The sequence below is a fragment of the Niabella aquatica genome, from assembly GCF_054779315.1.
On the sequence record NZ_BAAGYM010000008.1, the window covers coordinates 465,777 to 523,447 of the forward strand.

Annotated in this window: 48 protein-coding genes and 1 tRNA gene (2 of these 49 cut by a window edge); 27 read left to right on the forward strand and 22 right to left on the reverse strand. The window is 42.9% G+C overall.

Annotated features, from left to right (window positions below):
* Window positions 1-1,483, forward strand: partial view of a phosphoenolpyruvate carboxykinase (GTP) gene (locus tag ACYVBM_RS08950; protein ID WP_460685303.1) — the 3' portion only. Its footprint begins 392 nt before the window's first position; only the last 1,483 of its 1,875 coding nucleotides appear in the window; its start codon lies beyond the left edge, outside the window; it ends in the stop codon at window positions 1,481-1,483.
* A 242-nt stretch (window positions 1,484-1,725) separates the two neighbouring features.
* A complete protein-coding gene (locus ACYVBM_RS08955) occupies window positions 1,726-3,702 on the forward strand; it encodes a sensor histidine kinase (protein ID WP_460685304.1) in 1,977 nt (658 codons plus the stop codon).
* Window positions 3,703-3,799: 97 nt separating this feature from the next.
* On the opposite strand, the gene ACYVBM_RS08960 is transcribed toward ACYVBM_RS08955, so the two are convergent.
* A complete protein-coding gene (locus ACYVBM_RS08960) occupies window positions 3,800-4,822 on the reverse strand; it encodes an alpha/beta fold hydrolase (RefSeq protein WP_460685305.1) in 1,023 nt (340 codons plus the stop codon).
* Window positions 4,823-5,433: 611 nt separating this feature from the next.
* Here ACYVBM_RS08960 and ACYVBM_RS08965 point away from each other — a divergent pair.
* From ACYVBM_RS08965 to ACYVBM_RS08975, 3 genes are read left to right on the forward strand one after another with little or no spacing between them, the layout of a single operon-like run.
* Window positions 5,434-5,760: a hypothetical protein gene (locus ACYVBM_RS08965; protein ID WP_460685306.1), complete on the forward strand. Its 327-nt coding sequence runs from the start codon at window positions 5,434-5,436 to the stop codon at window positions 5,758-5,760.
* Window position 5,761: 1 nt separating this feature from the next.
* Window positions 5,762-6,052 carry a hypothetical protein gene (locus ACYVBM_RS08970; protein WP_460685307.1) on the forward strand — a complete coding sequence of 97 codons (291 nt, stop codon included), beginning with the start codon at window positions 5,762-5,764 and terminating at the stop codon, window positions 6,050-6,052.
* Complete coding sequence (locus ACYVBM_RS08975; protein ID WP_460685308.1) at window positions 6,049-7,617, forward strand: PepSY-associated TM helix domain-containing protein; 1,569 nt, start codon at window positions 6,049-6,051, stop codon at window positions 7,615-7,617. Before ACYVBM_RS08970 ends, ACYVBM_RS08975 begins: the two co-directional genes overlap by 4 nt.
* 494 nt (window positions 7,618-8,111) lie before the next feature.
* Here the strand turns inward: ACYVBM_RS08975 and ACYVBM_RS08980 are convergent, their stop codons facing one another.
* Entirely contained in the window at window positions 8,112-8,711 is a 600-nt protein-coding gene (locus tag ACYVBM_RS08980) for a hypothetical protein (RefSeq protein ID WP_460685309.1), read from the reverse strand.
* Between the two features lie 1,178 nt (window positions 8,712-9,889).
* Between ACYVBM_RS08980 and ACYVBM_RS08985 the strand changes: the two genes are divergently transcribed.
* A complete protein-coding gene (locus ACYVBM_RS08985) occupies window positions 9,890-10,135 on the forward strand; it encodes a helix-turn-helix domain-containing protein (RefSeq protein ID WP_460685310.1) in 246 nt (81 codons plus the stop codon).
* 64 nt (window positions 10,136-10,199) lie between these two features.
* Here the strand turns inward: ACYVBM_RS08985 and ACYVBM_RS08990 are convergent, their stop codons facing one another.
* From ACYVBM_RS08990 to ACYVBM_RS09010, 5 genes are all read right to left on the reverse strand, one after another.
* A complete protein-coding gene (locus ACYVBM_RS08990; protein ID WP_460685311.1) occupies window positions 10,200-10,784 on the reverse strand; it encodes a hypothetical protein in 585 nt (194 codons plus the stop codon).
* 72 nt (window positions 10,785-10,856) lie between these two features.
* Window positions 10,857-11,762: an Abi family protein gene (locus ACYVBM_RS08995; protein ID WP_460685312.1), complete on the reverse strand. Its 906-nt coding sequence runs from the start codon at window positions 11,760-11,762 to the stop codon at window positions 10,857-10,859.
* A 58-nt stretch (window positions 11,763-11,820) separates the two neighbouring features.
* Window positions 11,821-12,378, reverse strand: a complete 558-nt coding sequence (locus ACYVBM_RS09000) for a virulence RhuM family protein (RefSeq protein WP_460685313.1) — start codon at window positions 12,376-12,378, stop codon at window positions 11,821-11,823.
* A 16-nt stretch (window positions 12,379-12,394) separates the two neighbouring features.
* Window positions 12,395-12,784 carry a hypothetical protein gene (locus ACYVBM_RS09005; RefSeq protein ID WP_460685314.1) on the reverse strand — a complete coding sequence of 130 codons (390 nt, stop codon included), beginning with the start codon at window positions 12,782-12,784 and terminating at the stop codon, window positions 12,395-12,397.
* 433 nt (window positions 12,785-13,217) lie between these two features.
* Window positions 13,218-14,072 (reverse strand): helix-turn-helix transcriptional regulator, encoded by an 855-nt coding sequence (locus ACYVBM_RS09010; protein ID WP_460685315.1) that lies wholly within the window; start codon window positions 14,070-14,072, stop codon window positions 13,218-13,220.
* 348 nt (window positions 14,073-14,420) lie between these two features.
* On the opposite strand from ACYVBM_RS09010, the gene ACYVBM_RS09015 reads away from it, so the two are divergent.
* Both ACYVBM_RS09015 and ACYVBM_RS09020 read left to right on the forward strand, forming a co-directional pair.
* Window positions 14,421-16,799 carry a TonB-dependent receptor gene (locus ACYVBM_RS09015; RefSeq protein ID WP_460685316.1) on the forward strand — a complete coding sequence of 793 codons (2,379 nt, stop codon included), beginning with the start codon at window positions 14,421-14,423 and terminating at the stop codon, window positions 16,797-16,799.
* A gap of 32 nt (window positions 16,800-16,831) precedes the next feature.
* Entirely contained in the window at window positions 16,832-18,109 is a 1,278-nt protein-coding gene (locus tag ACYVBM_RS09020) for a DUF4374 domain-containing protein (RefSeq protein WP_460685317.1), read from the forward strand.
* Between the two features lie 713 nt (window positions 18,110-18,822).
* Here ACYVBM_RS09020 and ACYVBM_RS09025 read toward each other — a convergent pair.
* Window positions 18,823-19,440, reverse strand: a complete 618-nt coding sequence (locus ACYVBM_RS09025; RefSeq protein ID WP_460685318.1) for a hypothetical protein — start codon at window positions 19,438-19,440, stop codon at window positions 18,823-18,825.
* 309 nt (window positions 19,441-19,749) lie between these two features.
* Between ACYVBM_RS09025 and ACYVBM_RS09030 the strand changes: the two genes are divergently transcribed.
* On the forward strand, window positions 19,750-19,992 hold the full coding sequence (locus tag ACYVBM_RS09030; RefSeq protein WP_460685319.1) for a helix-turn-helix domain-containing protein: 243 nt from the start codon (window positions 19,750-19,752) through the stop codon (window positions 19,990-19,992).
* A gap of 2 nt (window positions 19,993-19,994) precedes the next feature.
* Here ACYVBM_RS09030 and ACYVBM_RS09035 read toward each other — a convergent pair whose 3' ends face one another.
* The 3 genes from ACYVBM_RS09035 to ACYVBM_RS09045 all read right to left on the reverse strand — a co-directional run bounded on the left by ACYVBM_RS09035 (window position 19,995) and on the right by ACYVBM_RS09045 (window position 23,598).
* Window positions 19,995-20,384 carry a type II toxin-antitoxin system VapC family toxin gene (locus ACYVBM_RS09035; protein ID WP_460685320.1) on the reverse strand — a complete coding sequence of 130 codons (390 nt, stop codon included), beginning with the start codon at window positions 20,382-20,384 and terminating at the stop codon, window positions 19,995-19,997.
* Window positions 20,369-20,596: a hypothetical protein gene (locus ACYVBM_RS09040; RefSeq protein ID WP_460685321.1), complete on the reverse strand. Its 228-nt coding sequence runs from the start codon at window positions 20,594-20,596 to the stop codon at window positions 20,369-20,371. Before ACYVBM_RS09040 ends, ACYVBM_RS09035 begins: the two co-directional genes overlap by 16 nt.
* A gap of 236 nt (window positions 20,597-20,832) precedes the next feature.
* Window positions 20,833-23,598, reverse strand: a complete 2,766-nt coding sequence (locus tag ACYVBM_RS09045; protein WP_460685322.1) for a substrate-binding domain-containing protein — start codon at window positions 23,596-23,598, stop codon at window positions 20,833-20,835.
* Window positions 23,599-23,698: 100 nt separating this feature from the next.
* Between ACYVBM_RS09045 and ACYVBM_RS09050 the strand changes: the two genes are divergently transcribed.
* The 12 genes from ACYVBM_RS09050 to ACYVBM_RS09105 all read left to right on the forward strand — a co-directional run bounded on the left by ACYVBM_RS09050 (window position 23,699) and on the right by ACYVBM_RS09105 (window position 41,436).
* Window positions 23,699-23,938 carry a hypothetical protein gene (locus ACYVBM_RS09050; RefSeq protein WP_460685323.1) on the forward strand — a complete coding sequence of 80 codons (240 nt, stop codon included), beginning with the start codon at window positions 23,699-23,701 and terminating at the stop codon, window positions 23,936-23,938.
* 8 nt (window positions 23,939-23,946) lie between these two features.
* Window positions 23,947-24,228, forward strand: a complete 282-nt coding sequence (locus ACYVBM_RS09055) for a type II toxin-antitoxin system RelE/ParE family toxin (protein ID WP_460685324.1) — start codon at window positions 23,947-23,949, stop codon at window positions 24,226-24,228.
* A 309-nt stretch (window positions 24,229-24,537) separates the two neighbouring features.
* On the forward strand, window positions 24,538-25,875 hold the full coding sequence (locus ACYVBM_RS09060) for a sugar porter family MFS transporter (RefSeq protein WP_460685325.1): 1,338 nt from the start codon (window positions 24,538-24,540) through the stop codon (window positions 25,873-25,875).
* Between the two features lie 124 nt (window positions 25,876-25,999).
* Window positions 26,000-26,887: a carbohydrate kinase family protein gene (locus ACYVBM_RS09065; protein ID WP_460685326.1), complete on the forward strand. Its 888-nt coding sequence runs from the start codon at window positions 26,000-26,002 to the stop codon at window positions 26,885-26,887.
* Window positions 26,888-26,938: 51 nt separating this feature from the next.
* Window positions 26,939-29,947 carry a SusC/RagA family TonB-linked outer membrane protein gene (locus tag ACYVBM_RS09070; RefSeq protein WP_460685327.1) on the forward strand — a complete coding sequence of 1,003 codons (3,009 nt, stop codon included), beginning with the start codon at window positions 26,939-26,941 and terminating at the stop codon, window positions 29,945-29,947.
* Between the two features lie 20 nt (window positions 29,948-29,967).
* Window positions 29,968-31,710 carry a RagB/SusD family nutrient uptake outer membrane protein gene (locus tag ACYVBM_RS09075; RefSeq protein WP_460685328.1) on the forward strand — a complete coding sequence of 581 codons (1,743 nt, stop codon included), beginning with the start codon at window positions 29,968-29,970 and terminating at the stop codon, window positions 31,708-31,710.
* 66 nt (window positions 31,711-31,776) lie between these two features.
* The gene (locus ACYVBM_RS09080) at window positions 31,777-33,915 is read left to right on the forward strand and encodes a GH32 C-terminal domain-containing protein (protein ID WP_460685329.1); all 2,139 of its coding nucleotides are present in this window, start codon (window positions 31,777-31,779) and stop codon (window positions 33,913-33,915) included.
* 29 nt (window positions 33,916-33,944) lie between these two features.
* Complete coding sequence (locus tag ACYVBM_RS09085; protein WP_460685330.1) at window positions 33,945-35,189, forward strand: glycosyl hydrolase family 28-related protein; 1,245 nt, start codon at window positions 33,945-33,947, stop codon at window positions 35,187-35,189.
* 108 nt (window positions 35,190-35,297) lie between these two features.
* Complete coding sequence (locus ACYVBM_RS09090) at window positions 35,298-36,890, forward strand: glycoside hydrolase family 172 protein (RefSeq protein WP_460685331.1); 1,593 nt, start codon at window positions 35,298-35,300, stop codon at window positions 36,888-36,890.
* A 45-nt stretch (window positions 36,891-36,935) separates the two neighbouring features.
* Window positions 36,936-38,627, forward strand: a complete 1,692-nt coding sequence (locus ACYVBM_RS09095; RefSeq protein WP_460685332.1) for a GH32 C-terminal domain-containing protein — start codon at window positions 36,936-36,938, stop codon at window positions 38,625-38,627.
* Between the two features lie 32 nt (window positions 38,628-38,659).
* The gene (locus tag ACYVBM_RS09100; RefSeq protein WP_460685333.1) at window positions 38,660-40,162 is read left to right on the forward strand and encodes a glycoside hydrolase family 32 protein; all 1,503 of its coding nucleotides are present in this window, start codon (window positions 38,660-38,662) and stop codon (window positions 40,160-40,162) included.
* A 437-nt stretch (window positions 40,163-40,599) separates the two neighbouring features.
* The gene (locus tag ACYVBM_RS09105; protein WP_460685334.1) at window positions 40,600-41,436 is read left to right on the forward strand and encodes an alpha/beta hydrolase; all 837 of its coding nucleotides are present in this window, start codon (window positions 40,600-40,602) and stop codon (window positions 41,434-41,436) included.
* An 11-nt stretch (window positions 41,437-41,447) separates the two neighbouring features.
* On the opposite strand, the gene ACYVBM_RS09110 is transcribed toward ACYVBM_RS09105, so the two are convergent.
* From ACYVBM_RS09110 to dusB, 6 genes are all read right to left on the reverse strand, one after another.
* Window positions 41,448-42,500 (reverse strand): glycoside hydrolase family 43 protein, encoded by a 1,053-nt coding sequence (locus tag ACYVBM_RS09110; protein ID WP_460685335.1) that lies wholly within the window; start codon window positions 42,498-42,500, stop codon window positions 41,448-41,450.
* 457 nt (window positions 42,501-42,957) lie between these two features.
* Complete coding sequence (locus ACYVBM_RS09115; protein ID WP_460685336.1) at window positions 42,958-43,281, reverse strand: GIY-YIG nuclease family protein; 324 nt, start codon at window positions 43,279-43,281, stop codon at window positions 42,958-42,960.
* Between the two features lie 25 nt (window positions 43,282-43,306).
* Window positions 43,307-43,380: transfer RNA gene (locus ACYVBM_RS09120), tRNA-Ile, on the reverse strand.
* 148 nt (window positions 43,381-43,528) lie between these two features.
* Window positions 43,529-44,203 (reverse strand): endonuclease/exonuclease/phosphatase family protein, encoded by a 675-nt coding sequence (locus ACYVBM_RS09125; protein ID WP_460685337.1) that lies wholly within the window; start codon window positions 44,201-44,203, stop codon window positions 43,529-43,531.
* 303 nt (window positions 44,204-44,506) lie between these two features.
* On the reverse strand, window positions 44,507-45,184 hold the full coding sequence (locus tag ACYVBM_RS09130; protein WP_460685338.1) for a hypothetical protein: 678 nt from the start codon (window positions 45,182-45,184) through the stop codon (window positions 44,507-44,509).
* 129 nt (window positions 45,185-45,313) lie between these two features.
* Complete coding sequence (dusB, locus tag ACYVBM_RS09135; protein WP_460685339.1) at window positions 45,314-46,378, reverse strand: tRNA dihydrouridine synthase DusB; 1,065 nt, start codon at window positions 46,376-46,378, stop codon at window positions 45,314-45,316.
* Window positions 46,379-46,513: 135 nt separating this feature from the next.
* Between dusB and ACYVBM_RS09140 the strand changes: the two genes are divergently transcribed.
* Genes ACYVBM_RS09140 through dprA form a run of 3 tightly spaced genes read left to right on the forward strand, consistent with a single transcriptional unit; the run spans window position 46,514 to window position 49,468 of the window.
* On the forward strand, window positions 46,514-47,482 hold the full coding sequence (locus tag ACYVBM_RS09140) for a CPBP family glutamic-type intramembrane protease (RefSeq protein WP_460685340.1): 969 nt from the start codon (window positions 46,514-46,516) through the stop codon (window positions 47,480-47,482).
* The gene (locus ACYVBM_RS09145) at window positions 47,472-48,341 is read left to right on the forward strand and encodes a phosphatidate cytidylyltransferase (RefSeq protein ID WP_460685341.1); all 870 of its coding nucleotides are present in this window, start codon (window positions 47,472-47,474) and stop codon (window positions 48,339-48,341) included. Before ACYVBM_RS09140 ends, ACYVBM_RS09145 begins: the two co-directional genes overlap by 11 nt.
* On the forward strand, window positions 48,314-49,468 hold the full coding sequence (gene dprA / locus ACYVBM_RS09150) for a DNA-processing protein DprA (protein ID WP_460685342.1): 1,155 nt from the start codon (window positions 48,314-48,316) through the stop codon (window positions 49,466-49,468). The genes ACYVBM_RS09145 and dprA overlap by 28 nt, the downstream gene beginning before the upstream one ends.
* 60 nt (window positions 49,469-49,528) lie before the next feature.
* Here the strand turns inward: dprA and ACYVBM_RS09155 are convergent, their stop codons facing one another.
* The 5 genes from ACYVBM_RS09155 to ACYVBM_RS09175 all read right to left on the reverse strand — a co-directional run bounded on the left by ACYVBM_RS09155 (window position 49,529) and on the right by ACYVBM_RS09175 (window position 53,320).
* Window positions 49,529-49,756 (reverse strand): YtxH domain-containing protein, encoded by a 228-nt coding sequence (locus ACYVBM_RS09155; protein WP_460685343.1) that lies wholly within the window; start codon window positions 49,754-49,756, stop codon window positions 49,529-49,531.
* 143 nt (window positions 49,757-49,899) lie between these two features.
* The gene (locus ACYVBM_RS09160) at window positions 49,900-50,637 is read right to left on the reverse strand and encodes an ABC transporter ATP-binding protein (RefSeq protein WP_460685344.1); all 738 of its coding nucleotides are present in this window, start codon (window positions 50,635-50,637) and stop codon (window positions 49,900-49,902) included.
* 23 nt (window positions 50,638-50,660) lie between these two features.
* Entirely contained in the window at window positions 50,661-51,731 is a 1,071-nt protein-coding gene (locus ACYVBM_RS09165) for a DUF2891 domain-containing protein (protein WP_460685345.1), read from the reverse strand.
* A gap of 51 nt (window positions 51,732-51,782) precedes the next feature.
* On the reverse strand, window positions 51,783-52,853 hold the full coding sequence (locus ACYVBM_RS09170) for a BtrH N-terminal domain-containing protein (RefSeq protein WP_460685346.1): 1,071 nt from the start codon (window positions 52,851-52,853) through the stop codon (window positions 51,783-51,785).
* Between the two features lie 68 nt (window positions 52,854-52,921).
* Entirely contained in the window at window positions 52,922-53,320 is a 399-nt protein-coding gene (locus ACYVBM_RS09175) for a hypothetical protein (RefSeq protein WP_460685347.1), read from the reverse strand.
* Window positions 53,321-53,522: 202 nt separating this feature from the next.
* Here ACYVBM_RS09175 and ACYVBM_RS09180 point away from each other — a divergent pair, with 202 nt between their 5' ends.
* The 3 genes from ACYVBM_RS09180 to ACYVBM_RS09190 all read left to right on the forward strand — a co-directional run.
* Window positions 53,523-54,188, forward strand: a complete 666-nt coding sequence (locus ACYVBM_RS09180; RefSeq protein WP_460685348.1) for a porin family protein — start codon at window positions 53,523-53,525, stop codon at window positions 54,186-54,188.
* 333 nt (window positions 54,189-54,521) lie between these two features.
* Window positions 54,522-54,764 carry a two-component regulator propeller domain-containing protein gene (locus tag ACYVBM_RS09185; RefSeq protein WP_460685349.1) on the forward strand — a complete coding sequence of 81 codons (243 nt, stop codon included), beginning with the start codon at window positions 54,522-54,524 and terminating at the stop codon, window positions 54,762-54,764.
* Window positions 54,718-57,671, forward strand: partial view of a two-component regulator propeller domain-containing protein gene (locus ACYVBM_RS09190; RefSeq protein ID WP_460685350.1) — the 5' portion only. Its footprint extends 1,024 nt past the window's final position; 2,954 of the gene's 3,978 nt are visible here — the first part of the coding sequence; the start codon lies at window positions 54,718-54,720; its stop codon lies off the right edge, out of view. The genes ACYVBM_RS09185 and ACYVBM_RS09190 overlap by 47 nt, the downstream gene beginning before the upstream one ends.

The following is a 57,671-nucleotide window of genomic DNA, read 5'->3' on the forward strand; positions in this document are numbered from 1 at the left end:
CGGTTCACCTCTGTCACAATTTGGAGTACAGCTTACCGATTCGCCTTATGTAGTAGTGAATATGAAGCTGATGACGAGGATGGGAACCTGTGCCCTCGAAGCAATGGGCAACAGGGATTTTGTACATTGCCTGCACACCGTAGCCGTGCCTTTAAGTGAAGGACATGAAGATATAGCCTGGCCCTGTTGTCCCGATCCACAGGACAAATATATTGTTCATTTTCCTGAAGAGCGGCTGATATGGAGCTATGGCTCCGGTTATGGTGGCAATGCCTTATTAGGAAAGAAATGTTTCGCGCTGCGTATTGCATCCACGCTGGCACGCGAACAGAACTGGCTGGCAGAGCACATGCTGATAGCAGGGGTTCAGTCTCCGGATGGGAAGAAGGATTATGTATGTGCCGCTTTTCCTTCGGCCTGTGGCAAGACCAATTTTGCAATGATGGTACCGCCCAAAGCCTTTACTGATGAAGGGTGGAAGGTAACTACTGTGGGTGACGATATTGCCTGGATCAAACCAGATGAAAAGGGCGAGCTGCGCGCTATTAATCCCGAAGCCGGGTTTTTTGGAGTGGCGCCGGGCACGAACTATAAAACCAATCCCAATGCCATGGTCACTATCAGCACCCATACTATTTTTACGAATGTGGCTTTAACCGACGACGGGGATGTTTGGTGGGAAGGTATGGATGGCGAGCCGCCTGCACATGCTATAGACTGGCAGGGCAACGACTGGACACCCGCCAGTGAAACAAAAGCAGCACATCCGAATTCCAGGTTTACAGCACCGGCCGAACAATGCCCGGTAATAGATGATCGCTTTAATGATCCTGAAGGGGTGCCTGTTTCTGTCTTTATCTTTGGCGGAAGGCGCAATGATGTAATGCCGTTAGTGATGCAATCCTTCAACTGGTCGTTTGGAGTATATATGGCAGCCACGATGGGTTCCGAAAGAACTGCTGCAGCTTTTGGCAGTTTAGGTGAAGTACGCCGCGATCCTTTTGCTATGCTTCCCTTTACAGGCTACCACATGGGCGATTATTTTGCCCACTGGCTTAACTTTGGCCGGCAGATACCCGAGCCTCCCCGGATATTTTCTGTAAACTGGTTCAGAAAGAATGAGGAAGGAAAGTTCCTTTGGCCGGGATATGGAGAAAATATGCGTGTGCTGAAATGGATCGTGGAGAGGGTAAGAGGTCAGTCTAAAGGAGTAGAAATGCCTCTGGGTTGGGTACCTCGATATGAACATATAGACTGGAACGGTATGGAAAGCTTTACGGAAGAAGCCTTTGAAGATGTAATGAGCATTAACCGCGACCTCTGGATAAAAGAAATAGCCTCGCACGATGAGCTGTTCTTCACCCTCTATGACAGGCTACCCAGGGAGATGACTTTTATAAGAGAATTATTATTGTCTGATCTTTGGAGATCAAACCAAAAGATAAAGCAGGCAGCCCAACCTGCAGATCCGGCAGCAGTATAAAAAGCACAGGCCTGTAAACCGCAGTATACTGAATGCCAAATCCCGGGCCTGATATTGAGTGTTCTGATTTTTGAGCACACCAATGAGGGGATATGAATCTGTTATAAGCAAAGGGGCGCATTTCGATATTCAATATTCGACTGTCCGATGTACTTTTGCATGCACAAAAATGATCTTGACTGCTTTTAAATAGCCGGATAATTAAAATAAGCAGCCAGGTTAAATTCAAACTAAAGTGTTGTATGAAGTTGATCGTGTTTTTGTTTACTTTTTTAGTGTTAAGCGGCCATGCGCAGGTTATTGATCTGAACCAGAATGAACCGGAAAAGAACCTTGGTAAAAGTATAATGTACTTCGAGGATAAGTCTGCCGGGCTTTCTTTACAGGAAGTACAGGAGCAATATGCAGCCGGACAATTTAAAAAAGGAACATCTCCGATCCTCAATTTTGGTATCAGTGCTTCTGCTTTCTGGATTCAGTTAGCGTTTAAACCGTCTGGCAGGTCTTCAGATTATCTGGTAATAGACGCTGCAACAATAGAAGAGATCGATTGCTATATACCGGTTGATAAGCAATGGAAATGTGTTAAGAGCGGTGCTTTGGCAGAAGATAATGATGGCGTCCGCAGCACTAATCAATATATATTTGAAATTCCAGCTTCATTGAATGGGCCCGAAGTTAAAACAGTGTGGGTGCGCTTAAAGGCCCGGAATGTTATGATCGTTCCGGTAAAGCTGGTCAATAATGAAAATTTATTCAGGATTGAAAATCCGCGTCTCCGGGTCATTGAATTTGGTCTTATAGGCGTTTTATTTACTTTTTTTGCGTTCAACCTGTTCTTATATTTTGGGTTTAAAGACCGCATATACCTGTACTATTGCATCTATACCTTAAGTTTTGGAATGTATGTGATCGGTTATTTTGCCGGTTATGGCTATTTATTAGGAACCTCGTTCCGTATTTTCCTTAACCAGTACCCGCATGTATACTTTTGTTTTGGCTCTATAGCGGCACTGCTCATTACCAACCGGTTTTGCAGGCTCCGCGAATTATCGCGCCCGTTATATAATGTGTACAGGTTCTTAATAGTCCTGAGTGTGGTTCAACTGGCAATAAGTTTGGTCGGGTTAAAGTCCTGGGCAGCGTCAGCTGCGCAGATCATCGGGTTGTTGCTGCCATTAACCCTCGTCCTGTGTGCAATAGCTTTGTACAGAAGCCGCAGGCAAACTGTAACCTATTTTATACTGGCCTGGACACTTATAATGATTGCTATTATATATTATGTTTTAAGCCTTGCAGGCTTTTTCGCATATAATGCTTACAGCCGGCTGATCCTGGAGGTTAGTGCAATTTTAGAGTTCCTGTTCCTTGCTCTTGCGTTAGCCCAACGGTACTATACACTGCAGCAGCAGCAACAGCAGGCAGAACAGGAGAAATATCAGATTATTAAATATCAAAATATAGAGCTCGAAAAGCTGGTAGCCAAACGCACTGATAGACTAAAGGAAACTATTACCAAGCTGGAGGCATCGGATAATATAAAAAACAAGCTGTTTTCGATTATTGCGCACGATCTTAGAACTCCGTTTAACAGTATGCTGGGTATTTTGGCATCAGACAATTTAGAGATGTTATCATTTGAAGAGCTGAAAACGGTGCTTAGAAAAAACGAGAACAGCTTTTTACAGCTAAAGACACTGCTCGATAACCTGCTGCATTGGGCTCATATGCAAATGAGGAGAGTGGAGATAAGGCCGGAAGCATTTGATCTCAATAAGGTAATCGGGGATTTAGTTTCAGTGTATCGCCCTGTAGCATTAAAAAAGCAGCTATCTCTTGAAACAGCTTTGCCTCTCCAGATGGATTTTGTGTATGCCGATAAAAATCAGGTACAGCTGATATTGCGGAATTTGATAGATAATGCAATAAAATTTACACGGGCGCCCCATATCATTCAGGTAATGGTAGATCCCCGGGAAGATCATGCCCTTATCAGTGTTAAAAATGGAGTAGAGCATTTGAGTAAAGACGGCCTGGAAACATGGATGAATAAACCTTCTTTCAAGAGTAATTATGGAACTGCGAATGAGAAAGGAGTTGGGCTGGGACTGAACTTATGCAGAGAGTACCTGGAAAAAAATAATAGCAAGCTACAACTGGAAATTGAGAACAACACGATTTGTTTTGCTTTCAAATTACCCTTTGCTTCCTGTCGGTAATTATTCTTATTTCCAAAAGGCTGGCTGACGACCTTTTCATTAGTTGTTTTACAGCGTTATTGTAAGTTGCTCTTTTACACGTTAGGTCTAAGCGTTATCAATGGTTTTCTATTGACAGCATATTCCTGATCTCCCGGATAAGCAGTGCGCCGTCATTGATCTGAACCAGGTGCCCGCTGTTGGGCGCTTTTATCAACCAGCTGTTGGCAGAAAGCTTTAAGAGGTCGTGCTGCATTTCGTCTACCCATTGGCGGTATTCATTTCTTACAACGGTATCTTTAATAGCCGCATAACGAATTTCAGAAGTGCCTGTAATAACGGTGAGGGGGATATTCCCGAAAGAAGTATACTTTTCAGCATTTTTAAAATTCAGTGCATCATTTTCCACCTCTTCCAGTATTTTATCGCAGGACCGGTAGAAGAAATCCTTCTCCAGCCGGTGCAGCGGGTGGTTCATGGGTATTTCGGGAGATAGTGGAACAAAAGAGAACATCGTTCTATAAATCCCGGTATTGACAGCGAATTTGATCAGCCAGCGGGGCGGGATGCTTAACGCTTTTAAAAGTTCGGGCGAGGCCTTTTTGATCTGCTGCGGATGGGAAGCTTCTACAAAAACGATCCCGGCAATATCCTGCTCGTTTTTTTTGATAAAAGGTCTAAGGTAAATACCTGCCATAGAATGTCCTACAAGTATATACGGCTTGGGACAGTTTGTTTTTTCCAGCAGTAATTGCAGCTCTTCGGCAACCTGGTCGTTTGTTACCGGTGCGTCGGTGGCTTCGCTCAGCATTAGCCCGTTTCTGTCGTAAGCGATTGTAACCGCATTTTGGGAAATGCTGTCCTGTATTTCCTGCCAGATAGCATAGCTGCTTCCCATGCCGGATTGAAACACTACGGTACAGTTTCCCTGTCCTTTCTTTACATAATGAAGTGGCTTGCCGTTAATTTCAACGAAGGGTTTACCGGTAAAAGCTGTTTTTTCCAGTTTCCATCTTGAGTACTGTTCAAACAGTATCCCGGCCAATAGTAAAAAAGCGAGAATAAACAAAAACCATTTTAGAAAGGGGAGCATAGATTCTATCATAAAAAAATGCTGCTGCACGAGGCGTTTTCGCCTCATACGCCTATTCTGTCGCCTGCGGCGATTAATATAATAGTAAGGTCTGCTTGCCAGCCGGATCCGCTCTACACAATAGTTTTGCGGGTCGTCCTGGAAGAAAGCCGGGGCAAAATTACTGCAATCAGCACCCTGAATTTCCAGGCCAATCGGGAAAATTCTGTTATCATAACAAATATTTCCAAATTCGTAAATAAGCTGAAACTTGCAAGGGATACATTTGCCTCGTGACCGAAGAAGTGTGGAGTGTCATCCCGGCAACTGTACGCGACGAAGTGCTCGCCCGTACCGGACGGCACGTTCGGGCGGGGAAGGGTCTCTTTATGTTGGAGATGTTTCCCTGCCAGCAGGCAGGGACTCCGCTCTGCTTCGCTGCCAATGACATGTTGTGTTATGTTTGAAAGCAATTACATTGTAGGTCGTCATTCCGATCCCGATGATTTATCGGGACGAAGCTGGCGAGGAATCTCCTCAATTCAGGAGACTTTCGGCTCCGCTAAGCTTCGCTCAAAGTGACGCCCTTAATTGTTAACTCGGCATGACATATTAAGGACACCGTCACTCTGACCGGAACGAAGTGGAGCGGAAGGGTCTCCGCTGTGAAATGACGTTAGATGCAAATTAATATGACCACTATTGCTGTATACCTGTTTTTTGTCGGGGCGCTTTCCGGCTACCGGGCTTCCAAATACTGGCCTAAGGAGCTGACAGCCCTTTCCTGGTTGAGAAAAGGCTGGTTGACATGGGCATGCGTGCTGTTGGGTACTGTGTTGTTAGGAATAGACAGGGGATGGACAACCGGACTTTTGCTGGCGTTATGTATTTATATGGCCCTGCTGTCCTGCGTGGTGTTTTTCACCAACTGTAACCGCGGGATCCGGTCAGGTGCACTGATCTTATTTCATATGTTATGTATGTTGGGTGTAATTTTCAAATTCTGATATGCCGGCAAATCCAAAATATTTAAGCCCCCCGGGTCAGCGCGTGTTAAAGATCAGCGCGGGCCTGCTGGGTGGGTATATGCTGTCCATTACGTTGCATCTTGTTATGGCATTAGTTCCTGGTATCGGGCTTAGCCTGCTGGTCTCCGGTACCTTTTCCGTCTTTTTATTATGGGCGGTATTTATGGTGCTGGCATTCCTGGTACGTAATGGCTGGGTGATATGGGGTATTTACCTGCTGCTGTCGCTGGTCTTTGGTTTTATCGCTTATAAAGGAGGGGGAATTGTATGAAGGGATTAGGTACCAGGGCGTATAATATCCTGTTCCATACGCATACCGTAAGCGGTATTGTGATCAGCGCTGTTTTATTTATCATCTTTTTTGCAGGCGCCCTATCGCTGTATAAACAGGAAATTTACCAGTGGGAAGACCCTGCCGCACGTATACCCGTGGTAAACAATATTGATTTTGAACGGCTGATCCTGCGGCTGGATTCGGCAAAAGCCGGTGTAAAAAACGCTGATGAAGTACGGGTGCGTATGCCTTCAGAAGCCCACCCTGTGTATACGGTTTACGCGCCTGTTGAAGATTCATCCGGCACGCAGTATGCCAGTTTTGTTTATAACCCGGTTACGGATGGTATTACCGAACTTTTTCAGGGAGATGGAACTACCACCGGGGAAACGCTTTACCGGCTGCATTTCCTGGACCAGGTGCCTTTTTATATTGGGCGCTATATAGCCGGGTTTGTTTCCCTGTTCTTTGCTTTTGCTGTTATTACAGGACTGCTCATACACTGGAAAAATATTGTTACAAAATTTTATGCTTTTTCATTTAAAAAGATAACAAAACAATTCTGGACCAACGCACATACTGTATTTGGAGTTATCGGGCTGCCTTTTCAGTTGATGTATGCGATAACGGGCGCGTTTTACCTGTTAAGTATTTTTATTCTTGCCCCGGCAGTGATCGTATTGTTTAAAGGCGATCAGCAGCAGTTGATCACAAAGCTCTATCCCCCCGAAGCTTTTCACGGGCACGATGAAAACCAAAAACTCCAGACAGCGGCTCACATGCCTGTAGCGGCAGGTATTCAAAAGATACGCAGCGATTACCCGGGGTATAATATTTCCTTCCTGGAGATCATCAACCCTGGCAAAGAAAATGCTTCCCTGGGCGCCGACCTGGTGAACAGTAAGGCATTCAACCAGGATGGAATGGCGGTGCTGGACCTGCATACGGGCCAGTATAAGCTTGAAATAAAACCCGGCGAAAAGAATTATCTGCAATCCATTTTAGGCGGCATCAGTAAAGTTCACTTCGCCACTTTTGGTGGCTGGTTATTGAAAGCGTTATATTTTGTACTGTCGCTGTTTACCTGTTTGGTTATTATCAGCGGTGTACTGATGTGGAAAGCGGCGCGTAATAAACCGGCCTATACCGATCAGCAGCGCCGTTTTCACCATCGCGTGACCATGATCTACCTTGCTGTTTGTTTCAGCTTATTCCCGGCAACAGCTTTGCTTTTTATTGGTGAGCAATTAATTCCTGCAATACCCGGACATGCGCGGTATGTGAATACCCTGTTCTTTTCAGGCTGGTTGTTATTTGCCATCATTGGCTATTTTTTGAAAACCGAAAAACGCGTTACCATATGCTGTTTGATACTGGGTGGTGCGCTTGCCTGCACCATTCCTTTCGCCAATGGTATAGCAACCGGCGATTGGTTTTGGAGATCGGCTACCATTCATCCTTATGTGTTTATAACAGACATTGTGTGGCTGATAACTGGAGTGTTGTCGCTGGTGCTGGCGTGGGCTATGCGAGGACCCTTCCGCTCTGCTGTGCTTCGGTAAGAGTAATAGTGTCCTTTCCTTGCGCGGGTCTATGCTTTGGCAATGTGTGCGGGCTGACCTGTGCATTGTTGTTATTTATCTTAGGTACGGTTAGTCATTCTTTTTTCCACGCTTTTTCTCCGAAAGCATTCGGAGCAAAAAGGTGGAGCCAAAAAGGGCCGCCGGAAATTGTTGCGGGCTATTTCCGGCGAGAATTACTATCTGCGGTGTGCTTGGCAAATCGTCAATGAATACCCGTCTGACCGGACGGGCAGGTTTGCTTACGCCTGATTTTGTTTTCCGCGTTTTGAGATGGCCTTGAAAAAATGGCGTTAAGAAAATAATCTTGTAAGCCGTTAAGAAGCCGCCATTGTTTGAGCCCTTTCCTTGCGCGGGTCTGTAGCGCGGTAATGTGTGCGGCTGACCCGTGCATTGTTTTTATTTCGCTGTTCGAGGCGTCCCCGTCTGAATGGCGTTAGCCGGGCAGGCTCGCCTCGAACTTATATGTTGTCGCCTCATGGCGATACGTGAACCTCCTCAAACTCTTCCTCCCTTACATCAATCAAATGCGCGGCTTCCACCAGCTTTGCTAAATGGCTGTGCACCTTGAACGGAGCCACGGGTGCAAAACTGCCATCTCCGCAAAATGCGCCATCCACAACCTGTTCCCAGCAGTGCAGCCAGTTGGTTAGCGACTGGTAGCGGAAAAACTTTTGAAACACCAAATACGGGTTACCATATTCCTTTTCAGACAGTTGGCGCGGGAACTCCTTCCATGCATTGGCGCTAACGTAATGGCTGCAGTAGTACTTTTTATTGAACAGGTCATCCCCGTTAATAATTACAGGGCTATGCTTTTTATGCCTTAAAGCATGGGCTGCTTTTATAAACGAACGGATCATTTTCATATACAGCAGTACATCCCCCGGCGATTCGCCTTTGTATACACCCGCCCCGCTGGCGCTGCTGACCAGCTTTTTGATGAGCTTGCGAAAATCGTGTACATGCGCTTCGGCAAAGAAACCGGCGATTACCTGGTAGGGATCGGTAACGGGCTGGTACAGCCAGCACCGGGTTTCAAACGGGTCTTTGGGGTGTTTGCGGGTGTTTGACATGGGTGTTGTTTTTAGTTAGGAGCAAGGGGTCTAATTTCTTTTTTTCACGTTTTTTGCTTGCCCAAAAAAGTGGAGCAAAAAAGGGCAGCCGGAAATTGTCGCGGGCTATTTCCGGCGGGAATTACTATCAGCAGTGTGCCTGGCAAATGAACAATGAATATTTGCTTACGCCTACCGGGGTTATGAGGAGCAGCCGAAACATCTCTGTAATACGGGATGGTCCTACATCGGGGAGACCCTTCCGCTCCGCTGCGCGACGGTCAGGGTGACGTTCACGAAGGAGTGACGGTTCATGAAGAGGGGACACCATCATTCCTGCAATGTCATGTTGAGCGGAGTGTAACGGAGTCGAAACATCTCTGTAATACGGGATGGTCCTACATCGGGGGGACCCTTCCACTCCGCTGCGCTTCGGTCAGGGTGACGTGGTGCGTGAAAGGAGCGCTTTGGTCCCTGAAGGGGGCCTTTGGACAGGGTGACGCGGTGCGTGTGGGGAGAGACCCTTCCGCTCCATTTCATCCCGGTCAGGGTGACAATGCTCCGTATTGATGCCTGCCGGGGCCCCGCCCGGTGTGGTGCGGGCAGGGGTGTTTGGGGGCAGGCTTCTCTTATGCAGGCTACCATTTGTGGGGTGGGTACGGTGAACTTGCCGGCGAGTGAGCGGCGCGGCACTTTGTAGTAATGGCCCTCTTGTATATGGGGCCGGGCTTTGGCGCAGCAGCTTTTTAATGTGCTTTACGGGGAGTTGCCAAATATGCCCTTCCTGCATTTGTTGCAGCCGGTTTTGGCTATTTGCTAATAGAAACAGGGCTTGCAGCCATTGGATTGGGTTAAAATGGGTGTAGGTGTTTTGCACAGGTGTGGCAACGGCGGTGTTCATAACAAAAAAGTTTTAGGCTGGCACCCGCACAAAAAAGGCGTGGCGCTCAACTTACCGACTTGAGGTACTGGCATACCCGCAACGAATAAGAGAGCTCACGCCTAGGTCGTGAGCTATTCTGCTTATCATCTCGTTGCGAAAGAAAAGTGCCAGTTTTCAAGTCGAGATTCAAAGCGAATGCTTCAATACTATTATGAAGTAATTCGCAAATTTATTTTCATAACAAATATAAGAAAAGATTTTATTTGTCAGCCAATTGGCTGACATTATTTTTTTACAGATTATTCACCTTGCACACATGCCTAAGTTAGACAATATTGATTTAGCCTTAAAAGAGAAGATAGCCAGGAGAATTAAAAATCTCCGGGAACACTCTGGAAAAAACCAATCAACCTTTGCAAGTGATGCTGAAAAAGACCGGCAAACGCTAAGCAGGTGGGAAACTGGTCGAGGAGCGACAATCTATACTATTAATAAATTTTGTAAAGAGATAGGTATTTCTTTAGGTCAATTTTTTGATGATCCTATTTTTAAGGGAAAATAGAAAGTGCTGCCTAAAAAACTGTGTCTCGCGCAGGCCTTATGGCCTGTGGGTTTATTACTTAAGGTTAAGTAGTAAATAAAATTTCCATATCACGGATGATGACATGGGTCTCTTTTAGTTTATCAATAACAAGAAGATTCTTTTGTATATCATTGATAGTATTCTTGACTGCTAAAGCAAAATCATCATATAACTGTTCTAAAACTATAATGTAAGCAGCGTCATTTTTTTGCAAATGCCATTTTCTAACTTCTTCCTCATCGTAATGCGATTTTATTGAAGTTAATCTAAACCGATCTTGATCCGTTCTAAATTGATGCACCATAGGGCAACGAAAATTCTCATAAAGGCAAGGATGTTTTTGTTTTTGTGAGCCATCAAACTTTTTATAAATAGTGCCCATCAAATCAATGCCCTTTTTGAAGCGTTTTCTACTGACTCCTACTTTTTCGGAATTAAAAGGCATCTCATCATAACAAGCCCCGAGGAACTCAATACCACATATAACAGGTAAAAATTTTAAAAATGGCTGCCCTGGTTGAATAATTAGTGCACGAAGATCTGTAATTAAAAAATGCTGCAAAAAATCGGCGACATTCTTTGGTTCAGCGAAATTTTCAGATAGCTTTTTATGCTCGTTTTTAGTCAATTTGTAAAATAATTTATTTCAAATAATCTATGCAGGTTTCTTGTTCTATATGTGCCAACTTTTTATAAACTACTATTTATATGCCCATAATGGTTCGCTTTCCCAATTTGGTTTAAATCCCAAAGCATTAGGATCTACCGATGGATATTTTTTTAATAATTCCTGTAATTTTTTAGAAAACGAATTTTCAGGGGCTATTATATTCAGCAAATAGCGCATAATGCAAAAATGAAGATATAGCTTTTGCGTATCTTTTGGCACATCATTTACCCATAAATACGGTGGTTTTGGCAGCAGCTTTGGGGTGCCGGGTAAGTTTTTATTCCATAACCTGCTATGATGTGCACAGTAGTTACGTATTTGCGCAATGGATTGCAGCCAACTGGGTAAATAGGTATGATTAACAGCTCCTAATTCTACTGCAATAGTGTCTTTGGATTTTACTGTGTTGTTTAAATTGCCGTACAATTTGGATAAAGAGCCGAAACTGGTTAGCTCTAATGTTTTCCAAGCCGGGGGAAAACGTAAATCATCTTTATATTTTCTTTTGTGCTCTCTTATGAATATGTCTTTAGAACGGCTTACTTCTTCCTGAATGGAAGACAAGGTTTCGATTAACGCAGAAGTGTCATTAAAAATTGCCGTATTTTGAAACCACCAGGGATCAAATTCATGCGATAAATGATAGATCAGTTTTGTACGTAAACTGATTTCAATTTTTTCTATAACATCAAATAATAAAACTCTTAGCTCTCTGTCAAAATTATAGAGGTGTATAACGTCTTCAAACCGGCTGTTGGGTTTGAATAAGTGCGCTTCCTTATCTGCCTGCATAGACCACCAATAACCTGCAAGCCGGTAGTAACTAACCTGTGAAAGATAATGTTTGGCAAGTGCATCATCGTCAATTTGTAAACCACGCTGTTGCAGTTGTTTTATTTGATCGCTTATAGTATATGGTTGTTTGTTATATAACATTGAGTAGTATTCATAAAAAAATCCGCATAAGTATTTATAAAGTAATACCTATACGGAATTAAAATGTTTTAAAAGCAAAAGACTCGCCCTGGTACGCTGTTCTGTGGGTAGCGTGGCGAGTACTGTTAATACAAAGATACCAATTTTTTACACATTGATGGATATTTTTCGCAAAATACTTAGAGCGTATGTCCCTTATCCGATCCAGCAGCTCCTGGAAATAGTTGGGCTGGTTACCGGGTTTTAAGCGCTCATCATCCAGCGTAAAGCCTTTTATGAGGTATTCTTTCAAACGCTGGGTGGCCCACTTACGGAATTGAATACCCCGGTGGCTATCTGCCTGATATCCAACAGATATTATAACATCCAAATTGTAAAATTTGGTATTGTACATTTTACCATCACCAGCAGTTGTTCGGAAATACCGAACAACTGAATCTTCATCTAATTCTCCCTTCTTAAAGATATCTGTCAAATACTCACTAATGGACGATTTAGATTTTTGGTACAATGTGCACATTTGTGCTTGTGAAAGCCAAACATCTTCACTCTCAAGCCTTACCTCAATCCTTGTGTTTCCACCCTCTGTTTGGTAAATTAAAATTTCGCTTTCCATATGATTAGCTATTTATTCAATTTTCGATATGCTCTTTTTTGGTGATTTTTCTACGTGAAAATTTAAAAACAGTATCATCTCCAAAGATTTCTTCGGAAATATCATAAACTACAGATTCAGCTTTATAATTGATTTTCAACGCATCAAATAGTGCTTTAAGGTTAATATAGTAATATTGGCCTGCCTTGGCAATGCGGAAAGCATTGTTTCTAACTTCATTATATACAATTACGTATAACGATTCATCGGAAGGGTCATCTTCATTCGTTCCTATTGCAGCACTCTTATTGGTCTCTAATTTCAGTTTTTTTGCGGCATCTACTGTAAACCCTAGCTTTCCGCTTTTGTGCACGGTAGCTTTTAAATTTCTATCAAGACTATCCGGATTAAAGAATTTTATTTTCATGTTACAAATATAAACATGTGTTAGTGCAATTTAAAAAATATTTTTATTCCATCTTTTTATTGTTTGATATCTTGTTTGTTATCCATCTAACATCTCGCTGATCTCTTTTACTATGGTACGCAGCATTTTCATACTCACTGGCATGATGAAGATTGGAGGAGTTACATATTTTTACGGGAAGCCGTAAGGGGATAATTTAGGAGACACTTCCGCTCCATTTCATTCCGGTCAGTGCGACGGTGCGTGATGGGAATGCGTCGTTATTCCTGAAAGTCGTGCCGAGCGGAGCGAAGCGGAGTCGAAGCATCTCTGTAATGCGGGGTGGTCCTACATTGGGGAGACCCTTCCGCTCCACTTCATTCCGGTCAGTGTGACGGTGCGTGTGGGGAGACCCGGATGAAAAGATTTGGAGCTTAAAAACCTGCTGCTTTTATTACTGCACTGTGGCGTCGTTTTTCCGCAGCTTCATGGGTGAAAACCCGTGGATCTTTTTAAACGCGCTGCTGAAATTGGAAGTGTTCTGGTAACCGAGGAGCAGGCTGATCTCCTGTACCGAAAGCTGGGTATCCAATAAATGCTTTTTGGCCTGGTGCATCCGCACTTCCTGTAAATAGCCAAACACCGTATTGTCGAAAATGCTTTTGAAGCCGGATTTTAGTTTTGTCTGGTTAATGCCTACCATGCGTGCCAGGTCAATAATAGAGCATGGGCGCTCCAGGTTGTTGCGGATGATGGCGGCGGCTTCCCGTATACGCTCCTGGTCGGCCCTGTTGAGATTATGATCGGTTTTGCGGCTTTCCGCCTGTTCGTTGATGAGGGCTATTAGCTCATACGCTTTGGACTCCAGGTATATTTTGCGGGTAAGGCCCTGGTAGCTGCAGTTTTTAACGTCCTGTATGGCATTGTAAATGGCAGGGGTTATCTCAACCGTATTTGGGGAAAAGGTGGCAAGGGCGCTGCTTTGTATGTTTTCTAAAAATGCATCCATCAACTTCGATTCCCCGGCATAGTTATGGAGCCCGTTTACGGGCAGGTGAATATCGAACGTGTTATAAACCACATCCTTTTTAAAGAAGATCCGGGCTTTATTTTCTGCTGCTGGCAAAAAGGCAATATTGCCCGACCCGGCGGGAGCCACCTGCTCCACGTTCCGCTTGTTGCGGTACACAATATCCAACTGCGAGAGGTTGAACTGGATCTCGAGCAGGTCATTGTCTCCTTCGCCGGAGATGGCCACATCGTCCTGTAGCTGGTAGCGCCCTTCGAGGATGAACAGATCATCGCGCAAAACCTGCTCCCTGAAATGGATGCCGCCTTTTGGTGTGGTCAGTTGTATGCTGTTTATATTTTCTTCGGCAACGGGAACACCGGTGTGCGGGTTGTGATACGATAAACGAATCGAAATCCGTGCTTAGGATTTCGGCACTCATAATATTTCCATTTTCATAAATAATATTTCCGTTTTCATAAACACCCACGCCTGCTATGAAGATAGCTTTGCGGCACAAAAATAAACTGTAAACCTCCAAGTACCCGTATAATTCGGTCATAGTACTGTAAAACAGGGAATTTGAGGAAAACAGCGCCCGTATTCACTTCTGCATAGAAGGCAAATACACCGAAGCATTTTTATGATATGTTCTTAAAAAAGACCTTTTTTCTACTACTCGTACTGGTTTGCAATTGGGCGGCTGCACAGGAACCTGGGGGCATAGCTGCCCTGCTGGTACAGAACGAAAACGGGATGCCGGTAGCGGCGGCCTCCGTGCGGCTTACAGGCCTGGATAAAACTGCGGTTACCAACGATAGCGGTCGTGCCGTAGTACACGGAGTTCCTGCCGGCAAACAGGACCTGGTTATTTCCGCAGTGGGGTATATAACGCTTAGCACCACCCTGCAAATGAAAGCGGATACCCCCATCTTTACATTTACATTGAAAAAAGATACGGTTGTGCTGGATGATGTGGCGGTATTTGGCTATGCGCCTGCTTTAAAAACCAATCGCCAAACCTTTAATGTAACGGCTATTGATGCAAAGAAACTGCACAATTCCACCCTGGATATTGCGCATGTGCTGAACCGGGTGCCGGGCGCCCGCTTGCGCGAAACCGGCGGCGTGGGCTCCGATTTTGATCTGTCGCTTAACGGTTTTTCCGGTAAAAGGATCAAATATTTCATAGATGGCGTACCGATAGATTACCTGGGCGCTGCTTTCCAGGTAAACAACATCCCTGTAAATTTTGCGGAAAGGATAGAAGTATATAAAGGCGTTATTCCTGTGTGGCTGGGCAGCGATGCGCTGGGCGGCGCGGTGAATATCGTCACTAACCAGGGCATGCGTAATTACTTAGATGTTTCTTACTCTTACGGCTCTTTCAACACCCATCGCAGCTACATCAATGCCGGTTATACCGCCAGAAATGGATTTACTGTTCGGTTAAATGCCTTTCAGAATTATTCCGATAATAATTATAAGGTAACCGTAGATGCGGCCGATATCCATACCGGGAAATATTATCCTGATACTACCGTTCGCCGCTTCCATGATCAATACGATAATGAAACCGCTATTGCGCAACTGGGCTTTGTAGATAAAAAATGGGCGGATCAATTGCTGGCCGGTATCACGGTTGGGAAATATTATAAAGAAATTCAAACAGGAGCACGGCTCACTACTGTCTTTGGAGCCTTGCATAACAAAGGTACTATTTTAATGCCGGCGTTGGTGTATAAGAAGAATGATTTGTTTACCAAAGGGCTGAACGCCTCCCTGAATGCCAATTATAATTTGGGCGAAGAACAGAGTATAGATACCGTGCATGCGCGTTATAACTGGCTGAAAGATTCTATTACCTACAGGGGAAAAGGGGGAGAGCGTGCTTACCAGTGGTATCAATATAAAAATAATACGGCCAATGCAGCTGCTTCCATTACCTACCAGGTAAGCAACCGGCATTTTTTTGCGCTCAATAATGTTTACAGCCATTTCGACAGGAAAGGCTGTAATATCGTATCTCCGCATGCTATGCTGGATAACATTCCGCAGCAATCCAATAAAAATATTTCCGGCCTTGGCTATCAATACAAAAACCCCAATAACTGGGATATTAGCGTATTCGGAAAATATCTCCTTCAACGTGCCCATACTACATTAATAGAAACAGATTTTACCCGCCCCGGAGACACGACATACAATAGAGTTTCCAAAAACATTGACAGGATTGGCTATGGTGTTGCCGGTACCTATTTTATAACTCCTGATCTCCAATGGAAGCTATCCTATGAAAACACTTACCGCCTGCCGGAAAGCGAAGACCTGTTTGGAGATGTAACAAACAAAGATGGTAACTGGAACTTAAAGCCCGAATCAGGTAAGAATTTCAACCTGGGTTTTAATTATACGCATCAATTTGGAACGCACCGTTTATGCGCTTCAGCAACAGGTGTTTATTCTTATGTTAACGACTACATCTATTACACCTTCAACGGCTATACTAATAAACTGTATCCGGATAACCTGCTGAAGGTTTCCAACCTGGGAATAGAGTCGGAAATAAGATATTCTTTCAAACAATTATTAGCAGCAGGGATCAATTTAACCTATCAGAATATACGGGATCAGCAAAAATACAGGACAGATATGCAGGGGGAGATCCCAAGCAATACTTACAAGGAACGTATTCCGAACGTCCCCTACCTGTTTGGCAATGCGGATGCAACACTCTATTTCAACAAGCTATTCAACGGTTCAGACAGGTTAAGTATCGGCTATAACGGGCTGTATGTACATGAATTTTATCTGTACTGGGCTAACGAAGGCGCCGCATCTACCAAACGGACCATACCTGAACAGTTGGCGCATGATGTTAACCTGGTTTATACCTTGAAGGACGGGAAATATAATATCGCTTTTGAGTGTAAAGATATTACCGATAAGCGGCTCTACGATAATTACAGCCTGCAAAAACCAGGTCGCTCATTCAACATTAAACTTAGATATTTTATTCACAAATAATTTTTTTTAATCAAACAATAAACAGGATAGATATGAAACAAAAAAAGCTGCTCACCGCCGGACTTATTGCATTATTGCTGGCTGGCGCATGTAGTAAAGATGATACCCCGGATAACAATAACGGAGAGGAAGACAAACCAAAAGACGGTGTATTTGTAATTACAGGACGCTCATCGGCATTTGCCGGTTCAGACGTGATTTATACGGCCAATAGTCTGGATACGGGTACACTAATTACAACCGGTACGGGTATTGAGCAGGATGGCTCTACATTTAACTATAGTGTAAATAATGGTTCTTTGTTCAGCTTTATGTTTGGACAATCGGCTGCCGGGGCAGTAGATGTATATGGCCTCGATGCTTCAAAAAAACTGGTAAAGTCGAGCAGTTTTCAAACAGAAACGATGACCTGTTTTGGAAATGTAGGGGATGATATCCTCACTTTTAAAAATGCATGGCAGCCGGAAGAGCAATTTACAAAATGGTACCGTATTGATTCAAAGACGAAACAAATTGTGGCACAGGGCGAGATCAATGCCGAGGCGTTGGTTGGCAATGGTGAAAAAGCATTCTTTACCGATGTAAAAAAAGTAGCTGATAAAGTTTTTGCATCTTTTATGAGTGTACAAAATGGCCTTACTTTCAGATCTGCTTACCCGGACAGCAATTATGTTGCTATCTATAAATATCCTGAAATGACGCTTGAAAAAGTAGTACGTGATGGCCGCACCGGATCTATAGGGGCTTACTGGTACAATGCTACGGACGTGGATGAAGACGGTAATTATTATGCATTCGGGACGAAGCTTACACCCGATCTGTCCGGCAAATATTCAACCGTTACACCATCCGGCATTATGAAAATAAAGAGTGGTGCAACGGCGTATGATCAGTCGTTCTTTATTAATCTTACTGCGGCTTCCGGTGGTCAGTATGTGTGGAGAAAAAATTATTTAGGGAAAGGCTATTTCTTATTATCCATGTGCCCTAAAGCCTATCAATATCCGCTGATGTATCTGGCAGGATTGTTTGGTGGCGGCGTTAACTTTGCCATAGTGAATGTAAATGATGGTTCTTTTAAATGGGTAACCGGCGCTCCCGCGGCAACAAGTGTTCAATTGACCACAGGTGATTATTATTATTCCAAACTGGATGGAACAGGTTACGTAGGCATCTATTCAAATGAAAATAACACGCAGGTTTCTGCCGTGTACAAGTTTGACGGGGCTTCAGCTACTGCTACCATGGGCCTTAAAACGGATGGTAAGGCTGCCATCACAACAATCAACTGGCTGCCTACTGCTGATTAAATAGTTTCTGAGATTTATTGATATTTTACAGGCTTGTATTGAGATATATCTTGATACAGGCCTGTTTTGTGTAAGCTGTCCTCTTGCGCCGGTCTCTCCGAGGGAGTCCTTTGGACCCGACCGATGTATATCCGTTACTTAGACTCTTCCACTTTCCTTGCGTGGGTCTATGCTTTGGCAATGTGTGCGGGCTATTTCTGGCGGGAATTATACCAAAGGCATCCCTTCGGGACTATCTGCGGTGTGCTTGGCAAATCGTCAATGAATATTTGCTTACGCCTGATTTTGTTTTCCGCGTTTTGAGATGGCCTTGAAAAAATGGCGTTAAGAAAATAATCTTGTAAGCCGTTAAGAAGCCGCCATTGTTTGAGCCCGCAGGGTCTAAGTGATTATTAGAATCTGCGGAGCGAGTTTGGCGGGTTTAGGTTTACAATATTATTTTTAGCCAATTTTTTCATAGCCTTGAATTTTTGCTCCACTTTTGTTTCAAGACAAAAGTGGAAAGAGTTTAAATTGTAAGCTATGATTATTAATTGATTGTATTCCTGTCATTAACAGCAGAGTGTAACGAAGTCGAAGCATCTCTTTAATACGCGGTATTCCTACATTTAGGAGACCCTTCCGCTTCACTTCGTTCCGGTGAGTGTGGGCGTACCCTTTCACTTCGTTTCGGTCAGGGTGACCGTACATGTAGGGTACGCGTTAATTTCACATCAGCTCACATACTCGTCCTCCCTTACATCAATCAAGTGCGCGGCTTCCACCAACTTTGCCAAATGGCTGTACACCTTGAACGGAGCAACGGGTGCAAAACTGCCATCCCCGCAAAAAGCGCCATCCACAACCTGTTCCCAGCAGTGCAGCCAGTTGGTTAGCGACTGGTAGCGAAAAAACTTTTGAAATACCAGGTAAGGATTACCATATTCCTTTTCAGACAGGTGGCGCGGAAACTCCTTCCACGCATCGGCGCTAACATAATGGCTGCAATAGTATTCTTTATTGAACAGATCGTCCCCTTTAATAACAACGGCACTGTGGTTTTCACGCTTTAAAGCATGTGCCGCTTTTATAAGTGAGCGGATAAGCTTCATATACAGCAGCACATCTCCTGTTGATTCGCCTTTGTATACGTCTGCTCCGCTGGCACTGCTGACCAGCTTTTTCACCAGCTTGCGGAAATCGTGCACGTGTGCTTCGGCAAAAATGGCGGCAAATACCTGGTAGGGATTTGTAAGGCTTTCATTCCGCCAGCAATGGGTTTCAAAAGGGTCTTTGGTGTGGCCGGGCTTGCGGCAGGTGTTTTGTGCAGGTGTGGCAACGGCGTTGTTCATAACAAAAATTTTTAGGTTTGCACCGCGCACAAAAAAGGCGTGATGCTCAACTTACCGAACTGAGGTACTGGTATACCCTGCAACGGATAAGAGAGCTCACGCCTAGGTCGTGAGCTATTCTGCTTATCATCTCGTTGCGAAAGAAAATTACCAGTTTTCAGTTCGAGATTCAAAGCGAATGCTTCAAATAAATTTATGAAGTAATCGCAAAAATAATTTCTTTGCAAATATACAAAGAAATATTATATAGTGGGGATTTGTTCCCACATTTATTTTTTATTAGAATAAGACCTTGCTACAAATCATATAATGTCTAAAATTTTGGAAAGCGATTTTTTAACCCAATTAGGGAAGCAACTTGAAAAGCTGAGAAAGAAGAAAAATCTAAGCTATAGAAAGTTTGCACAAAATTGTAATATAGATTATAGCGATATAAGCAAAATTGAAAAGGGAAAAGCGAATATCACAATGTTGACGCTATTGGAACTTGCTAAAGGACTGGAAGTGCATCCCAAAAAACTGCTGGATTTTGAGTTTGATTTTGAGGAGTGAGGTTATGTGATAATCACTAAGTCGTCAATACGGTCAAAATGCTTTTTGTTCAAGGTCGCAAATTGTAAATTATTTGCAATTGCAATAGCGGCGATAAATAAGTCTGCTATGTCAATGAGTTTACGTTTCCGCTTGAGTTCTTTGTTAATTTCAACTGCTACTTTAGCTGCATTTTTGTCAAAAGATAAAACTTCTGTTTTTTGAAGGAATTTATTCCAAAAATCTGTTTGTCCTGAAGTAGTACCCGTGTAGATTTCATATTCTGTTACAGAAGAAATACAATAGGTAAACCCTTGTCTGATTAATGAAACCAAAACAGAATTTTCCTTGTCGCTCTTGCGAAAAAGGTCGATAAGAATAGAAGTGTCAAGCAAAACTATTTTGCCCGCCATTGGTTAATAGCTTTTCTTGTTTTAGCAATTTCTTCAAGTTGTTTTTTGCTAAATGTTGGGGCAGATAGTAAAAATTTTTCAAGTTCAGAAGCTTCTTTAACTGTGTTTTTTTTATTATCTACTTCCTGCTTGAGTTTTGTCCATTGTTTTGCAGGAAGTTTTTTGGCTAACTGTACTAATTGCTCAAATCCTATGTCTAATTGCACTTGCATACCTCAAATTTACAAAAGTTTGACAAAGTACATTTATAATCGTTTGTAAACATCTAGATACGGCTGTATTGCGGTAAAATGCTGGCAGGATATACCTGCACATTTCCTCATGACCACATTGCATGAATACGTAGGTAATGCCCGATCATATTCATGGGATGGTTGAATTTATTTCGTCCAAAAATACCGTCGGGGTTCAAAATCTTCAACCGCGTACTCAAAAATCTTGAGCCTGTCTATCCCCCCGCCTGCTTATACGCCTTAGGCGTTTCGCCGGTAACTTTTTTGAACGCTGTGGAAAAATAAGAAGGTGAGGAAAAGCCGCACTGGTAGGCTATTTCAGATAAAGACAGCTCCTCATGCCTTATAAGGTATTTGGCCTTTTGAATTCGCTTGTTGAGTATATACTCATTAATGTTCACATCCAGCACAGGCTTTAGCTTTCTGTATAGCTGGATTTTTGAAATGCTTAATTCGTTGCAGATATCCTGTATAGAAAAGCTTTCATTACTGATATTCTGATCCACAATAGCATTGAACCGGGCCAGGAACGCTTTATCGTTTTTCTTACTAATGGTGCCGGGCATTTCATCTGACAATGAAACAGACAAATGTTTTTTCATCACATTGCGGCTTTCCAGCAGGTTGTGGATGGTTTGTTTCAATACATCAATATTGAAAGGCTTTGTTATGTAGGCATCTGCTTTTGTTTTAAGGCCCTCTACCCTGTTTTCTTCCGCAGTTTTGGCTGTTAAAAGAATGATCGGGATATGAGCTGTGCGGGCATCATATTTTAAGATCTTTGTCAACTGGATGCCATCGGTATTAGGCATCAGGATATCGGATATAACAATATCCGGCATTTCTTCAAAGGCCATCTTTATACCCTCCCTGCCGTCGTTGGCTGCTATTATATTATGGTCTGCAGCCAGCCTGCTTTGCAGGAAGTCCCTTAAATCGCTGCTGTCTTCCACGATCAGGATGGTATAAGGTTTACCGGCAACTGCCACGCTTTCATCCGGGGCAAGAAGCGGCTTGCTGTCGTGTAGGGCATAGTTTTCAATCCACGATAGCACCTGGCTTACATATTCTTTTGATTGACTGGTAGCCATTTCTGCTTCGCTGAAATGGGTATTACCCAAAGGCAATTGTATGCAAAAAACAGCTCCTTTATTTTTTTCGCTCACTACACGTATCGTTCCTTTATGCATCTCCACAAACTCTTTTGAAAGCGCCAGGCCCACGCCGCTGCCGTTTTCGTTCTGTACCGTACCATGATAGAAAAACTCGAATAAATGAGATTGTTCCTCTTCATTCATACCCAGCCCCGAGTCTTCTATCTTCACTATTACATTTTTATCTTCTTCATCCTTTTCAAGCATTACATAAATGTGGCCGTTGGTGCCGGTAAATTTGAAGGCATTGGAAAGCAGGTTAAAAAATACTTTTTCCATCTTTTCCGGATCTATCCAGACTTTAATGGCTGGCTCTTTAGTGATCAGCCGGCAATCTATTTGCCTTTGCCGGGCCAGTACTTCAAAAGATTTTATAATGTCTTCCGTGAAGCTCACTATATCTGTTTGCTGCACTTTCAGCTTCATTTTGTTTTCTTCTATTTTCCTGAAATCCATCAGCTGGTTCACCAGCAGTAAAAGCCTTGCCGCATTTTTTTTGATAAGGGAGAACTGGTACCGGGTATGCTGGGGCGTTTTGGGATTATTGAGCGATTCCTCTGCCGGCGCCATAATAAGTGTTAACGGCGTTTTAAGCTCGTGCGATACATTTGTAAAAAAGCTGATCTTTTGTTCGCTTACCTCCTGCACTTTTTTCGCCATGCTGTTGATCTGTTCACTTTTAGAAAGTATTTCCAGGTTCTGGAGCTGCAATTGCTTATTGGCCCTGATGTTTTTCCTGCGTAAATATACCAGCAGTCCGGACAAGGTTAAAAGCAATAATAAAGTAATCAGCAGGATATTGATGAGGTTGCGCTGAGTATTAAAGGTTTTGGTTTGCTGTTTTAAAAGCGTTTCCTGCCGTATAATGTCTTTTTGCTGCGCAACAATCTGGTTAAACTGCTGCTGCATCATGCCCGCGTTGGTATTGTCTACTATGATCGTTCTTAAAAAATCACGCTTGGGCACTTTTTGTTGATTCAGTATTTGGGCAGCAGTCCTGATAGCTTCGCCGCCGCCTGTAGGGTACAATACCGAGGCCAGCAGGGTACCATCCTCAATATAATTAAGCCCGGTACCGGCCTGCGCATCCACACCTATTACTTTAATGTCGGGGAATCCCAGTTGTTTGCAAACTTTTGCAGCTGTTGCAGCCATTACATCGTTATGCGCAAAGATCAGCTGTACATTCTGCAGCTCATTTCTTAATAACGGCAGTTGCCGCTCCACGCTTCCGGACAGCCAATCCCCGTTAATAACGCTGCGGATGGTAATACCTGGGTACCTGGCTAGCTCATCGCCAAATCCCTTTTCTCTTTGTTTGGCAGGTGTAGAGGACGGAAGCCCTGTAATTTCAATGATCGCTCCCCGCTCTTTCAGGTAACGGGCTGCGTATTTGGCTGCTAATGCCCCCACTTCCGTGTTATCAGCGCCTATAAAGCTATTATACGAGTTGGAGCTGATGTTACGGTCGACCGTAATGACCGGGATGCCGCTTTTATATATTTTGTCAATAATGGGTGTCAGTGGCTCGGCTTCGTTGGGCGATACGATCAGCAGGTCTATTTTTTGGGCCAGCAGCTCGTTGATCTGCGCTATTTGTTTTGAAGAATTGTAGCCCGCTTCTTTATAAATGATCTTCAGTTGCGGGTTAAAAACCAGCTCACGGTCTATTTCCTCCTTCATCGACTTACGCCAGGCATCTCCCTCTCCCAGTTGAGAGATCCCGATAGTATAGGTCTTCTCTTCTTTTGTTTTACAGGATGTGATGCACAGTAGTAAACAAAAGAGATAAACAAGAAAACGCGACCAGTTTAAAAATTGTATCATTGAATTTTACAATCGAATTAAAAGTAAGCAATATAATGGCCTGTATTGATATTTTTTTTAAACGTGTTTTAAAAGGTGTAAATTTGGGAAAATACGTTTTATGGAGACCTCTGTAATCAGGCAAAAGCTACATCAATTTATAGATACTGGTGATCAAAAATTACTTAAATTAATGTATGCTCTTGCCAGTGAATACTGGCAAAATGCAGAAGGTGACGTTTCTTCTGAATTCAGCGAAAACGATATTGCGCGTTATGAAACCAGGCGGGCTAACCGTCTGAAGGGGCTTAGCAAAACGTATGACTGGGACGAAGCTAAACGAAAAGTTACCGGAAAATAGTGATACCTGTGAACTATAGGTTGCGCATACAGGAGGAAGCCATAAATGATATTGAGCAGGCTTTTGTGTGGTATGAATCTCAAAAGTTAGGACTGGGTTATGAGCTGATCGAAGAAATAGAAAATTGTTACCAACAAATATGCGGGAATCCTGCTTACTACGGTTTTGTTAATAAAACATTTCGTCGAATACATCTCGACCGCTTCCCTTATAGACTGATATATGAAGTTGAAAACGACATGGTAATTATCAACAGTTTTGATCATACCAAACAAGACAGGAACTATTAAAAAGCTCCTGCATTCTCTTTTACCCTCATGAGTTTTCCCTTTAGCGAGGCTTTCTTTTCCCAAAGAACCTTACACAAGTGTCGCTTACCTGTAAAAGGAGTGATATTTTTTTAAAAAAAGCCGGTACTTTTTTTAAATAGCAAAACAAATCCCTTTCTGCTATAAAGATACAAAAAGTTAAAAATCAAAAACTTGCTATGGAAAAATAAAAATATTGAAAGGAATAAAGCATTTGTTACAAAAACAAAATAAGTACGGCCACACCCGGTGCTATTTTCACTGCCTGAAAAATAAATAACGATCAGGCATATGAAAAGTAAACTGGTATTCTGGAGTATTGTAATTGCCCTTGGCGGCTTGCTGTTTGGAATGGACGTTGCTGTTATTTCGGGTGCCGAACAGCAAATACAGCATATATGGAACCTTAGCGATGTATTACATGGCCAGGCTTTGGCCTCGGCATTATATGGAACGATTATAGGTGCTTTATTCGGCGGCATCCCTGCCGAAAGGTACGGGCGTAAAAAAGTGCTGTTATGGATCGGTATTGTATTCTTTATTTCAGCCATAGGCTCTGCCGTTGTTCACGATGTGTACTCGTTCATGGCCTTCCGCTTTCTGGGCGGCCTGGGTGTAGGTGCCTCATCGGTTGTAGCACCCATGTTCATTTCTGAAATTGCCCCGGCCAAAAACAGGGGTAAGCTGGTGGCCACTTTTCAGTTCAACATCGTATTTGGTATCCTGCTGGCCTATTTTTCCAATTATTTATTGGCCGGAATGGGCGATGAAGCCTGGCGCTGGATGCTGGGCATCCTGGCCATACCTGCCGCTTTATTTGTGGTACTGTTATATTTTGTTCCTGAAAGCCCGCGCTGGCTGATGGTGCATAAAAACGATTATGAAGGGGCACGTAAGATACTGGAAGTTTCAGATCCCGAAGGTGTGGAAGATGCCATTCAATCTATACAGCAGGATGTAAAGGAAGAAAAAAAGAAAGCCAGCCTTTCCGTTTTCTTCTCCAAAAGATTCCGCAAGCCTATTATTATGGCCATATTGATCGCCCTGTTCAACCAGCTTTCGGGTATTAATGCCATCATCTATTTTGCTCCCCGTGTTTTTGAGCTGGCCGGATTGGGTAAAAGCGCTGCCTTTTTGCAAAGTGCGGGTGTAGGGCTGGTAAATCTTGTATTCACCATGTTCGGGCTGTACCTCATCGACCGCCTGGGGCGCAAACGCTTAATGCTGATTGGCTCCCTGGGGTATATTATTTCTTTAGGCGCCATTGCTGCGGCCTTCCAGTTCCAGTTTTCAGGAACGGTAGTGCCTGTGCTGGTATTCATTTTCATTGCTTCACACGCCATTGGTCAGGGCGCTGTTATCTGGGTATTTATTTCCGAAATATTTCCCAACCAGGTACGCTCTTACGGGCAATCTTTAGGGAGCTCGGTACACTGGGTAATGGCAGCTATTATTACCGCTGTGTTTCCCTTCTTTGCCAATAACCCGGTCATAGGTCCGGCAAAAATATTCCTCTTTTTTATGATCATGATGGTACTGCAATTGCTTTGGGTTTTAGTAAAAATGCCCGAAACCAAAGGCGTGTCATTAGAAGAAATGGAACAAACGCTGGGCCCTTCGGCATTCTGATAGTTATCGGAACAGGGCGTCAATAGTGAGTAGCGAGGAGGGGTTTGCTACCTACTTGCTGCTCCTAACTCTCTACTTGCTTGCTTCAAACTAACACATTTTTTAACTATCAATAACGATTGTAATGATCAACAAAACCAATGAAGTAGTATGTTTTGGTGAGATCCTCTGGGATGTATTGCCCGACCAGGAATTACCGGGAGGGGCGCCCATGAATGTAACCTATCATTTAACAAAGTTGGGCCGGAAAGCTACGCTTATATCACGCATGGGAGATGATGAAAGAGGCGTTGCCCTGCGAAAAGTTTTTGAAGGAAAAGGAATAGATACCAGCTATGTGCAGACAGATCCCCAATACCGGACAAGCATCGTTTTAGCCACGCCTAATGAAGCGGGAGATATGAAATACCAGATTGTGGAAGATGTGGCCTGGGATTATATTGAAAAGCAGCCCGGCCATGAAACACTTATTGCCAATGCCCGTTATTTTGTTTTTGGCAGCCTGGCCACACGCAGCGAAGTATCCAGGAACACGCTGTTTGAACTGATGGGAATTCCCACCCGTAAAGTACTGGACATCAACCTGAGGGCGCCTTTTATAAATAAAAGCTGGCTCGAATACCAGCTTCGTAAAACCCATGTGCTTAAAATGAATGAAGATGAGCTGGTGATGGTAACCGGCTGGTATGCAAACCATCACAACCTTGAAGATAAAATAAAGCTGCTACAGGACCGGTTTAATATTGAAACACTCATCGTAACCTGCGGCGCCAAAGGAGCCGTGGTTAACTGTAACAGCAGGGTTTATTCTCACAATGGCTTTAAGGTAAATGTAGCTGATACCATTGGCAGCGGCGATAGTTTTCTTGCGGCGTTTTTATCAAAATTCATGGAAGATAAGGATGTTGAGGCCGCGCTTTCCTTCGCCTGCACGGTAGGCGCGTTTGTAGCCACACAGGAAGGAGGCTGCCCGGATTATAATGCAGATAACATAGAAAATTTCAGGAAGTAAAATAAAAAATATCCGAATCACGATTTATAACCATCACATAAAAATTGTCAAATGAAGAAAATTCTATTATTATTTTTCATCTGTTTTAGTACCACTTGTTTTGCTCAGCGGGCAAATATCAGTGGACTGGTCATTGATAAAGAAACTCAAAAACCATTAGCAGGTGTAACGATCAAATCTGCGTCAGGAATTGTAACTACTGACTCATTAGGAAACTTTACCATCAACGCTTCCCGTAATGAGAAGCTGGAAGTATCTCATGTTTCCATGTCTCCACTTATAGTACAAATTCCAGCTTCAGGAAGCTTTATTATTGAACTTTCATCATCTGTTGCAGACCTTAGTGAAGTTGTGGTAACAGGTTATAGCACTGAGAAAAAGAAAGATATAACCGGAGCGGTTTCGGTAGTGAAAATGAAAGATATTGCTTCCATACCAACTGGCAACGTAATGTCTGCACTGCAGGGGCGGGTACCGGGAGTAAATATAAGTACCGATGGAACTCCGGGAGGTGTAGGTACAGGCGTGTCAATACGGGGAATTACAACAATTAATAACAGCACACCTTTATATGTGATAGATGGTGTTCAAACCAGAACATCGGGTTTCATAAATCCAAGTGATATTGAGTCTATCCAGATATTGAAAGATGCGGCTTCCGCATCTATATATGGTACACAGGCCGCCAATGGTGTTATTATCATTACTACAAAACGGGCAGCTAAGAATCAGACCCGTGTTGATTTTGATGCAAGGTACACCTTTCAAAAGTTTCATACCAACATAGAAATGCTCAATGCACAACAATGGGGAGATGTTTATTGGAAAGCCTATAAAAATGATGGGGTGCAACCCAGGCATGATATTTATGGGAACGGGGCAACTCCTGTGATTCCGGAATTTATAGACTTGAAGAAAACAATCCGGTCTGGCAACACTAATTGGGCTGACGAAGTTTACAAACCTTCTTTACTACAGGAGTATAATGTGTCTGTTTCAAGAGGAGGAGAAAGCGGAGGATCTGTTTTTTCACTTAACTATTTTGATCAGGATGGGTTGATTAAATATACCAACTATACACGTTTTACCCTTCGGCTAAACTCAGATTACAGATTCTTAAATAACAGGTTTCGTATTGGTGAAAATCTGAATTTAAATAAGATAAGTGAGAAAGTAAAGCCTGGTGGCATCGAAGAACTGGCAATTGCACAGCACCCTATTATACCTGTTTATGATATTAATGGTGGATATGCCGGCCCGACACAAGGGTTGGGAGATAAGCCAAACCCTGTTCGGTTGCTGAATGAAGTCCGTCAAAACAGAAATAATCAATGGCGTATAATGGGCAATGCGTACGCGGAACTCGAACCAATAAAAAATCTCGTATTGCGCTCCAATTTCAGCCTTAATTATGGCAATGGGTTTTATTCTTCTTTTGCTCCCAAGTGGAAAGAAGGAGATCGTACTGTTAACAAAAACAGTCTCTACACAAAATCAGATTATGGTATTGACTGGATATGGTCTAATACTATTGCCTACAACAGAGATTTTGATAAACACCATCTTTCCGTTTTGGGTGGTACAGAAGCCAAAGAATCCAGAGGAGAATTTATAGATGCGGCAAGGGAGGATTATTTGATTGAAGTAATGGATTACAGGTATCTGAGTGCGGGAAGCGGAAAGCAAACAAACGGTGGCCTGGCCGATCGCACCGCTATGGTATCTTATTTTGGAAAGCTGAATTATAATTTCGCTTCCAGGTACCTGCTATCAGGTACACTCAGGAGGGATGCTTCTTCAAGGTTTGGAAATAATAATAATGCGGGTTTATTCCCTGCTGTATCGGCGGGATGGCGGATAAGTGATGAGTTCTTTATGAAAGATTTGTCATTCCTGTCATCGTTATTGCTGAGGGCCAGTTGGGGGAAAAATGGTAATGACCAGATTGATAATGAAGCCACCTATACAAAGTATGGTATTAACCTGGCAGGAGCTGGCTATGATATTGCCGGTATACAATCGGGAGTGATCCCTACTGGCATCACTAAACTACGTAGCGGCAACCCTAATGTACATTGGGAAATAACCACACAAACGAACCTGGGATTTGATTTAGCGCTTCTGCAAAATAAATTATCCTTAACCCTGGACTATTATGTAAAGAAAACTGAAGGCATGTTGATAGACCGGCCTTATATAGCCGTTATTGGCGAGGGCGGATATATGGCTTACAATGGAGCCTCTTTAAAAAATAATGGGTTCGAAGGTGTTTTAACCTGGCGGGAAAGAAAAGGAAATGATTTTTCCTATGAAGTAAACCTAACAGGCACCGCCTATAAAAACAAAATCACAGGACTACCGGAGGAAATTTATTACACCTGGGGAGGCGGTAATGGTATTGATAAAAGCATTGTGGGACAACCACTGGGATCGTGGATGGGTTATAGAACGAATGGATTATACAGAACATCTGATGATCTGAATGACGGTATAAACCAATCTGGCAGGGCATTGGGGAGAATAAGATATGTTGATACCAACGGGGATAAAGTCATAGACGATAAAGACCGGGAATGGCTGGGAACAGACCTCCCCAGATTTACGGGCGGATTAAATGTAGCAGTTACTTATAAAAGCTTCGATGCAGCATTTCTTTTGAACGGAGTAGTAAGAAAAGCCTACAACAACTCAAAATTTTATACAGATTTTTTCCAGTTATGGACAGGCAATCATAGTACCCGCCTGCTACAGGCATGGGATGCGGATGCAAATTTTAATTCAACTATTCCTGCGTTGACTGCTGTGAATTTAAATGATGAAGGCCGTCTCTCAGAATATTTCCTGGAAAACGGAAATTATATCAAGCTTAAAAATTTACAACTGGGCTACACGCTACCTGGCAGCATTGCAAAAAGAGCTTCTTTAAGAAATATGAGAATATATCTCCAGGCACAGGATCTGTTCACTATTACAAAATACACCGGTGCAGATCCTGAAGGATTGGGATACCCTTATCCGATACCACGCACATTTACTTTTGGAATCAATTTTGGATTTTAACACGCTCAAAAATTAAAGAAATGAAACATACAATTATAATACTGTTTTCTATACTGACGCTTTTAAGTTGCAGTAAGGATTTTCTGGATGCAAAGCCACAAGGGAAATTAAGCGATGATATTTTAGTAACTAAGGATGGAGTAGAAGCCTTGTGTGTTGCCGCTTACTCCGCACTGGCCGGGCCTGAAGGCGATAATGGTACTTTTTTATCCCCTACAACGAACTGGATTTACGGTGAAGTCCGTTCGGATAACGCGTATAAAGGCGGTGGAGGTATAGGTGATATATGGGAGTACAATGCTTTCGAGACTTTTACGGGTGTATTTGCTACAAATGGTCTCTTAGATCGCAAATGGTACCATATGTACATCAGTGTTCAAAGGGCAAACAGCGCTATTCGCAGATTAAACAGTGTATCCGAAACAGATGTACCCTTAAAAAATACCCGGCTTGGAGAAATGCGGTTCCTTAGAGCACACTATTTTTTCGAGCTCAGCCGCTTGTTTAATAAGATTGTTTACTTTGATGAGAATGTAGAAACAGAGGACTATACTAAAATATCTAATACTGAATTTACAAGAGACCAGATTCTTGAAAAAATTGCAAGCGAGTTTGGTGCTGCGGCTGATCTTTTACCCGAGCAACAGCCAGAAGCAGGAAGAGCTACTAAATATGCTGCAAAAGCGTACCAGGCAAAAGTAAATCTGTACCGTGCTTATAAGCAGGACGATAAGAACAATGTTACGGCAATTGATCCGAATCTTTTAAATCAGGTTGTAACATTGACAACCGAGGTGATTGAAAAAGGTGGTTATGGTTTGCTGAGTGATTTTCAGATGCTTTCACAAGCAGAACATGACAATAGCATTGAATCCGTTTTTGCCGTTCAATATTCCACAGATGATGGTACCGCTAATGGGCGTATCAACTGGAGTAATTTGTTAAATGCACCCAAGGGACCTGCATACAGTGGCGATGGTTTTTTTCAACCCAGCCAGAATCTTGTGAATTCCTATAAGACAGATGCAAACGGTATTCCTCAGTTAAGTAGTTACAATAGCAGTAATTTAATGACGGTACAAGACGGTTATAATACCAATGTAGACCCTCGTCTTGATTTTACTGTTGGCCGTTTAGGCATCCGGTGGAAAAATTTCACAGCGGCGCCCTATGCTGAAGACTGGGCGCGGGAACCGGCTACTTACGGATATTATGGATGTAAAAAATTTCTCGTATCGCCAGAATCTCCTTTTATGGTAAAAGGCTGGCCCTGGGGTGGCTCTGCATTGAACTTCTGTATCATTAGGTTTGCAGACGTTTTGTTATGGAAAGCAGAAGCATTAATAGAACTGGGCAGGCAGGATGATGCGCTGTCGCTGATTAATCAAATCAGAACAAGGACAAAAAGCAGTAAATACGTTTTAGCCTGGAATAATAGTTCGCCCACGGACTACGCGGCCAGTTATAAAATTGAAACATATCAGCCTGGCGTTAATTGCACCTGGACGCAGGATTTTGCAAGAAAAGCGCTGCGCTTTGAACGCAAGCTGGAACTGGCTATGGAAGGAGAGCGGTTTTTTGACCTGGTACGCTGGGGCGTTGCAGATCAGGTGTTAAATAACGAGTATATTTCTAAAGAAAAAACGTTGCGTACATACCTGGTTAATTCGAAGTTTACTAAAAACAGAGACGAGTATTTCCCCATACCTCAGGCGCAGATCAATTTTTCGGGTGGTTTATATCAGCAAAATCCCGGATATTGATAAGATGGTGAGATGTGCCGCTAACAATTTTTTTTAAATGAACCTGTTTTAAATCAACAGCAAAGAATGAATATCAGCATCCGCATATATACGTTATTACTATTTAGCTTCTTCATATTATCAGCCTTTGGTCAGTCAGTATGGAGCTTCGACAGAGAAAATTTGTTATTTGCGGATAATGACACCGTTTGTTTAAATTATCACAGTGTCCGGCAAATACCTGAAAGGTCAAAAGGAATTAAAGGCAGCGCTATAAGAACAGATGGATATTCAACGTGGCTGGAAACGACATTAAGAAAACCGCCGGCCGGCATATCCGCCTGGTATGCCCTGGAGTCCTTTCCTAATGACACGGCTGCTTTCTTTACGCTGTCTGATCATATCAGTAAGCAGTCTGTTTCTTTATGTGTTGATCGCTTTGGATCAGTTTTGACCGGTTGCGAGAATGCCGGAAGTTTTACATACCATGCAATCTCAAAAAAAGTAAAAAGGTTTGAATGGATACATGTTGCGCTCTCTATTGAAGAAAATATGCTTACTGCGTTTATAAACGGTGAAAAAGTGTGGGAGCGCTCATCAATATTTCTTTTAAACGCTACTACATTGCGTCTTGCGAAAGATGTACGGGAAAAAAAGCAGGGTATTTTTGACCTGACACTGATCAATGGACTAATAGATGAGGTTTGCGTTTGGCAACAACCTTTAATATCAGGGGAACTAAAAAAGCAGGTTTTAAAGTATAAAAACAAGAAGCCAGTATTAGCGATTCCAGCAAGCCGGTTTGCCAGCGACTTCAGCAGGCCAAAATATCACCTGCTGCCAGCTGCTAACTGGACCAACGAAACGCATGGATTGATTTTTTACAAAAATCGCTACCATATTTTTAATCAAAAAAACGCTTCAAATCTTCTTCTGCGCCAAATAAACTGGGGGCATTTTAGCAGCACGGATTTGATTAACTGGAAAGAGCATATACCTGCGCTAACTCCTTCAATGACTTATGATCAGAACGGCATCTGGTCAGGGCATATCGTATTAAATGATGCCGGTATTCCTGAAATCATTTATACAACTGGTGGAGAAAATCTGGGAATTGGCATAGCATTTCCCAAGGATGATGCTCTTATAACCTGGGAAAAGTTTTCAGGTAATCCGGTTATCGCTTCACAACCACCTGGATATAGCAGAACAGATCTTAGGGATCCCTATGTATGGAAAGAGAACAATAGCTGGTATATGATTGTGGGGTTCGGTGTTAAAGATAGTATTGAAAGAGGGGCTGTGCTTTTATATAAATCGGTGGATCTAAAAGAGTGGCAATTTCTCCATACGCTTTATGAAGGAGATCCTGATAAGGATAATACCGGGATTTTTTGGGAAATGCCTATTTTTAAAAAGTTCAATGACAAGTATGTACTACTGGTAAATAAAATACCGTATAAAGGAGTTCCCGCCAGGGCCATGTATTGGGTCGGAAATTTCGTTAATGAAAAATTTGTTCCTGATCGTCTTATACCCCAAAACCTGGAAATAATTAACCGCTTATTGTCTCCTTCTGTAGCGGTAGATAAGGATGGACGCACTATTGCGATAGCCATTATACCTGATGAAATTGGTGCTGAAGCTGCCTATGAAAATGGGTGGACGCATGTGTATAGTATTCCAAGAGTATGGCAACTTCGGAACGGGAAAATTTATCAGACCCCACATCCTTTTTTACAGCAACTACGTGAAAAGTCCATACTTAATAAAGATCGGGCGATAATAGATCATCAACCTTTGCTTATAATTAAAGGTCATCAGCAATTAGAAATTGATGCAGCTTTTACAGTCAAGAATGCTCAAAAATTCGGATTTATTCTGTATGCAAATGAAGATGGTTCAGAATATACGAAAGTTTATTATGACGCTTTAACACGGGAAATGGTCGTAGACCAGTCTCATTCAACATTAAAAAAACATATCCCTTTAAACATCAGGAAAGAAAAATATGAGCTTGATATAAGCAAAGAGGTTCGGTTCCATATTTATATAGACGGATCTGTTGCAGAATTTTTTATTAATAACGAAGCCGCCTTTACTACCAGGGTTTTTCCACTAAAAGAGAATAGCGATCAGGTAAAAATATTTACTGAAAACGGCAGTGCCAGTGTTAGTATCCGCTCATGGGCGCTGAAAACGGCAAATATGGAAACAGATTTTTAATTCATTTATTACTATCCAAATATTCTAACATGAAAAAGGTTTTAGTATCAATAACCCTGCTTATTACTTTTGTACAGTTTCAATCATGTACGAAAACTATTATTAAAGAAGTTCCTGCAGATGGTACATCCGGGAAGTCAACAGATTGGACAACAGGCCCCGAATTTGTTATTACCGATTATGGCGCGAAAGGAGATGGGCAAAATAGCTGTACCTGGGTATTTAAAAAAATACTGAATATGATGCCGGCTGATGGCGGCACCATTGTAATACCGCATGGAGAGTTTTTGTTGGACACCCCGATTGTGATCAATAAGAACTTTGTTACCATACGAGGATATAATGAGGGCTTGCGAAGTAACATTGATGCGGCAGTTAGCTCATTAATGAACCCTGGTGGGGGTAGTAAATTAATACTTGGGAATGCTGATACAGCGATTACCGTAAGACCACTTCCCGCTTCTCAGGGCCGCCTTTCCGGGTTAACCATTAAAAACCTGCTGATATCAGGTGGTGCCACAGGAACTATTAAAGGGGTGGGCATTGGTATCAGGCATGACAATGACGGTATTAAATTGTCCGATATCGTTTGTATCAATTTAAATACTGGTATTTATGCGAATGCAGCAGATGCAATGACAATACAAAGTTGCTGGGTATCAGAGTGCCGGAGAAGCATTTTTATGGAAAATGGTATTCAAAATATAATCTCAAATTGTTTATTAGGAGCTATACCCAATCCTTCTGACAGGGATTATAATAATACAGTTTTGTTAAAAAATCAGGAGAACTTTGTTTTCAATGGTAATCATGTTTATCCTGACGGAGACGTAAATCTTAAAATAGAAAACGGCCAGATGGTAAATGTGACAGGTAATAATTTTCAAAGTTATTATGTGGGAATGATCGAGGTTATCAACAGCATGAACAATCTGATCAGTAATAATATCTTCTGGATGCGTAAACCCAATGGCGATGTAAACTGGCAGCTCAGAAATAAATCCAATGACTACGGTGTAATAAGGATCAATGGTCTGAATAATCTTGTATCAAACAGCTCCTTTTTTACAGACTGGGTAAATCCGTCAAATGACCCTGTGGTTATCAGAGTGCATGGTTCCCAGGGTGGTAATTCATTTCAAAATTTAAAAATTCCTTTTCAAAACAGTTCAAGAATTTTTTATGTAACGGAAAATAATGAAATTGTGAACTGTGTTGCACCAGATAAAATCACAGTAGAAGGCGATCGGTCAAAAGTAAGAATTGTGTATTAGCATATAATTTTTTTTGAGTGTTTATATACATAAAATATAATCCGATCATTCTGAATTGAAATCAAAAGCAATAGTGATTGCATTAGTCTTTGTAAAATACGTTAATACATGCAAAAAAGATTGTCAATAGCATACCTGGTGTTATGGCTCTTTGCCGGTTTTCATTCTTATTCTCAGCAGCAAATAACATTGCCTCTGCTGTTAAGAGAAATGACCGATTTCGATGCTGTAGCCAAATTTCCTTCACCGGTTTATACACTGCAACAGGCCAGCAGCTATGACAGGAGGTCGGTTTCGCCGCATCAGCCGGGGTGGTTTGCCAATGCCGATTTCAACCAGTTTATCAGGGAGGAGAAAAAAGACGGGCATACTGAATATGTAATGATGGACGCTGATGGCCCGGGCGCTATTGTCCGTTTTTGGTTAACCACACTTGCGAAGCAGGGGATCATGCGTTTTTATTTTGATAATGAACCAGAAGCCTCAGTGCAGATACCCGGTTTTGATTTAATGAAAGGATTTCAATTAGGGCCAGCGCTGTTAAATCCGCACAGCAGTTATGAGCCGGATGGCAAAGGCGGCAATACACTATACCTGCCTTTGCTTTATCAAAAGCATTGTAAGGTTACCTGGCAATTTGCAGACAGTGCGAATATGAAAACGCCGCACTATTACCAGATCAATTACAGGACTTATGTTCCCGGCACCCGAACAGAAACATTCAGTTTAAGCCAGCTAACAAAGTATAAAAAAGAAATTGACAAAGCGGAAGCATTGCTTTGGAGCCCCCCTGTTCCAACAGGTAAGCAGGTGGTAATAAAGCGGCTATTGGCTCCTGGTAAAGAAATAACCATATCCTTACCAGGAGGTGCAAACGCCATCCGTTCTGTAACAGCAAAATTAAGTGCAGTTAGTAATGCTGATACTGAAAAGATGTGGCGTTCCGTATTTTTAAAGATAATGTTCGATGATCATCAAACCGTAATGTGCCCGCTCGGAGATTTTATTGGCAGCGGGTACGGAGGCCGGAAGATAAAAAGCTGGTACAGGGATTTAACAGAGGATGGCCGCTTAATCAGTCGCTGGGTAATGCCCTACAGGAAGGTTGCAAAAATATCTTTTATCAATAAAAATGATTTTAATATCAGTCTGAACGCGTCTGTAATAGTTGGCGCTTTTAAATGGGACGCATCGTCCATGTATTTTCATGCAAGCTATAAGTATGAAGAAAATATTAAAGATGCCAAATGGGATTATGATGTAACAAAAGTAGCTGCAGAAGATGCTGCAGCGCCCATTGACTGGAACTTTGCAGCTATCGTAGGTAAAGGTATATATATGGGGAATACTTTGTCAGTCAACAATCATATGAACACCTGGTATGGAGAGGGCGATGCCAAAGCTTATGTTGATAATGAAAAATTCCCTTCTGAATTTGGAACCGGGCTTGAAGATTACTACAATACTTCATGGGCGCCCGTGGTACTGTACCAGACTCCTTTTGCCAATGCGCCCAGGGCGGATAACCCTTCTTCAAAAGGGTATAATACTTTTACCAGAACAAGGAACTTAGATGCCATTCCATTTACAAAAGCATTTTCGTTTGATATGGAAATGCTCAGTTGGGATGGAGGAACGATCGATGCTGCAGCGACCACTTATTGGTATGGTTTTGAAGGTGCGCACGATGAGCGTAAATAATAACAAGCTATCTCTTAAACAAAAACTATTTAAAAGGTATAAAAGATGATCAAAAGATTACTGAAAACATACCTGCTGGTATCTGCTTTTATATATGGATTTACGCAGGACCAGCCTGCTACCAAAAATATCAGTACTTATTTTACAGCGACTCAAAAATACCTGGTATTGCCTGTTAAGAATGGCGCTCCCAAAAGGAACCTTGAATTATGGGTAGATGGTATCAATACCCGTTTCTGGGACATGGAGCTAGCCGAAGAAAAGCCTGACTGGTATGCGTATATGCGTATTGACGAATGGAAGGGTAAATCAATAGAATTAAGAGTGGATAAGGTTGCCGCCACATCAAAAGTATTCGATCCTGTGATACAAAGTAATGAAGACACGAATACAAATGAATACAAAGAGAAACTGCGGCCGCAGTTCCATTTCTCCCCTAAACGCGGTTGGACCAACGATCCTAACGGTATGGTGTATTTTGACGGTGAATATCACCTGTTTTTTCAGCACAACCCTTATGGACGGAACTGGGGTAATATGACCTGGGGGCATACCGTTAGTAAAGACCTGGTGCACTGGACTGAACTGGATGATGCTATACATCCCGATCAGGGCGGGCCTGTATTCAGCGGAGGAGCAGTTGTAGATAAAAACAATACCAGCGGTTTGGGTGAAAACGGGAAACCCGCAATGGTACTGTTTCACACGGGTGCCCGTGGCTGGGGCCAATACATGAGCTGGAGTACCGATGGCCGTACTTTTCATAATTATTGCAAAGCTGTGGTGCCGCGTATTAATAAAGATAACCGGGATCCCAAAGTGATTTGGCACGAACCAACAAAAAAATGGGTAATGGTGGTATGGGTAGAACGGGGTAATAATGAACAGCACAGTATGCAATTCCTTACTTCACCGGATCTTAAGAACTGGACACCTGCCAGCATTACCTATGGCGGTATAGGTAATGACCGTTATCTTTTTGAATGTCCCGAATTTTATGAACTTCCTGTGCAGGGCATGAATGGTATAAAAAAATGGGTACTTACCGGCGCTAATACCGAGTATGCTATCGGCAGCTTTGACGGTACTACTTTTACTGAAGAGGAAAGGAAATTGCAAAACCAGCATGGACGTGATTTTTATGCACCTCAAACCTTTAGTGACGAACCTGCCGGGCGCCGTATTGAAATAGGATGGTGGCGCACCAACACGGCGAAAGACGATATGACGTTTAATCAATCTATGAGCTTACCATTAGAACACAAGCTGGTAAAAACACCGGAAGGGATCAGGCTTACACGCATGCCCGTGAAGGAGGTTGAAAATCTTCGCAGCGGGAAGGCTTACAAAATCGGCAGTAAAACGCTCAAAAAAAACAGCGACAATCCATTAAAAAGCATCAGCATTGAACTGGCGGAATTACACATGGAAATTACACCGGGAAAAGCTAAAGAAGTAAACCTTACTATCCGCGGAGTAGCTGTTATCTATGATGTAGCCAGTCAGCAACTGGTCGTAGATGGTGTAAAAGCGCCGGCGCCATTACAGAATGGTAAACTTAGATTGCTGATATATGCTGACAGAACAGGGCTTGAAATATTTGCAAACAACGGACTCTTGTTTATGCCGGTCAATATTAATATTGAGGATAGTAACCGCTCCCTGTCATTATCCGCGAAAGGTGGAACGATTCAGGTCTCCGGCCTCGAAGTATATGAACTAAAAAGTATCTGGTAGGAATATCTTTTGAACTATTTAAACGAAATGCTATGATTCCAAAAATAAAATGGTTGCTGCTATTTATCTCCTTTATTCATTTCCAGGCTTTATGGTGCCAGACTGGTACAGAGGCCCATACAGAGCAACACCGCCCGCTCATTCATTTCACCCCCAAAAAAGGCTGGATGAATGATCCCAACGGAATGGTATATTATAACGGCACCTACCATTTGTTTTTCCAGCACAACCCCGACAGTACTGTTTGGGGGCCTATGCATTGGGGCCATGCCATTAGCACCGACATGGTAAACTGGGAAGAACAGCCTATTGCTTTATACCCCGATGCTTTGGGTACTATCTTTTCCGGCAGCGCCGTAATAGACATAAACAATACTGCCGGTTTTGGTAAAAATGCCATGGTGGCTATTTATACCAATCACAGCCATGCCATAGAAAAGGAAGGCTTTGAGACCTATCAAACCCAAAGTATTGCCTACAGCTTAGACGAGGGGAAAACCTGGACCAAATACAAGGGCAATCCTGTACTGCCTAACCCCCGCATCCGCGATTTTCGCGACCCTAAAGTGATGTGGTACGAGCCTGCTCAAAAATGGATCATGACCCTGGCTACCTTAGACCATATTACTTTTTATTCCTCACCTGATCTGAAAAGCTGGAAAGAAGAAAGCCAATTCGGGAAAAATATCGGCGCGCATGGTGGTGTGTGGGAATGCCCGGACCTGATCCCTTTTACCGTGGATGGCAAACAGGCATGGGTATTAATTGTAAATATAAATCCCGGCGGACCTAACGGAGGATCGGCCACGCAATATTTCGTGGGAGATTTTGACGGTTCGGCTTTTAACCCTTTTGATACCCAAACCCGCTGGATGGACTACGGCCCGGATAATTATGCCGGCGTTACGTGGAGCAATACCGGGGATCGTAAACTATTGATCGGCTGGATGAGCAACTGGCAATATGCCAACCTGGTGCCTACCCAAAACTGGCGCAGCGCTACCACCATTGCAAGGGAGCTGAAACTGGTAAAAAGCGGTAATGCATACCTTCTTGCTTCAGAACCGGTAAAAGAATTAAAGACCGCGGTTCCCCAAAGCGCTACACTAAAAAATATAAAAGCAGGTAGCTTTGATATCACTAAAAAAACAGGAAAGCTGGATGGCGCTGCTATGTTAAGCTTCACAACCGGTAACGCAAAATCATTTGACATTGTTTTATCTAATGCAAAAGGTGAGCAGGTAGTGATTGGTTTTGATGCCAAAGCGAACCAGTATTTTATCGACCGTACCAAAAGCGGTGCTGCTTCGTTTGAAAAAGGTTTTGCAAGAAAGCATGTTGCGCCACGCTTGTCAAATAATAAAGAAATGAACGTAACCCTGGTGATTGATGTGGCATCAGCAGAATTATTTGCAGATAACGGGTTAAGTGTGATGACAGGAATATTTTTCCCAACCACACCGTTTACCGATATCAGCATACAATCGCCGGATAAAATGGTGATACAGCAGCTTCAGTTGAATAAGCTAAAATAAGCGATCACATATTTATAACAAACAGATGTAGAACTAATTGCTATCTGAACTCCAAAAGCGTTCAGATAGGCGTATCTATACAGCTTTATTGATAACAATAATCCTGGAAATATATAAAACTTGCCGCTACTTATCGGATAGAAGGCAGTATACAGCATTGCATTAATTGTGAGAAACGATACGCTTGGTATTTTTGTAGGAAGCACCCATAGTTTACTGGTTCCGGTGTAAGAAAAGTGCTTATAGTGTATTGCGTTTACAATAAAGTAAGGGGGGCGCGCCTATATAATCTGAAACGGATGGTGGTAGGGCCTCCAATCATCAAAAATAAATAAGCCAGGGGTGACCAGTGTGTTTCATTTTATATTCCTGTGTTCTTTGCCGGTTTTATTATTTTCAGAAGACAAAACCGGCTGATGAACTAACTTTGCATACTTATGAATAAAAAAATAACCTTCTTTTTATGTATCACGCTGATCTATACTGCCGCTTTTGCACAGCCTGCCTATAAAACAGTTAAGAATATTAAATATTATCCCGAAACAGCATATAAAGGCGATAGCTATAAAGATTCCATGTGTGTGCTGGACCTTTATTATCCTGAAGGAATAAAAAATTTCGCTACCATCGTTTGGTTTCATGGTGGCGGTATTACGGGCGGCCATCGCGATTTGCCCGAACCTTTGAAGAATAAAGGATACGCCATCGCTACAGTAGAATACCGCTTATCTCCCAAAGTAAAAGCACCGACATATATTGAGGATGCCGCAGCCGCAGTAGCATGGGTATTTAATCACATAAACCGATATGGAGGAAGTGAACAGCTTATTTTTTTGTCCGGGCATTCGGCCGGTGGCTACCTGGCATCAATGGTTACGCTAAACAAAGCTTACCTCGAAAAATATACTATTGATGCCAACCGTGTAGCCGCTTTAATTCCTTTTAGCGGGCAGGCCATAACGCATTTTACTGTAAGAAAGGAACGGGGTATTGATCCTCTGCGGCCGGTGATCGATTCTATGGCTCCGTTGTATTTTGTGAGGAAGGATGCGCCACCCACCCTATTGATCACAGGCGACAGGGAACTGGAGCTGTTTGGGCGTTATGAGGAGAATGCTTACTGGTATCGGATGATGCAGCTGGCAGGACATAAACAAACGCAGCTCTTTGAGCTGGATGGCTATGATCATGGAAATATGCCGGAAGGCGCTTACCCGCTTTTATTAAAAGAAATGCAACAGCGCATAAAGGAAATTAATTCTGAAAAGAAGTAATTCATATAGCTTTAGGGAGCTGGCTGCGGATCTGTCGTTGGCCCTTCAACTGTTAAGATCCCGTTTTCAGAGACGGTCATTTTATCAATAAATACTACCCGCTCGTCGCCGGTTTGGCTCGTACGGCCGTGGTATACGCATAGCATGGTTTTTCCGTCAGGCGAGTAGGTAATGCTATTGTGGCCGGTACCGGTAACAATGCCGCCTGTTGCAGTATTCTTTTGCAAAACAGGATTGTTTGCTGCTTTTTTAAAAGGCCCGAGTGGATTTTTTGATGTAGCATATCCTACAGCATAATTCTTTCCTCCAAAATAATTAGCCGAATACATCATATAATAAGTGTCTCCTTTTTTAAAAATATAAGAACCTTCTGTCCAGCGGCGGTTCACTTCTTTAGAAGTAACGGATTGGCTTTCCCACCCGGCCTGTTTATCGTTCATCTTTACCGGTGGGCGTAATAATAATACCGGCTCGCCAATTATACCACTGAAGTCGGGCTTCATTTCCACCCCATACACCCAGCTTTCCTCAATTTCCTTATACCATCCTTTTTTTCGTGCCCATGTAGCCACTTCGCTTTCTACAGGATGTTTATAGCAACATCTGGAATAATACAGATAGATTTTACCATCTTCCGCAAACAGTACGTTGGCATCAATAACAGGGTAGCCAGGATCAAAGATGGGTTTGTTTTGCATATCAATAAAAGGTCCTGTTGGTTGGTCGGCTACGGCCACACCGATTTTAAAATTTTCTTCTTCATTGCCGGGGTTTACTTTCCAGTGAGCGCTGTAGAACATATAATATTTGCCATTACGCTCATACACTTCAGGCGCCCAGTAAGAATGTTCGCCCCAACCGTTTTCGTTATTGCCAAAATAAACCTGCTTTTCCCACTTCCAGTCTGTTAGATCTTCGGAAGAATAGGCTGCAAAGCCGTTTTTGGCACCGGCCCCTGTACCATACATGTAATATTTTCCATCAGATGCACGCAGCACATAAGGATCGCCAAATTTAACCGGCAAAGGGTTGGTATAAGTTTTTGCCTTTTTTGATGTGGTCATTTGGCAGGACAGGTTTGTAAGTACGGATAAAAAAGTAATTAAAAGGAAAATTTTTTGCATGGGCAGGGAATTATTATTAAAGATAAAGATAGGGTAATAATAAACATGTGATGTATGGATTACGTGGCCAACACCTATTAAATTCAAGCCTCTGATAGACTTCCGCTTTTCATTTGCCGGATAGAAGTAATTCTCCAAGCCGCTTTTACATGCGCATGCACTCTTTCCAAGAGCAATATCCAATCTTCAGTTTGCGATATAAATCATAATAACCGGTAATATATCTGGTGAGCCGGTTTTTCGTTGTATAGTAACGTTTTTTCTGTAAAGAATATAACAGGCGGGCAATGTAGTGTTGTTAAACAGGTTAAATGAAAAAAGCACCTGCGTGGGCAGATGCTTTATTTTGTGGTCCCACCTGGGCTCGAACCAGTGCCGATAGCTATCGGCACCCTGATTATGAGTATTTCTCGAGCAACATATTTATTATATCGGGATAACGTTTGAGATTTTCAATATACTTCCGGCTTTTCATTCGCTTAATATGAGTTTCAATTTTAAAAGCCTGCGTTACCTGTAAACAGTGTATTTCTAAAAATAATTCCCAATCATCAGCTATCGATGTAAACTTACCTGCATAATAGCCTGAGAAATGTTTGTTCAGTCGCTCAGTAGCATCAGTGCTGGTAGCTCCTACATAATACTTATTAAGCTTTTTACTATAAAGAATATAACAGGCGGACAATGTAGTGTGGTTAAACAGGTTAAATGAAAAAAGCACCTGCGTGGGCAGATGCTTTATTTTGTGGTCCCACCTGGGCTCGAACCAGGGACCCCCTGATTATGAGTCAGGTGCTCTAACCGACTGAGCTATAGGACCCTTACCGCAAAGCGGTAAAAATAATATCTTAAAAAGAACGCTTCCTGTTTTAAGGAGGGCAAAAGTATAGAAAATTTTCAATTTGGCGCTACTAATTTTTAAAAATCCTTTCAAAAGTACAGCTGCAAAAGATGTAGAGATCCCACCACTACTTTTTTATAACGAAATCGGCTAGCAGCGCCTTATGGTCGGTGGGCCAATTTCCATAGGGTAACAAAAACGGATCTTTGGTTGCTTCTGTAACGGGCTGGCCTTTAAGTATAGATTCTTTAGGCCCTACAATCGTGACATCTTTTAGGCGGAGAGCTTTGTTTTGCCTGTAAAAAATAAAATCAATACGGTCTCTTTCATCCGCGTCTGGCGCCCAAACCAGCTTTTTTACCGGCACAGTAGTAATATAGGCCGGAAATGTAAACCCGGGATGACTAACTTCATTTGGGAATTGTTTCCGGTAGGCATCTATAAAGCCAGTCTTTTGTAAAGAGATCGTATTATTCCAGGGAACAATCAGGCCATGGTGATCAAAAAGGTTTTTGGTGCGTTTGGTCCAGTCCAGGTGGGAGGGCTCGTTAAAATCGCCTCCCAGGAAAACCAGCCGGCCTTTTTTGGTTTCCTGGCTGGCATCTTTAATAAATGCCACTATTGCTTCGTCCCTTGTAGAGCGCTTATTATTTTGTATGACCGAATCAACGCTCAATACCGGTGCCGGCATTTTTTTCCAGGTATCAGCATCATACGCCCTGGGGAGATAATTGGCAGCTTTGGTATATTGCAGATGAGCGGTATAAAAAGCGGTCTCTTTACCGCTTTCATGTTTTACCACTGCCTTATGAATGGTGCCCCTGAAATAAATATCCTTTTTTCCCAGCGGACCATATGCTATTAATAGATATTTAGAGAGAATGCCTGTATCATCGCTGTAAAACGAATAATAAGTCAGCCCTTTGGCTTTTAAGGCTGTTACAATGCGCTCATTAAATCGGGTATTGGTTGAAAGTGAAACTCATCATAGGAAGACAGGTACTAACGACATGACAAATTATTTTTCACTTAGCCCGATCTCCTGCAAGGACTCCCGGCATTATTGAACCAGTGTCAGGCAGGGAAACAAGATACAATACCAGGTTTATATAGTTCTTTTCTCCAAGGTCATGGGATAGCAGCTCCCTTCACTAATAGATATAGCGCCGGTGTGTAAATTAACGCTTGAAGAAATACATCTGTTGCTGTCTGCAATAAATCGGCCTGACAAGTTCATAATAATTGTACCTGTATTACCGCCATCAAATGAGTACCCTTCAAAACACAGGCCGGTTACATTAGTTTTTTTCAGAGCGGCGTTGTAGGCTGCTTCATAAGTATTAAAGTAAAGATTGTTGATGTTTGAAATTTTTGATATACCAAATTGTTTCATTTTTATGATATCTTCTTTTAAAAGAAAAGTACCGTCTGATGATTTGATGTAAAATATATCAGAGGCATTTTTGGTCGCGTAATTAATATTGAAAGTATAAAAAACCCTTAAGTAACTTGGTGAAACCTCCTTTGCTCCGTAAAGGCTTATATGTTTGTTAAAGAATTCATCATTAATATTGTTTTCTTTTTTAAACAATTCTTTCCATATTTCAATATACTTACTACAAACTTCTGTGTTGCAAATATCAACTATGATTTCTGATTTAAAAGGAGCGGCAGCATTTTCAATACATTGTTTGGTTTGTTTTATTGTTCCTTGAGATTTATTACAAGAGTGGGCAATAATTAAAATACAAAATGCCAGGGCTATTAGGATCCTATTTCTCATAACAACTATTTTATAATTATCAGGACGTTAAGTCTAATTGCAATGCAACACCCTTGTAACATAATAAAGCTATTCTTTTCGTTAAAATGAGGATTAAACGGCCTAAAGTGTGGTACAGTTATTCCAGCCTTAATTCACCGGGCACTTCTCATGATAGTTCACCAGTTCAATAGGCGCAGCCGCGATTTCATAACCCGAATAACGCACTATGATATCGTCCAGTATCTTCTCAATTGCTTCCGGTTGGTTTAGGGTAACCAGCTTGCTTCGGTATTCTTTAATATTAGGCAGGCCCTTTAAATAGTTGGCATAATGCCTGCGCATTTCGTTAATGCCCACTACCGGGCCCTTCCATTCCAGGCTCTTATGCAAATGCTTGCGCACTACGTTTACGCGTTCTTCTACAGTTGGCGGCGTCAGTAACTCACCGGTCTGATAAAAATGCTTTATTTCCCTGAATATCCACGGATAGCCAATGGCTGCACGGCCAATCATGATGCCATCCACACCGTAACGGTTCTTATACTCAACCGCTTTTTGCGGACTGTCGATATCCCCGTTACCAAAAATGGGGATTTTAATGCGGGGATTATTTTTTACTTTACCGATCAGCGTCCAGTCTGCTTCGCCTTTATACATCTGGCAACGGGTACGGCCATGAATAGCCAATGCTTTAATGCCAACGTCCTGCAGTCGCTCTGCCACCTCCTCAATATTCAGCATGGTTTCATCCCAGCCCAGGCGGGTTTTTACCGTAACCGGAAGAGCGGTGCTTTTAACAACGGCCTCCGTAAGACGTACCATTAGATCCACATCTTTCAGCACCCCGGCGCCTGCTCCCTTCAATGCTACTTTCTTTACCGGGCAGCCAAAGTTGATGTCCAAAAGATCGGGCTGCGTAACATCCACGATTTTTGCGGCAAGGGAAAGGCTTTCCTCATCGCCACCAAATATCTGTATGCCGATAGGACGTTCGTAGTCGAAAATATCCAGCTTACGGCGGCTTTTAATGGCATCGCGTATCAAACCTTCGCTACTGATGAATTCGGTGTACATCAGGTCGGCGCCATTATCTTTGCAAACCGCGCGGAAAGGAGGGTCGCTTACATCTTCCATAGGCGCCAGCAGCAGGGGGAAGCCCTCTGCCCAGGCAGGATTTTTAAAAAGATCGTTTATGTTTATTCCTGATGCCATATAACCGGGACGATAAAACGAGCATGGCAAATACGATGATAGTAGTGCTGCTGCTCAGCCAATAATTAATAAATCGAAAATAAGAGCGTTATAACGCTTATTTTTGAGCCTGCAAAAATACGTACTATTTTTAACATGATGACAAACGATCCGAACAGTAACTTACCAGGGAACCAGCGCAGCAATTTGAGTGAAAAGGGTGTATCTTACCTGGCCGGTTTTTTTATGCTGGCCGCATTTGGGGTAGGGGGAACTATTTTAGGCGGGATTATTGCCATTCCGGTAGCGGCGGCAATGAGCGGCCAGAGTGTTACATTTATAACAGAAAATTTACAGCAACTGATTACTGACCCTGCTTTTTTGAGGGAAATGCAGGTGATGCAAACTTTTTCAGCGCTGTTTGGATTTTTATTACCTGTTTTATTTACGGCATCGCGCCTGAGCCATCAGCCGGTTACCTTAACGGGTTTCAGGGGAATTATTACTGCCCGGCAGCTACTGCTAACGGTTCTCATTATTGCGGCCGGGCTGGCTTTAAGCGGAGCGCTGGGATATTTTACCTATAAACTTCCTTTTCCTGTTAACTGGCGGATCATGTTTGACAGGATGGAAAGTGAATATGCGAAAGCAGCTGCGGCGCTTATTAATTTAAACTCCGTTCCTGAGCTTTTACTTTCAATGGTAGTGTTGGCGCTGGTACCCGCAGTATGCGAAGAGGCTTTTTTCAGGGGCGGATTACAGAATTATATGTACAGAGGCACCGGAAAACTGTGGATGAGCGTTATTGTGGTAAGCATTATTTTCAGTGCGGTGCATTTTTCGGTTTATGGCTTTTTATCGAGGGTGGCGCTGGGTATTGTATTGGGCTTATTGTACCAGTACAGCGGCAGGTTATGGCTGAGCATCCTGGCGCATTTTATTAATAATGCGGCTGCAGTGCTGGTAATGTACATCCAAAAAGCAAACGGTAAATCCATGCAGCAAATTTTAAACGATAAAGAGGGCAGCTATTTAGGATTTATTGCTGTTCCCGTTATTGTACTTTTGCTTATTCGGTATAAACAAAGCGCTCAACCACCATCAATACCGGCAAATGGCATTTAACTGGGGCACTTTCTGGACGAGGGCTTTTACAGCGCTGATTTTTGTAGCCATCATGATGTTCGGCCTGTTATATAGTAACTGGAGCCTGTTCCTGTTGATTTCTGTTATTTACTTTGGGTGCTGGTGGGAATATTGCAGGCTGGCAGAAAAAATTATTGATGCTGCCATACACCCTTATATTAAGCTTGGCGGCGGGCTGCTGGGTTACCATGTACTTTTACTGCTTACCGGCAGCGATTTGCAGATAGGAGCCTACAGTGTTCAAAAAAGCTTTGTGCTCCCATTTGCAGCAGCAGGCATTGTTTTATTCACCTGGGGCATTTTTAAAACTGAAAGGATCTCAAAAAAGTTATTGCTTGGGCTTTTGGCAGGACTGGTTTACACAGCGCTTCCTGCCGGCTTATTGCTTAATCTTTCTGCTCCCGGGCATCGTGTACCGGTGCAGCTGGACCACTTTGTGGTACTGTTCATTATCGGCAGCGTATGGATCAACGACACTATGGCTTACCTCGCGGGCTCAGCTATCGGTAGAACACCTCTAAGCAAAATATCGCCCAAAAAAACCTGGGAAGGCACCCTTAGCGGAATCCTACTAAGCGCATCATTTACATGGCTGCTGTTTTCCCTTATTTTTTTTAAGAAAGTGGAATGGAGCCTTGCGGTGCCCGGGGCCATCATAAGCACTATTACTGCCGTTTCCGGTACTTTTGGAGATCTGTTCGAATCCAAATTAAAGCGGATGGCGGGTGTAAAAGACAGTGGCCGTATTATGCCGGGACATGGCGGTTTTTTAGACAGGTTTGATTCTGTATTATTTGCTGCACCGGTTGTATGGCTATTTACGAGGTTTTTTTATTAATAGGTGCTAATTTTGGGGCAACCTATAGCATGAAAAACCCGCTTTTATACCAGATCGCATTAACGCTTATCCCTCATATTGGCTGTGTGCAGGCCCGTAACCTGTTAGCATATTTTGAACCGGAAGAAATATTCAGAGCGAGGATCTCCGTGCTTGAAAAAATAGAGGGGCTGGGTGAAATAAGGATCAGGAGTATCAAAAACTTTAACGATTTTACTGCCGCCGAAAAAGAGCTGGCCTTTATTGAGAAATATAAAATCCAGCCCTTATTTATAAAAGATCCTGCTTACCCGCAGCGGTTATTAAACTGTTACGATGCGCCAACCCTATTGTATTATCGCGGTCATGCCGACTTGAATCAGCCTAAAATAGTGGCTGTTGTAGGCTCACGCACCCATACCGATTATGGCAAAGCAGAAACCGAAAAGCTGATCGAAGGGCTTGCTTCATCAGGTGTGCTGGTGGTAAGTGGCCTGGCTTATGGTATCGATTCTGCAGCGCATAAAGCGACTTTAAAAAACAAGGGAACAACAGTAGGAGTGCTGGCCCATGGCCTTGATAAGATTTACCCTTCCTCCCATACCGAAATGGCCAAGGAGATGATAAAAAACGGTGGACTGCTTACTGAGTTCAGGAGTAAAACAAAGCCAGACCGGCATAACTTTCCCAGCCGCAACCGCATAGTAGCCGGCATGAGCGATGCTACCATTGTAATGGAAACAGATGTAAAAGGCGGAAGCATGATCACAGCGGAGCTGGCTAATGGTTATAACAGGGATGTATTTGCCTACCCGGGGAGAGTTACGGATAAAAAGAGCAGCGGCTGCAATCATCTTATCAAAACCAATAATGCTATTTTACTTACCGATGCTACACAACTATTGCAGACGATGGGATGGATCAGCCCTAAAAAAATCCATAAGAATACAACAAAACAGCTTTTTATCAATTTAACCGGGGAAGAAAAAATAATCGTGAGCCTGCTAACCGAAAAGAGCGAATTGAGCATAGATGAAATTAACGGGCAAAGCGGCCTGAGCAGCAGCACCGTTGCGGTTTGTATCCTTAACCTGGAAATGCAAAATATTATTCAGCATCTGCCGGGTAAAAGGTACCGGCTTACCTAGAATAAAAGCTGCCCCTGCGGACAGCTTTTATTAATATAAGGCTCAATAGTTAAGTTCCTGCTAAATAGCTTCTGAACGTATATTTTCTGTTTTTATATTAGCATAATCTTCTATTTCATCTGCAGTATGCTCAAATTTGGCAGCCATACTGTCAATAAAATCTGCAAACTGGTTTTTCAGATCATTGCCTTTATCACTGATTCTTCTGCGTGTATACGTTCCTTTATCAGGAGCATAAAGAATACCCACTATCAAACCTAATGCAAATCCTGTAATTAGCTTATTCATAAATTATTTTTTAATCGGTTATTAATCGTTTCTAAGGTAACACAAATAATCTGCCAAAATAGTGAAGAGAATAAAATTTCATGAATTTTTTCATCTGCCGGCAGTGTGGGCGAACTTTTTCCGGCGAAATTATATCATAAAGATCAATCGCGGTAAGCCCTGCCGGTCAGCTCGAGGAACAATCCCTCCAGTCCCTGCTGTTTGTGATTCTTTAACAGGCTGTCAAGCGAATCTTTTACAATAATAGCCCCCTGGTCAAAAAGCGCAACCGTATTACACAGGTCTTCAGCCTCTCCCAACTGGTGCGATGTATAAATAAGGGTAGTGCCTGTTTGGTTAATATGTTTTAAAAAAGAGATAATAGCGTTTCTTGATTGAACATCAACACCTACCGTAGGCTCATCCAGGAACAAAACTTTCGGGTCATTCATAACCCCGATCGCCAGGTTCACCCGGCGTTTCATACCGCCGGAAAAAGATTTTACCGGCATATTTGCAACCTCTTCCAGTCCCATTACTTTTAAAAGCTCCCTGGTGCGCTGCTTCGATGTGGCGGCATCTAAACCATACCAGGCGCCAAAAAACTCCATATTCTCAGCCGGGCTCAGATCTTCGTAAAAAGAGAAATCCTGCGGTACCAGCCCTATCATCTTATTCACCTCTTTTTTATCGAGGGCTACTTCTTTGTCAAATATTTTAATGCTTCCCTGCTTATATGGAAGCAGTCCTGTTATAAGGCTCATCAGGGTGGTTTTTCCAGCGCCGTTAGGGCCAAAAATGCCAAACCTTTCACCGGTTCCAATGGTAAGCGATAAATGGCTTATCAGTGAGGCCTGGCCTTTATAATTAAAAGAAAGTTGCTCTATCTTAACTGCATTCATTTAAACGAAAGTATTGAAAAGAATTATTTTACTGATAAAGCATATACGGCAAATGAAGCCAGCCAGTGTTCACCTCCGTAACCGCCGTTAAATATTTGGGGTAAAGATGTGTTTAAAAATTGCTGCGCAGCAGCACTAAAGGTCTTTTTGTAAGGATGGCCGGCGGGCAGTTTACCGGTAATGCCTTTCATGCACCAGGCGCGGCTAAAGCTCAGGCCATCCAGGTGTACGATCTGGTAATCGTTACGGTCGCTGACAGCAGGCATTGTACAAATACGTTTTATACCGGCAGCAGTGTAATATGTATTCAGCCATTTTACAAATGCTGCCTGCGGCAAAATGCGGCGCATCAGGTCAGCCGCCATAAGGCTTGGAGAAAAGAAGTCTGAGCCATCAGGCTCCAGGTAGGCAGGGATCATGGTGTTGGCAAAATAAAAATCCTTAGCGCGATGAATGATTAAGCTTTCAAAAGCCGTATCGTTTTTAGCCCTGGCCCAGTCCAGCGCAAAGCATAATCCAAAAGCAGTATTGCCATGCACCCCGGTACGGTTGGGGTAGGTTTGTTTGGGTAGAAATTCTTTCCAGAGTGCTTCAATTTTCTGTGTAAGCGGTTGTATAGCCTCATGCCATTTTTCAGCCAGGGGATGGTTCCATGCAAGCAGCTCTTCATCCAGTTTTAGCAGCCATGCCCAGCCATAGGTGCGTTCATATCCTTTGGAGGCAGTGTACTTACCAAAATAGGAGGCTTCCTGCTGCATTTTCGGAAGTTGAAAGGATTGATCTAAAAGAGCAATAATGCTATCGCTGCCGGGTAACTGTGGAAATAATTTCAAAAGTCTTACCAGCATCCAATGTCCGTGTACACTGCTGTGCCAGTCGAGGCAGCCATAAAATACCGGGTGCAGCTCATGTGGCAGCAAACGGGCATCGGCCGGGCCATCGCTTAAATGAGAGGTCTTATTAGGAAATTCGGCTGGAATACAATGCAGGGGCATTTTGCTAAGCTGTACCGCTACCTGCTCTGTAAGTTGGGTTTGAGAGCAGGCGGCCTTCAAAACAAAAAACGATAATATTAAAATAAATATCTTTTGCATAAACGGTCTATAAGCCGAAATGACACAAAGGAGAAACCGAGAAACCGTTAACTATTTCGCCTTTTTTATAGCTTCCCGCAGTTCTTTAAATGCTTTTTTTTCCAGCTCTGAAATTTCAATAAGCCGGTCGCCCATATTATCATAATCCGCCTGTGTACCGAGGCGTCCTTTATAAATACCGGAGGCCTGTATCGCTGCATCGCGCCATTTGTCGCCGGTAGCCGTTATTTGCTGCGATACCTTCAATAGCTCATCAATGGGCAGATAGGCATGAGCCTGTTGTAAAAAGGCGCCATAAATAAACCGGAAACCACCACCGCCGGTGCCGATTTCTTCCTGCATACGTACCAGCTGGGCCAGGTAGGTACGGGCTTTTTCATCACCGAGCTTGTTTTTCCATTTTTTAATTTGGCGGCCCGTATAGGCAATACCTTTTACTCCTGCAAAAAAACCGGGTATCATGAGCATATCGCGGCAATTACGTTTGATGCCGGTAATGATGCCATTGCGGATTTGTACGTCTGTTGCTTCGGCAAGATTATCGCCGGGATAATACATTTGTCCGCGTGGGGCAAAAGCACCTTTGGCAAAACGCACGCGCTGCAGTTCATAGTGGTTCATAGATACCAGCGTTTCCATGATGGGGTCGCTGATGATATAGTCATCGCCCTGCTTATCTACCACGATCAAATTATGGGCGTTAAAATGAAAGCGGTATTCTTTTGGAAAGTAGGTTAAATAAAATACACCTACCTGGCAGGCTGTTGGCTTTCCCGCAGCAAGACGCTCATCCAGCTCCTGCATGGCTTTTTGCGGCGACCCATATTTTTTTCGGGTAACCGGTATACCCAGCGCCGTACAGGTACGCTTGAATATCAACCCCGGCATGGTACGAAACGATATGGCCGGGCCGCCATTTACCTTCATAAAAGGCAACTGGATATAAAACAATCCCGATCCCATGCCAAAAGCCAGCGGTTCTGTTAGTTTATGAACGCCATAGTGTTGTAATAAAGCCGTGGTAACACCGTTCTCGCAATGGGCTGCCTGTAAGTGATGAAAGTGGCTCCTCAATTCTCCGAAGGGCGGATTCGGGGCTTCGGTATAATTTGTAGTTTCCAATATAGTATATGATAGATTTTTTGAAAAGGTAAATCTATGAACAATGAACCATTTGCCATGAACAATTATTATTCAAATGGCTGCTTTAGTTCAGCTATGCTTACTTCAAAAAGCTCAGCATATTTCTTCAGCTTTTCTTCCGGAAGCTTTTTAAATACAGAGGGCTTGAGATGCCGTTTAATAGTCCATTTCCAAAAGCCGGTATACGATGATAAAATGGCCAAATCCATTATTTTTTTCTCCATATAGTATAAGACAGGACTGGCCGTTCCGTGCAGTACTTTTTCTTTGGCAGCTTCTATTTTTCTTTCTACTTCGTCCCAGGCAACATGGAGCGCTTCGGTTTTAACATCCCAGCCGGTGCTTTGGGCTGTTTCATATTTGCCATCTTCGCCTACCACATAGGTAACTTCCCTGGCTATACGGCCGAGTGCTCCATCGTCTTGTGGTATTTCATCTTTTTTCATCTGCAGTAGCTAATTTATTAAGCAAGCTAATAAAATTTAGTGAAAGAGGGAACAATTGCTCCTGAGAGTTGAGTTACAGTAATTTTTTTAAACGATGATGACCTGCTGAGAGTGATTACGATATATAAAAAAATCAGGATAAGGCAATTCCTGATCCGAAAATCCGAATTCAGTATTACACTAAAAATCAAACTTCAATATCATGAAAAAAATTATCACAACATTTGCATCACTGGCTTTATATATGTTTATGTATGCCCAGGAAGTTCACTTTGGTGTAACAGCAGGCTTAAATATAAGCAATGTGTCGTACAAAACCGATGTTTGGGACAAGCCTAAAAGTATGCTGGGGCCACTGGCAGGCCTCTTTGCGGAGCTTCCTGTCGCAGATAAGCTAAGCATTAAGCCTCAGCTGCAATATAATGCCCTCGGATATAAATTCCTTCCTGGTGATGGGCTTAATGGTATCAATGTTAAACTGAATTACATAACCTTGCCGGTTACCGCACAGTATGAAATTGTCAGTAATTTAAAAGCCGAACTAGGCATATATGCAGCATTATTGCTCAACGGCAAGAGCAAAATAGTGCCGGGTGAAGATGATGATTTTGGAGGTACCAGCTCTGCGTCACAGTACGCATCTGCCAGTAGTTATTATGATGATGAAGACTTAAAATATACTAAGATTGAAGAGGGGCTGGCTAAATCCGATTTCGGGCTTAGAGGCGGCTTTAATTATCACTTCACAAAGAAATTTGGAGCCGGAATCCATTATAGCATGGGGCTTTCCAACATTTTAACAGATGCTGACGGGGCAAAAGCAACTAATAAAGCCTTTTCCATAGGCATTAGCTACAGGTTCAAATAAGATGCCTGTTCCTTAAGCAAACCTGTTTCATACTTGTGATGCCGGGGGATTTTCTCCCGGCTTTGGGTTAAGCTGGATGCCGCTCACTGAAGCCACAGACTTGCACAGAAAAACTTCTGTGATCTTCTGTGTAGTCAGTGAGAGATAAAGGTATTGGGTTGGCCTGGGTGTAGCTCACTGAAGCCATAGATTTACGCAGAAACTTTTTAGCCGAGTATGACCTCAAAATACGCTGTATATTCCTTCGCTTCTGTGGTAAATATACATCATTGAAATGTTCTGCACCCGTCATTATACCCGGTTTTGCCCTTTTTTATTACCTTGTGCCTGACCATGTGGCACAAACATTTCTTTATAACTGTTTTTTTAATTTTTTTATTTGGTGTACCGGGTGCACAGGAAATCTATAAGCCTAAATACCTGGGCAGCTCTCAGGGGTTGTCCAATAATTCTGTACGCGCAATTTTCCAGGATAGCAGGGGCTTTATGTGGTTCGGCACTTATGACGGGCTGAACCGCTATGATGGCTATGAGTTTAAGATATTGGATCAACGATTCTGCGTCTCTGCCGCATAATTATATTTCTGCTATAAGTGAAGACGATGACCGCAATTTGTGGATCGGTATGGGGCAGGGTGCGGTTACTTATAACCCGGTTACAAATAAGGTAACACCGGTTTACTGCTTTTCTTACAGAACAAAGCAGGAAGCGCGTATTACAGCGTATATAAACAGTATAGAGAAAGACACTGAGGGAAATATGTTTTTAGGAACCAGCGGCTCAGGGCTTATCGTCAAACTAAAAAATGAAAAGGTTGCCATACAGGTGCCTTTACGGAATACAGATGGGAGTGCAAGCGCTTTTTCCGCTGTGCAGGCTATGTATATGGACAGGCAGAAACGAACCTGGGTATTTGTGTCGGGCAGTGGGTTGCATCAGTATAATTATAAAACCAGGCAATTGGAAGCTGTGGATGTATCACTTATCAACCTACCTGTAAATAAGATGCTGGCTGATGAACAGGGAGATTTATGGCTGGGCACTTCTACAGGGCTGTATAAATATTCGGTTGCTCAAAAAGCCCTTCTTTCCAGCTATACCGCTGATAATGGTAAGCTGAGCGCTAATTATGTTACGGCGCTAAGTGCAGATGCCGGAGGGAAACTGTGGATCGGCACTGATGGCGGAGGTATTGATCTGCTGGATACCCATACGGGGCAGGTATCGAATATAGAGCAGGGCCGGCAACCCGGGTTGGTTTCTGCAAAAACCATCCTAACCATTTTTATTGATAAAGAATCCCGGAAATGGATAGGTACTAATAAGGGCGGTATTAATGTTTTTGACATTTCGGGCAACATGTTTAATACCATAAGGAGGGGGCCTTTTTATCCGGAACTCTCTAACAATTTTATTACTTCCTTTTTTGAGGACCCAAAAGGCAGTCTTTGGATAGGCACAGATGGCGGTGGCGTAAATGTATGGAACAGCAGGCGGGATCATTTTACCGTATATCAAACACCCTTTCTTTCCAACAATATTATTAGCAGCATTACACAGGATGCAGAGCAAAATACCTGGGTGGCTACTTTTGGAGGTGGTGTGAACCGGTTGGCAAAAGGCGGAGGCGTTAAACATTACAGGCTGATCAATACCGATGGTTATGAGAACAAAATTGCTATCAGGGTTTATCGTGATGCGCAAAATGATCTCTGGGTTACCACATTCGAAAACGGGCATTTGTATCTGTACAACAAAGCGCTGGACCGGTTTGAGGCTTTTGACCAGAACCTGGGCGACCTGATGTCTGTTTATGAAGACAGGGAAGGCGCGCTTTGGGCGGGCAATTCATTCAGCCTGGTTAAAATTGACAGGGTAAATAAGAAACACCTGTTTTTTGATATAGGGAAAACCGTTCGTTCTATTTTTGAGGACAGTAAAGGTAATTTCTGGATCGGGGCAGAAGGCGGTGGCCTTATATTGTTCGACAGGAAGGCCGGTAAAATAGCGGCTCGTTATTCTGAAGAAGAAGGGCTTTCCAGCAATACGGTAATGAATATCCTGGAAGATGACGGCGGGTTTTTATGGATCAGCACTTCCAACGGCCTTAACAGGTTCGATCCCCAAACAAAAAAAGTCAATAGCTTTTACGAGTCGGATGGCTTGCAGAATAACCAGTTCTCCTATCGTGCGGCGCTTAAATTACAATCAGGCGAGCTTGTTTTTGGAGGAAATAACGGGTTCAATATTTTTGACCCGTCTAAAGTTACTGTCAGAACCTATTTCCCCCGGGTGGTTATTACTTCGCTCAGGGTTAATAATAAAGACCTCTCAGATGATAATGACTACAGGACCAATAAGAATGGCGACATAGCCGGTCTCACCGTTCCTTATAATGAAGCCATTTTATCAATACAATTTGCTGCACTTGAATACTCTGCTCCCAATAAGATCCAGTATGCCTATTACCTTGAAGGCTGGGATAAAACCTGGAGCCTTAGCGGCAGCTCCCGGGCAGTAACGTATAATAATATCCGCGAAGGTTCTTACACATTGCGCATAAAATCTACCAATGCCGAAGGTACCTGGAATACACAGGAAACGGTAGTGAAAATAAGGGTGCTGCCTCCCTGGTACCGTACCTGGTGGGCCTACACTTTATACCTGCTTTCTATCGGCAGCCTTATTGTTCTTTACCTGCGGTATAAAACGGCCCAGGCTAAAATAAAATATGAGCTGAAGCTGGCCCGGATGGATGAGGAAATGCGTAAAGCAGAGCTGGAAAGTGAGCGTATGGAAAAAGAAGTACAGCGTGCCGAGCTGGAAAAGACCCATGCAGAATACGAAAAAGAAAAGGCCGAAAGAGAAACAGAGCGGGTGATTAACGAAAAGGAAAAAGAAATTAACCAGAAACGGCTGTCTTTCTTTACCAATATCTCGCACGAGTTCAGAACCCCGCTTACCATGATCATTAATCCGGTGCAGGACCTGATGAACCAGTACCAGGGCGAAGAAAAAGAAGAGCTTCGTGTGATCGGGCTGAACGCCACGCGCTTGTTAAGCCTTACAGACCAGTTGTTATTGTTCAGGAAAATTGAAGAAGGGGCCGAAGAGCTGCATGTAGGAAAATTTGATTTCAGCAGGCTCTGCAATACGGTGTTTTATTATTTTAAGCATGAAGCCAAAACCAGGAATATCCGTTACACAATAGAGGGCATTGAGGAGCCAATAGCGCTTTATGGGGATAAAGCTAAAGTTGAGATCATACTATATAACCTTATAGCCAATGCTTTTAAATATACGCCCAAAGAAGGTGAGATCCACATTAAAGTAAGCCGGAATGAGGATATAGTAACAACATTGATTGAGGATACCGGCGCAGGTATCCCCGAAGGAACCGGTAATGCCATATTTGAAAGGTTTTACCAGGCACAGGGCCATGTAAAGCTGGGTTTTGGTATTGGATTATATATGGTAAAGCA

Coding starts and splice junctions, on each gene's coding strand:
- ACYVBM_RS09165 (WP_460685345.1), bottom strand. CDS start 51,731: ATGCAAAAGATATTTATTTTAATATTATCGTTTTTTGTTTTGAAGGCC.
- ACYVBM_RS09050 (WP_460685323.1), top strand. CDS start 23,699: ATGGAGACCTCTGTAATCAGGCAAAAGCTACATCAATTTATAGATACT.
- ACYVBM_RS08980 (WP_460685309.1), bottom strand. CDS start 8,711: ATGTCAAACACCCGCAAACACCCCAAAGACCCGTTTGAAACCCGGTGC.
- ACYVBM_RS09140 (WP_460685340.1), top strand. CDS start 46,514: ATGATGACAAACGATCCGAACAGTAACTTACCAGGGAACCAGCGCAGC.
- dprA (WP_460685342.1), top strand. CDS start 48,314: ATGGCTATTTACGAGGTTTTTTTATTAATAGGTGCTAATTTTGGGGCA.
- ACYVBM_RS08970 (WP_460685307.1), top strand. CDS start 5,762: ATGCCGGCAAATCCAAAATATTTAAGCCCCCCGGGTCAGCGCGTGTTA.
- ACYVBM_RS09130 (WP_460685338.1), bottom strand. CDS start 45,184: ATGAGAAATAGGATCCTAATAGCCCTGGCATTTTGTATTTTAATTATT.
- ACYVBM_RS08965 (WP_460685306.1), top strand. CDS start 5,434: ATGCAAATTAATATGACCACTATTGCTGTATACCTGTTTTTTGTCGGG.
- ACYVBM_RS09160 (WP_460685344.1), bottom strand. CDS start 50,637: ATGAATGCAGTTAAGATAGAGCAACTTTCTTTTAATTATAAAGGCCAG.
- ACYVBM_RS09040 (WP_460685321.1), bottom strand. CDS start 20,596: ATGCAAGTGCAATTAGACATAGGATTTGAGCAATTAGTACAGTTAGCC.
- ACYVBM_RS09180 (WP_460685348.1), top strand. CDS start 53,523: ATGAAAAAAATTATCACAACATTTGCATCACTGGCTTTATATATGTTT.
- dusB (WP_460685339.1), bottom strand. CDS start 46,378: ATGGCATCAGGAATAAACATAAACGATCTTTTTAAAAATCCTGCCTGG.
- ACYVBM_RS09110 (WP_460685335.1), bottom strand. CDS start 42,500: ATGACCACATCAAAAAAGGCAAAAACTTATACCAACCCTTTGCCGGTT.
- ACYVBM_RS09185 (WP_460685349.1), top strand. CDS start 54,522: ATGTGGCACAAACATTTCTTTATAACTGTTTTTTTAATTTTTTTATTT.
- ACYVBM_RS09060 (WP_460685325.1), top strand. CDS start 24,538: ATGAAAAGTAAACTGGTATTCTGGAGTATTGTAATTGCCCTTGGCGGC.
- ACYVBM_RS09025 (WP_460685318.1), bottom strand. CDS start 19,440: ATGAACAACGCCGTTGCCACACCTGCACAAAACACCTGCCGCAAGCCC.
- ACYVBM_RS09155 (WP_460685343.1), bottom strand. CDS start 49,756: ATGAATAAGCTAATTACAGGATTTGCATTAGGTTTGATAGTGGGTATT.
- ACYVBM_RS08975 (WP_460685308.1), top strand. CDS start 6,049: ATGAAGGGATTAGGTACCAGGGCGTATAATATCCTGTTCCATACGCAT.
- ACYVBM_RS09075 (WP_460685328.1), top strand. CDS start 29,968: ATGAAACATACAATTATAATACTGTTTTCTATACTGACGCTTTTAAGT.
- ACYVBM_RS09005 (WP_460685314.1), bottom strand. CDS start 12,784: ATGAAAATAAAATTCTTTAATCCGGATAGTCTTGATAGAAATTTAAAA.
- ACYVBM_RS08985 (WP_460685310.1), top strand. CDS start 9,890: ATGCCTAAGTTAGACAATATTGATTTAGCCTTAAAAGAGAAGATAGCC.
- ACYVBM_RS08995 (WP_460685312.1), bottom strand. CDS start 11,762: ATGTTATATAACAAACAACCATATACTATAAGCGATCAAATAAAACAA.
- ACYVBM_RS09090 (WP_460685331.1), top strand. CDS start 35,298: ATGCAAAAAAGATTGTCAATAGCATACCTGGTGTTATGGCTCTTTGCC.
- ACYVBM_RS09035 (WP_460685320.1), bottom strand. CDS start 20,384: ATGGCGGGCAAAATAGTTTTGCTTGACACTTCTATTCTTATCGACCTT.
- ACYVBM_RS09095 (WP_460685332.1), top strand. CDS start 36,936: ATGATCAAAAGATTACTGAAAACATACCTGCTGGTATCTGCTTTTATA.
- ACYVBM_RS09020 (WP_460685317.1), top strand. CDS start 16,832: ATGAAACAAAAAAAGCTGCTCACCGCCGGACTTATTGCATTATTGCTG.
- ACYVBM_RS09065 (WP_460685326.1), top strand. CDS start 26,000: ATGATCAACAAAACCAATGAAGTAGTATGTTTTGGTGAGATCCTCTGG.
- ACYVBM_RS09070 (WP_460685327.1), top strand. CDS start 26,939: ATGAAGAAAATTCTATTATTATTTTTCATCTGTTTTAGTACCACTTGT.
- ACYVBM_RS08960 (WP_460685305.1), bottom strand. CDS start 4,822: ATGAGGCGAAAACGCCTCGTGCAGCAGCATTTTTTTATGATAGAATCT.
- ACYVBM_RS09030 (WP_460685319.1), top strand. CDS start 19,750: ATGTCTAAAATTTTGGAAAGCGATTTTTTAACCCAATTAGGGAAGCAA.
- ACYVBM_RS09080 (WP_460685329.1), top strand. CDS start 31,777: ATGAATATCAGCATCCGCATATATACGTTATTACTATTTAGCTTCTTC.
- ACYVBM_RS09000 (WP_460685313.1), bottom strand. CDS start 12,378: ATGGAAAGCGAAATTTTAATTTACCAAACAGAGGGTGGAAACACAAGG.
- ACYVBM_RS09085 (WP_460685330.1), top strand. CDS start 33,945: ATGAAAAAGGTTTTAGTATCAATAACCCTGCTTATTACTTTTGTACAG.
- ACYVBM_RS09045 (WP_460685322.1), bottom strand. CDS start 23,598: ATGATACAATTTTTAAACTGGTCGCGTTTTCTTGTTTATCTCTTTTGT.
- ACYVBM_RS08955 (WP_460685304.1), top strand. CDS start 1,726: ATGAAGTTGATCGTGTTTTTGTTTACTTTTTTAGTGTTAAGCGGCCAT.
- ACYVBM_RS09100 (WP_460685333.1), top strand. CDS start 38,660: ATGATTCCAAAAATAAAATGGTTGCTGCTATTTATCTCCTTTATTCAT.
- ACYVBM_RS09105 (WP_460685334.1), top strand. CDS start 40,600: ATGAATAAAAAAATAACCTTCTTTTTATGTATCACGCTGATCTATACT.
- ACYVBM_RS09175 (WP_460685347.1), bottom strand. CDS start 53,320: ATGAAAAAAGATGAAATACCACAAGACGATGGAGCACTCGGCCGTATA.
- ACYVBM_RS09015 (WP_460685316.1), top strand. CDS start 14,421: ATGTTCTTAAAAAAGACCTTTTTTCTACTACTCGTACTGGTTTGCAAT.
- ACYVBM_RS09145 (WP_460685341.1), top strand. CDS start 47,472: ATGGCATTTAACTGGGGCACTTTCTGGACGAGGGCTTTTACAGCGCTG.